At 70.9% G+C, this 57232-nt stretch carries 49 protein-coding genes and 1 tRNA gene (2 of these 50 cut by a window edge); 32 read left to right on the forward strand and 18 right to left on the reverse strand.

What is annotated here, in order from left to right:
- On the reverse strand, positions 1 to 908 hold the 5' portion of the coding sequence (locus O7599_RS18015) for a helix-turn-helix transcriptional regulator (protein ID WP_348652614.1). 181 nt of this gene lie to the left of the window's left edge; the window shows 908 of its 1089 coding nt (coding positions 1-908); the start codon lies at positions 906 to 908; the stop codon falls past the left edge of the window.
- Here O7599_RS18015 and O7599_RS18020 point away from each other — a divergent pair.
- The 6 genes from O7599_RS18020 (at position 895) to O7599_RS18045 (ending at position 5801) form a co-directional block, all read left to right on the forward strand.
- A complete protein-coding gene (locus O7599_RS18020; protein ID WP_281623178.1) occupies positions 895 to 1311 on the forward strand; it encodes an ATP-binding protein in 417 nt (138 codons plus the stop codon). The genes O7599_RS18015 and O7599_RS18020 overlap by 14 nt on opposite strands.
- 327 nt (positions 1312 to 1638) lie before the next feature.
- Positions 1639 to 2280, forward strand: a complete 642-nt coding sequence (locus O7599_RS18025; RefSeq protein WP_348652615.1) for a hypothetical protein — start codon at positions 1639 to 1641, stop codon at positions 2278 to 2280.
- Between the two features lie 473 nt (positions 2281 to 2753).
- The gene (locus tag O7599_RS18030; protein WP_281623180.1) at positions 2754 to 3314 is read left to right on the forward strand and encodes a hypothetical protein; all 561 of its coding nucleotides are present in this window, start codon (positions 2754 to 2756) and stop codon (positions 3312 to 3314) included.
- 73 nt (positions 3315 to 3387) lie between these two features.
- Positions 3388 to 3702, forward strand: a complete 315-nt coding sequence (locus O7599_RS18035; protein WP_281623181.1) for a hypothetical protein — start codon at positions 3388 to 3390, stop codon at positions 3700 to 3702.
- The gene (locus O7599_RS18040) at positions 3699 to 5093 is read left to right on the forward strand and encodes a cell envelope integrity protein TolA (RefSeq protein ID WP_281623182.1); all 1395 of its coding nucleotides are present in this window, start codon (positions 3699 to 3701) and stop codon (positions 5091 to 5093) included. The genes O7599_RS18035 and O7599_RS18040 overlap by 4 nt, the downstream gene beginning before the upstream one ends.
- 3 nt (positions 5094 to 5096) lie before the next feature.
- A complete protein-coding gene (locus O7599_RS18045; protein WP_281623183.1) occupies positions 5097 to 5801 on the forward strand; it encodes a hypothetical protein in 705 nt (234 codons plus the stop codon).
- A gap of 965 nt (positions 5802 to 6766) precedes the next feature.
- Here O7599_RS18045 and O7599_RS18050 read toward each other — a convergent pair.
- Positions 6767 to 7330, reverse strand: coding sequence for a helix-turn-helix domain-containing protein (locus tag O7599_RS18050; protein ID WP_281623184.1), 564 nt, complete (start codon positions 7328 to 7330; stop codon positions 6767 to 6769).
- Between the two features lie 93 nt (positions 7331 to 7423).
- Between O7599_RS18050 and O7599_RS18055 the strand changes: the two genes are divergently transcribed.
- The 3 genes from O7599_RS18055 to O7599_RS18065 all read left to right on the forward strand — a co-directional run bounded on the left by O7599_RS18055 (position 7424) and on the right by O7599_RS18065 (position 10931).
- Positions 7424 to 8347, forward strand: coding sequence for an ABC transporter ATP-binding protein (locus tag O7599_RS18055; protein ID WP_281623185.1), 924 nt, complete (start codon positions 7424 to 7426; stop codon positions 8345 to 8347).
- Positions 8347 to 10029 (forward strand): ABC transporter permease, encoded by a 1683-nt coding sequence (locus tag O7599_RS18060; protein WP_281623186.1) that lies wholly within the window; start codon positions 8347 to 8349, stop codon positions 10027 to 10029. Before O7599_RS18055 ends, O7599_RS18060 begins: the two co-directional genes overlap by 1 nt.
- Positions 10030 to 10199: 170 nt before the next feature.
- Positions 10200 to 10931: a class I SAM-dependent methyltransferase gene (locus O7599_RS18065; protein ID WP_281623187.1), complete on the forward strand. Its 732-nt coding sequence runs from the start codon at positions 10200 to 10202 to the stop codon at positions 10929 to 10931.
- A gap of 33 nt (positions 10932 to 10964) precedes the next feature.
- On the opposite strand, the gene O7599_RS18070 is transcribed toward O7599_RS18065, so the two are convergent.
- Both O7599_RS18070 and O7599_RS18075 read right to left on the reverse strand, forming a co-directional pair.
- Positions 10965 to 11495, reverse strand: coding sequence for a hypothetical protein (locus O7599_RS18070; RefSeq protein ID WP_281623188.1), 531 nt, complete (start codon positions 11493 to 11495; stop codon positions 10965 to 10967).
- Positions 11496 to 11588: 93 nt separating this feature from the next.
- Positions 11589 to 12782 (reverse strand): pyridoxal phosphate-dependent aminotransferase, encoded by a 1194-nt coding sequence (locus O7599_RS18075; protein WP_281623189.1) that lies wholly within the window; start codon positions 12780 to 12782, stop codon positions 11589 to 11591.
- Positions 12783 to 13341: 559 nt separating this feature from the next.
- On the opposite strand from O7599_RS18075, the gene O7599_RS18080 reads away from it, so the two are divergent.
- The 6 genes from O7599_RS18080 to fbaA all read left to right on the forward strand — a co-directional run bounded on the left by O7599_RS18080 (position 13342) and on the right by fbaA (position 19681).
- Positions 13342 to 13860: a DUF2617 family protein gene (locus tag O7599_RS18080; RefSeq protein ID WP_281623190.1), complete on the forward strand. Its 519-nt coding sequence runs from the start codon at positions 13342 to 13344 to the stop codon at positions 13858 to 13860.
- Positions 13861 to 13991: 131 nt separating this feature from the next.
- Positions 13992 to 15560, forward strand: coding sequence for a polyamine aminopropyltransferase (locus tag O7599_RS18085; RefSeq protein WP_281623191.1), 1569 nt, complete (start codon positions 13992 to 13994; stop codon positions 15558 to 15560).
- A gap of 155 nt (positions 15561 to 15715) precedes the next feature.
- Positions 15716 to 16666: an SRPBCC family protein gene (locus tag O7599_RS18090; RefSeq protein ID WP_281623192.1), complete on the forward strand. Its 951-nt coding sequence runs from the start codon at positions 15716 to 15718 to the stop codon at positions 16664 to 16666.
- 480 nt (positions 16667 to 17146) lie between these two features.
- Positions 17147 to 17920 (forward strand): aldose 1-epimerase, encoded by a 774-nt coding sequence (locus O7599_RS18095; protein WP_281623424.1) that lies wholly within the window; start codon positions 17147 to 17149, stop codon positions 17918 to 17920.
- A 10-nt stretch (positions 17921 to 17930) separates the two neighbouring features.
- Complete coding sequence (gene pyrE, locus O7599_RS18100) at positions 17931 to 18488, forward strand: orotate phosphoribosyltransferase (protein WP_281623193.1); 558 nt, start codon at positions 17931 to 17933, stop codon at positions 18486 to 18488.
- 170 nt (positions 18489 to 18658) lie between these two features.
- On the forward strand, positions 18659 to 19681 hold the full coding sequence (gene fbaA / locus O7599_RS18105) for a class II fructose-bisphosphate aldolase (protein WP_281623194.1): 1023 nt from the start codon (positions 18659 to 18661) through the stop codon (positions 19679 to 19681).
- A 252-nt stretch (positions 19682 to 19933) separates the two neighbouring features.
- On the opposite strand, the gene O7599_RS18110 is transcribed toward fbaA, so the two are convergent.
- Positions 19934 to 20344, reverse strand: coding sequence for a hypothetical protein (locus tag O7599_RS18110; protein ID WP_281623195.1), 411 nt, complete (start codon positions 20342 to 20344; stop codon positions 19934 to 19936).
- A 195-nt stretch (positions 20345 to 20539) separates the two neighbouring features.
- Between O7599_RS18110 and O7599_RS18115 the strand changes: the two genes are divergently transcribed.
- The 4 genes from O7599_RS18115 (at position 20540) to O7599_RS18130 (ending at position 24234) form a co-directional block, all read left to right on the forward strand.
- Positions 20540 to 20953 (forward strand): DUF3151 domain-containing protein, encoded by a 414-nt coding sequence (locus O7599_RS18115; RefSeq protein WP_281623196.1) that lies wholly within the window; start codon positions 20540 to 20542, stop codon positions 20951 to 20953.
- 222 nt (positions 20954 to 21175) lie between these two features.
- On the forward strand, positions 21176 to 22036 hold the full coding sequence (locus O7599_RS18120) for a tryptophan 2,3-dioxygenase family protein (protein ID WP_281623197.1): 861 nt from the start codon (positions 21176 to 21178) through the stop codon (positions 22034 to 22036).
- Positions 22029 to 23408, forward strand: a complete 1380-nt coding sequence (gene kynU, locus O7599_RS18125; protein WP_281623198.1) for a kynureninase — start codon at positions 22029 to 22031, stop codon at positions 23406 to 23408. The genes O7599_RS18120 and kynU overlap by 8 nt, the downstream gene beginning before the upstream one ends.
- Entirely contained in the window at positions 23395 to 24234 is an 840-nt protein-coding gene (locus O7599_RS18130; RefSeq protein WP_281623199.1) for an alpha/beta hydrolase-fold protein, read from the forward strand. The genes kynU and O7599_RS18130 overlap by 14 nt, the downstream gene beginning before the upstream one ends.
- Positions 24235 to 24287: 53 nt before the next feature.
- Here O7599_RS18130 and O7599_RS18135 read toward each other — a convergent pair whose 3' ends face one another.
- From O7599_RS18135 to O7599_RS18145, 3 genes are all read right to left on the reverse strand, one after another.
- Positions 24288 to 24887 carry a YbjN domain-containing protein gene (locus O7599_RS18135; protein WP_281623200.1) on the reverse strand — a complete coding sequence of 200 codons (600 nt, stop codon included), beginning with the start codon at positions 24885 to 24887 and terminating at the stop codon, positions 24288 to 24290.
- Between the two features lie 113 nt (positions 24888 to 25000).
- Positions 25001 to 27607, reverse strand: coding sequence for an ATP-dependent chaperone ClpB (gene clpB, locus O7599_RS18140; protein ID WP_281623425.1), 2607 nt, complete (start codon positions 27605 to 27607; stop codon positions 25001 to 25003).
- Positions 27608 to 28212: 605 nt separating this feature from the next.
- A complete protein-coding gene (locus tag O7599_RS18145) occupies positions 28213 to 28362 on the reverse strand; it encodes a hypothetical protein (protein ID WP_281623201.1) in 150 nt (49 codons plus the stop codon).
- A gap of 126 nt (positions 28363 to 28488) precedes the next feature.
- On the opposite strand from O7599_RS18145, the gene O7599_RS18150 reads away from it, so the two are divergent.
- The 4 genes from O7599_RS18150 to O7599_RS18165 are packed head-to-tail and all read left to right on the forward strand — an operon-like array spanning position 28489 to position 32405.
- Positions 28489 to 29484, forward strand: coding sequence for a hypothetical protein (locus O7599_RS18150; RefSeq protein ID WP_281623202.1), 996 nt, complete (start codon positions 28489 to 28491; stop codon positions 29482 to 29484).
- A gap of 18 nt (positions 29485 to 29502) precedes the next feature.
- Positions 29503 to 30477, forward strand: a complete 975-nt coding sequence (locus O7599_RS18155; protein ID WP_281623203.1) for a helix-turn-helix transcriptional regulator — start codon at positions 29503 to 29505, stop codon at positions 30475 to 30477.
- A gap of 8 nt (positions 30478 to 30485) precedes the next feature.
- Positions 30486 to 31451, forward strand: coding sequence for a helix-turn-helix transcriptional regulator (locus tag O7599_RS18160; RefSeq protein WP_281623204.1), 966 nt, complete (start codon positions 30486 to 30488; stop codon positions 31449 to 31451).
- A gap of 3 nt (positions 31452 to 31454) precedes the next feature.
- Entirely contained in the window at positions 31455 to 32405 is a 951-nt protein-coding gene (locus O7599_RS18165; RefSeq protein WP_281623205.1) for a helix-turn-helix transcriptional regulator, read from the forward strand.
- A gap of 166 nt (positions 32406 to 32571) precedes the next feature.
- On the opposite strand, the gene O7599_RS18170 is transcribed toward O7599_RS18165, so the two are convergent.
- Positions 32572 to 32889, reverse strand: a complete 318-nt coding sequence (locus tag O7599_RS18170; protein WP_281623206.1) for a helix-turn-helix transcriptional regulator — start codon at positions 32887 to 32889, stop codon at positions 32572 to 32574.
- Between the two features lie 234 nt (positions 32890 to 33123).
- Between O7599_RS18170 and O7599_RS18175 the strand changes: the two genes are divergently transcribed.
- Complete coding sequence (locus O7599_RS18175; RefSeq protein WP_281623207.1) at positions 33124 to 36396, forward strand: NACHT domain-containing protein; 3273 nt, start codon at positions 33124 to 33126, stop codon at positions 36394 to 36396.
- A 20-nt stretch (positions 36397 to 36416) separates the two neighbouring features.
- Here O7599_RS18175 and O7599_RS18180 read toward each other — a convergent pair whose 3' ends face one another.
- From O7599_RS18180 to dnaK, 4 genes are read right to left on the reverse strand one after another with little or no spacing between them, the layout of a single operon-like run.
- On the reverse strand, positions 36417 to 36884 hold the full coding sequence (locus tag O7599_RS18180; RefSeq protein WP_281623208.1) for a helix-turn-helix domain-containing protein: 468 nt from the start codon (positions 36882 to 36884) through the stop codon (positions 36417 to 36419).
- 5 nt (positions 36885 to 36889) lie between these two features.
- A complete protein-coding gene (gene dnaJ / locus O7599_RS18185; RefSeq protein ID WP_281623209.1) occupies positions 36890 to 38086 on the reverse strand; it encodes a molecular chaperone DnaJ in 1197 nt (398 codons plus the stop codon).
- 42 nt (positions 38087 to 38128) lie between these two features.
- The gene (gene grpE / locus O7599_RS18190; RefSeq protein ID WP_281623210.1) at positions 38129 to 38926 is read right to left on the reverse strand and encodes a nucleotide exchange factor GrpE; all 798 of its coding nucleotides are present in this window, start codon (positions 38924 to 38926) and stop codon (positions 38129 to 38131) included.
- The gene (gene dnaK, locus O7599_RS18195; RefSeq protein WP_281623211.1) at positions 38923 to 40791 is read right to left on the reverse strand and encodes a molecular chaperone DnaK; all 1869 of its coding nucleotides are present in this window, start codon (positions 40789 to 40791) and stop codon (positions 38923 to 38925) included. Before dnaK ends, grpE begins: the two co-directional genes overlap by 4 nt.
- 368 nt (positions 40792 to 41159) lie before the next feature.
- On the opposite strand from dnaK, the gene O7599_RS18200 reads away from it, so the two are divergent.
- From O7599_RS18200 to O7599_RS18220, 5 genes are all read left to right on the forward strand, one after another.
- Positions 41160 to 43466: a (Fe-S)-binding protein gene (locus O7599_RS18200; RefSeq protein ID WP_281623212.1), complete on the forward strand. Its 2307-nt coding sequence runs from the start codon at positions 41160 to 41162 to the stop codon at positions 43464 to 43466.
- A gap of 245 nt (positions 43467 to 43711) precedes the next feature.
- On the forward strand, positions 43712 to 45256 hold the full coding sequence (locus O7599_RS18205; RefSeq protein ID WP_281623213.1) for an FG-GAP repeat protein: 1545 nt from the start codon (positions 43712 to 43714) through the stop codon (positions 45254 to 45256).
- 159 nt (positions 45257 to 45415) lie between these two features.
- Entirely contained in the window at positions 45416 to 46891 is a 1476-nt protein-coding gene (locus O7599_RS18210) for an FG-GAP-like repeat-containing protein (protein ID WP_281623214.1), read from the forward strand.
- A 196-nt stretch (positions 46892 to 47087) separates the two neighbouring features.
- Positions 47088 to 48566 carry an FG-GAP and VCBS repeat-containing protein gene (locus O7599_RS18215; RefSeq protein WP_281623215.1) on the forward strand — a complete coding sequence of 493 codons (1479 nt, stop codon included), beginning with the start codon at positions 47088 to 47090 and terminating at the stop codon, positions 48564 to 48566.
- Positions 48567 to 48848: 282 nt separating this feature from the next.
- On the forward strand, positions 48849 to 49730 hold the full coding sequence (locus tag O7599_RS18220) for a Yip1 family protein (protein WP_281623426.1): 882 nt from the start codon (positions 48849 to 48851) through the stop codon (positions 49728 to 49730).
- Positions 49731 to 49759: 29 nt separating this feature from the next.
- Here O7599_RS18220 and dcd read toward each other — a convergent pair whose 3' ends face one another.
- Together dcd and O7599_RS18230 are read right to left on the reverse strand one after the other, a co-directional pair.
- Positions 49760 to 50335 (reverse strand): dCTP deaminase, encoded by a 576-nt coding sequence (dcd, locus tag O7599_RS18225; RefSeq protein WP_281623216.1) that lies wholly within the window; start codon positions 50333 to 50335, stop codon positions 49760 to 49762.
- Positions 50336 to 50356: 21 nt separating this feature from the next.
- Positions 50357 to 50527 carry a hypothetical protein gene (locus tag O7599_RS18230; RefSeq protein ID WP_281623217.1) on the reverse strand — a complete coding sequence of 57 codons (171 nt, stop codon included), beginning with the start codon at positions 50525 to 50527 and terminating at the stop codon, positions 50357 to 50359.
- 201 nt (positions 50528 to 50728) lie between these two features.
- Here O7599_RS18230 and O7599_RS18235 point away from each other — a divergent pair.
- Positions 50729 to 50802 (forward strand) — tRNA-Gly (locus O7599_RS18235).
- A 442-nt stretch (positions 50803 to 51244) separates the two neighbouring features.
- Complete coding sequence (locus O7599_RS18240) at positions 51245 to 51994, forward strand: SGNH/GDSL hydrolase family protein (RefSeq protein ID WP_281623218.1); 750 nt, start codon at positions 51245 to 51247, stop codon at positions 51992 to 51994.
- A 314-nt stretch (positions 51995 to 52308) separates the two neighbouring features.
- Here the strand turns inward: O7599_RS18240 and O7599_RS18245 are convergent, their stop codons facing one another.
- Positions 52309 to 53892 carry a restriction endonuclease gene (locus O7599_RS18245; RefSeq protein WP_281623219.1) on the reverse strand — a complete coding sequence of 528 codons (1584 nt, stop codon included), beginning with the start codon at positions 53890 to 53892 and terminating at the stop codon, positions 52309 to 52311.
- A 275-nt stretch (positions 53893 to 54167) separates the two neighbouring features.
- Entirely contained in the window at positions 54168 to 55343 is a 1176-nt protein-coding gene (locus O7599_RS18250; RefSeq protein ID WP_281623220.1) for a hypothetical protein, read from the reverse strand.
- 522 nt (positions 55344 to 55865) lie between these two features.
- Here O7599_RS18250 and O7599_RS18255 point away from each other — a divergent pair.
- Entirely contained in the window at positions 55866 to 56507 is a 642-nt protein-coding gene (locus O7599_RS18255; protein ID WP_281623221.1) for a DUF3558 family protein, read from the forward strand.
- A 454-nt stretch (positions 56508 to 56961) separates the two neighbouring features.
- Here the strand turns inward: O7599_RS18255 and O7599_RS18260 are convergent, their stop codons facing one another.
- Positions 56962 to 57232, reverse strand: partial view of a hypothetical protein gene (locus O7599_RS18260; RefSeq protein WP_281623222.1) — the 3' portion only. The gene runs 176 nt beyond the window's last position; 271 of the gene's 447 nt are visible here — the last part of the coding sequence; the start codon falls outside the window, past its right edge — the gene reads right to left on this strand; it ends in the stop codon at positions 56962 to 56964.

The following is a 57232-nucleotide window of genomic DNA, read 5'->3' on the forward strand; positions in this document are numbered from 1 at the left end:
AGGAGCAGAATGCTGAAGTCGTGCACGAACAAATGGCCCTGCATGGTCTGAGGCAGCACCTGCACGGTTACGTTGTCGAGTGCCCCCAGTTTGGCGATCTCGTCGTACTGCTCTCGCATCACGTCGCTGTCGCCGACGATGTGGCGAAGTGCAGGTTCGTACATGATCGCCCACAGCCTCAGCGGATCCTCATCCCGAACCAGAGCCTCCTTCCGCCTCATTCGCACGCGCACGCTCTCATCGACGAACTCACTCGTGGTCTCATCCGTCACCTTGGCGCTCTCATGCCGCGTGCGCGCGTACGCCTCTGTCTGCAACAGCCCCAGGACAATGGTCGGGTGGTAGCCGCGGATCTCGTGGGCCGCTGCCTCGATCCCCAGAAACCGCGGCATACCCGCGCTCATGTTCGCGGCGCTCGGTGTCCACCACTCCCGGCTGGCGGCGTCCCGCTGAGTCGCGACCAGTCGATCGACTTCCTCCTCGTCGGTGACGCCGTATCGGTCGAGGAGTTTGCGCAGGTCGCCCGCGCTTCGTAGGTCTTGCAGTCCGGTCTCGACCCGTTGCAGCTTGGTGTCGCTGAACGACATCCCCTGCACGGCCTCTTCGATGCTGAGCCGAGCCGCCTTCCGCAGCTCGCGCAGTTCATGACCGAGCGCGATCCGGCGGGCTGTTGGTCTGTGGGGGGCTGCCATGTGCTTGCCTTTCTGGCGCAACTGTTCGCGCTTTACGGCGATTTGGGCAGCATGACACACCAACCACCCTCCGCACCAGCAGATGCGTCTGACATGGCATGTGCCACTTCCTACGCAACGAGTGACCCGGTGCAGATTCTCTTGCGTGTTCGATAAACCCACCGGCACGGTGATGCCAAGCCTGAGACCGGAGGCATTGGCGATGACCGCGAGCACCACAAGTCCCACCCGGCACCCGAGATTCACCCGGACGCTGCCCCGAGCCGCCGAGAGTGCGAAGGCGGCCCGGGGGCTGATCTGTGCGGCACTGGCGGCGTGGGCCATAGACGATCTCGCCGAGGACGCCGCGCTGGTCGTCTCGGAGCTGGTCGGCAACGCCGTGGAGCACACCGCCTGCCACCTGATCAAGGTCACGGTCACGCGTACCAGCCCGGAAACCGTGAGGGTGGCCGTGGTGGACAAGTCCCGTACGACGCCGGCCCGCCGGACACCGGGCGACGACGAGGTGGGCGGGCGCGGCCTCCTCGTCGTGGACGCGCTGACCACGCGCTGGGGAACCGATCCGCTGAACTTCGGCAAACGAGTCTGGGGCGACCTCACCCGGCAGCCCGCCGGGTAACCGCACGCGCATCGGCCCCGGCCTCGGGCCGACTCCGCAGCCGGGCTGGAGCCGTCAGCTGTTTCGGCCGCCCGGCTGGTCCTGCCGAGAATCCGACTGGCTTGCGACCAGCCATCAAATGAAATTCCACTTGCCTCAAGAGGCGATAGCGGGCTGGAAATCGACGGTGGTGCCCCAGCGCCCACACTCGATAGCGTCAGATCACAAGCATCTTCCCTTCACCACCCGGAGTTGACTGTGACTGGCCGCCCTCTCTCCCCCGCCACGGCGACCGTTGCCGGTACCGAGCCCACCCCCGGTTGCGGGAGACGAGCGCGATCCGGGGCAGTGCCCCGACGCAGGGCATCCACCGGTGCACTCGCCATCGCGGCGCTGCTGCTGCTCACGGCATGCGGCGGAAGCGACAACGAGGACGGCGACGACAAGATCACCGGATCGAAGCCGTCGTCCACACCCTCCGAGCCACCGACAGAGGCGGAGGCTTCAGGCCGGCCGGAGATCAAGCTGCCGGACGACGCGAAAAACGTCTTCGAGGACACCGAGACCGGGGACCCGAAGAAGGACGCGGTCCTCGCGGACAACGCGGAGCGGATCAACTCGATCGACGATGCCATCTTCCAGGGGAAGGAGGAGACCGAGGGACTCAGGTTCTACAGCAGCGGGGTAGCCCTGGCGTCCGCTGCGGAGTTCATCAGGGGATGGGTTGAGGTGGGCGACACGTGGGTGGGAGTGACCCGGTACTTCGATCGTGAAGTTACATTCCGGGATGACGGTGCCGCTGCTGTGCTCTATTGCGCAGACGAAAGCGAGGCGTTCGTAAAGGACGGTAAGACCGGCGAGGTTGACCGCTCGCCTGCTACCAAGGATGCCTACGTGTTCTATAACACAAGACTCGAGAAAAATGACAAAGGCGTCTGGCAGACTGTAAACGTGCTCTCGGAGCGGGGGGCACAGCAATGCCAGCCTTAAGGCGGCAACTCGGCGCGTTAGCCGTTGTTTCAGCAATCGCCACATTAGCACTCTTACCAAACGTGGCCCACGCCGAGAAGGGCAAACACAGCACTGAATCGTCGGTCACGGAGGAGGCCAAATCCGGAAATGGTCAGATCTCCGCAACGGCCGGTGCCGAGGTTACCTACGCGCACTCTGTTGGTAGCGGTGGAGAGGGCTCAGGTTCGCTAGCTCCGACGGGAGATTGGGCGCCTCCCGCATGCTGGTACGCGCCAAAATGGACGGCGGAGGAAGCTGCGCAGACTCGACTCGACGGCATGGTCGATATGAGTCCGCAGCACGATGCAACAAACGCGGAGTCGATGAAGGATAAGTACGTAAACGGAAAGCACGGAGCTTTCAACGTCGAGAAGAGCGACGAAGGTTACTGGTGGGGTGCGTACAAGAACCCTGCCCGAGCGAGCGATCCAGCCGCCGCAGATTGCGGCGAGATGCCGTTCTGGGTTGACACCGGTGACGATCCCCCGGCCGAGATCGAGAACACCATCACGCCCGAGATCCTGGCCCAACTCGCCTACGACGAAATCCAGATCCCCGAGGGCACCGCAACCCTCCAGCCCGCCGACGACAAGCAAGTCGTGAACCTGCCCACCTGGGTCTCGCTGGACGAAGCGACGTTCCACCCGGTGTCGGCGACCGCCTCCGTCGACGTGCTGGGCATCTCCGCCACCACCACCGCCCGGCCCACCGGCGTACACATCGATCCTGGCACTGACGACGCGATCACCTACCCGGAGTCAGGCGAGTGTCCCCTCGGCGACGACGGCGGCATCGGCCAGAAGCGTCCCGCCGGGGCCGAGGGTCCGCCCCCGTGCGGTGTGGAGTACCTGCGCTCCTCCGAGGCCACCGGTCCGTACCCCTTCCGGGCCACCGTCACCTGGGGGGTCAGTTGGACCGGGACCAACCACCCCGACCCCACCGAACTCCCCTCAGGGACGTTCGGCACGCCGCAGGACGTCACCGTCAACGAGATCCAGTCCGTCGTCCGCTGACCGCGGCACGGGCACCGGTCCTGACCAGCCCGCACAAACCACAGCGGCTGGACCAGGCCGCGGGAGGAAAACCATGGGTGACTTATACGTCGACGGCGAGATGCTCGATCGCACCCGGCACGACCTCATGCACATCGTGAAGGTGCTGAAGAAGCCCGGCGAGGAGATGGAGCAGCTCGACGGCTCGGACATGGGGGTGGAGAAGCTCGCCTCGCGGATGGACGACTTCGGTGACGAGTGGTCCTACGGCATCAAGCAGCTCACCAAGTTCTCCGACCGAGCGGCCGACGCACTGCTGGAGATCAAAAAGTCCTTCGCCGGCCTGGACGAAGACCTCGCCCAGGCGCTGCGCGAAGGCGGCAAGTCCGGGGGGTCGAAGTCCGCATGACGTCGTGGCACCAGCTCGGCCCCGGACACACGGAAGAGGCCAGGGCCCGCTTTCCCGCGATCGGGTTCGACCCGTGCCCCGGCGACCAGCGTGCCGCCGAACACGTCGCGGGCGTCGTCCGTCGCGCGGCCCGCTCGCTGGACGAGATATCGCAGGTGCTCAACGGCCGCGGCGACGGCGAGTGGCGGGGCAAGGCCGCGGAGGAGTTCCGCCGCCAGTTCAACGACGACTTCAGACCGAAGATCGACAAAGCCCGCGACTCGTTCGCCCGGTCGGCCGCCGCGCTGGAGGAATGGGCCGCGTACATGCCGCCCCAGCAGTTGCAGGCCCGCGCACTCGAAGACGAGGCGGGCGCGGCGAAGTCCCGGGCTGAGAACGCGAAGACCCACCTGGCGGGACTGCCTCCCGAACCCGAGTGGCACGACGTCCCCACGAACGACCGCGAGGAGCGCGAGGCCAAGCAGGACGCGAAGGATCGCTCCCGGGCGGAGACTGCCGTCAGCAACGCGGAGAGCGCCCTCGAACAGATCCGGGAACGCGCCGCAAGGCTGGCCGACCGCTACCGGTCACAGGGCGAGGACATCGCCGAACGCCTGAAACGAGCCATGGACATCGCCCCGAACGAACCGGGCCTCTTCGACAAGATCGGGGAAGCAATAGGCGCGGCGGTCGGCTCGCTGACCGAGCTGGTGGACGGCGTCCTTGAAGATATCACCGCGATGCTGGAAGAACTCGCGCCATTGCTCTCGTTCATCTCCACACTCGCCGGAATCACAGGCACGCTTCTCGGTTTGCTCTCGCTGATCCCTGGGCTGCAGTTCCTCGCCGCACCTGCTCTCATACTCGGAGGTGTTGCGCTGCTGACTTCATACCTGGCCGCGGTAGGGACTACGGGCAGCTTCCTCCAGGCCCTCAAAGATCCCACCGTGATCATCAACGCTGTCACACTTGCGCTGGGCCTCGGGGCATTCGGTGCCGGCCTGAAATTGATGAGAGTTGCCGGCGTTTCCAAGTCATATTCACAACTCATCGCGAACGCATCGAGAATCAAGCCTGGATTGCCTTCCTACCCGAGCTATTTCAGGCTTGTGCTTGCAGGAGGTAGAACCAGGTCCCTCACCGAGTTTGGCTGGCAGATGACACGCTTCACCACCACATGGCAAAGCAACGCCATGGGGCTCTTCCCAGGGGGGACATTCGAGGCGTTCACGGACACCAGGGATTGGCTTCTCTATGGCGGAGACCGTCCGACTCAATTTTTCCCCGACAAGGATGTGAGGCGGTCTGCAGATGCACTGCAAGAAGGCGTGGGGACGGCCATGGAAGAGGCGACGGAGGTGAGTAACCCACTAGTGCAGCCTCTGCGGAGACCGCCTATTGGAATGGAGTGAACGATGCGGGATTATGCCCACTACGGCGAACAAGTTGACGGGTCAGGTCGAGTCGCTCTTTATGTACCGCAGGATTGGTTCGACCTCCTCGCAGATGGGGGAGATCCTGAGACCGTTGAGCGTCGCTTCCGAGAACTGATCGACAGCAGCTACCCGCACGAGAACAGCCAGGTGCGAAGAGATTTCATCGAAGCGCTGCTGTACTGGCGCACATCGATGCTTCACCGAGGAATGATCTCGCAGGGCATCATAACTGTTCCTGAAGATGTTGAGAATGGACCCGCCACGTGGCAGATCAGCACTGGTGTTGTTGAAGTGCCCCCAACTTCTGCGGACATAAACCTCACCGCGCTGATGGAACGGCAATTGGGCAGTCGGCTGCACGATCGGGAGGTCTTTCTGGAATCTTTCCCAACTGAGATGGGGCTGGGATTCGGTGTCATCTCACAGCCCGAGTTCTCGCGCAACGGGCGATTTGATGCATTCCCACCGCTGCGAGATCCCTCCACCCTCGCAACCCATAAGTCCGAGCAAGTGCGTATCGGCCTAGCAGTCGTTTTGGCGACGCCGCCGGAGGGTGGCCTCGGTCTCCTCGTGATGGGATACTTTCTCGACCCAGAGCAGGTACTTCCGCTGGCAGCGGTCGTCGCGACCATCGGGGGAAATTCGTACTTCGTGGAGGGACTCGATCCCGACGAGAAGATGTGAGGCAGACCGTGTCTTCAGATGCCTACACTCCAGAGCGTAGTTGGCCCTACCGGATCGATCAGTTCGAGCAGACGGCTTCCAAGGGCCGTGTATTGTTGACTGCCGTCGCACTCGGCCTGCTCATATGCGGCCTGTTCGCGCTACTCGTCTTCGGTGGAATCACTACGGAAGACTGGCTTGCATACGCGGTCGGCGGCCCTCTGCTTGCGCTTCTGTGTTTCGGCGTGTGGCGTCTCAATCATTTTGTTCGTAACGGCCTCCTTGTCTTACTTCTGGTCCTCCCTGCCCTGGCCCTTCTATTGCTCTTCACCGGGGCGAGCGAGGCCCTCGTGCTGCACCAAAGGGGGTACAGGACACACGCCATCGTGACCGAGGTGGAGAAGCACGCCCGGAATTTTCCCACCTGCAGGCTTGAGGAACCCGACGGAGATCCCGTCCTCGGCTCCATTCGCTGCGGTGATCTCAGGGTGGGTGACCAGGTAACCGTAACCGCCGACCCTCTTGGGCGGATCACCCCTAAGCAAGGCTTCCTGCGGTGGGCGGTGGTCACCGTGGGCTTCGCCGTCTGCGCTTGCCTCATCATGCTCTCCACCGTGCTCGGTGCCGCGATGGGCATCCGCAAGCGCGGGACCGTTCGCCGGTGGTGGCCTCCTGCCGCGCCTCCGCGCAACTATGGGCAGCCCTCGTCCCCGTTTCCGCCGCCTCCGCCTCCTCCACCGCCCGTCTGGCCGCCGCGAGGGCCGGAAGGGTAGTGCGTGCCGGGCTCGGTCCGGTCGCCGTTGTGAGTGGGTTCAATCCGCCCGGCCGTCGTGCAGTTTCGGCCCGTCGAGGTGGCTACCGGGGTATTGCCGGCCGCGACGCTGTTCGGGCGGCGCTGCCTTCGAGGGCCGGCGTGCGGGAGGACGCCGGGGCCGCTCCCGGCTCGCCTGTCGACCGGTGTCCCCGCGGGTGACCGGCCGGACCCGTCACTCCCCCGCCGCTCTTGCCTCGTCGCGGCGTTTGACGTAGTCCCACCAGCGCTGTTCCAGGCGGCCGTTCTCCTCCCGGAGGAACGCGAAGAACTCCGTCGTCTCCTCGATCCGCCGGCCCGCCGGGGTTTCCGGGCCCAGGATGCCGACGCCCGTGTCCAGGGTCTGTTCGAAGCGCCTGATCATGTGCTCCCGCTGGGCGAAGATCTGGTACCAGCGGTCGCTCTCCATCCGGTACCGCTCGCGCCGCGAGCCCGGTTCGCGTTCGCGGGTGATGAGGCCGACCGCCGCGAGGTAGCGCACCGCGCCCGAGACCGCCGCCGGGCTCACGTGCAGGCGCTCGCCCACCTCCGCGGCGGTGAGGGCGCCCGAGTCGTCCGCCAGGAGGCACGCGAAGACCCGCGAGGCCATGCGCTGCATGCCCATCTCGGTGAGCTCGCCGGCCACTCGTTCCACGTATCTCAGCACGGCCGACTCGTCGCGGGACGCGCGATCCGTGCGCTCCGCACCGTCGCCGCGCTCTGCGCGCCCACCGCGCTCGTCACGCTGCTGATCTGCCACGTTTCTACGTTCTCCCGGTCCGGCACCGTCATGGTCGACCCTAACGGTTTCTTAACTTCACAAATTTGTGAATGTTCGTGTAGCTTACACGGTATGACCAAGGCAATCACCGTCTCCGGCCTGACCAAGACATTCGGCCGGACCCGTGCGCTCGACGGCCTCGACCTCGACGTGACGACGGGCGAGGTGCACGGCTTCCTCGGCCCCAACGGCGCCGGCAAGTCCACCACCATCCGCGTGCTGCTCGGCCTGCTGCGCGCCGACACGGGCACCGCCCAGGTGCTCGGCGGCGACCCCTGGGCCGACGCCGTCACGCTGCACCGCAGACTCGCGTACGTACCGGGGGACGTCGAGCTGTGGCCCAACCTCACCGGCGGTGAGGCCATCGACCTGCTCGCACGGCTCCGCGGCGGCATCGACAAGAAGCGCCGCGACGACCTCATCGAGCGCTTCGACCTCGACCCGACCAAGAAGGGCCGGAGCTACTCCAAGGGCAACCGGCAGAAGGTGGCCATCGTCGCCGCCCTCGCCTCCGACGCCGAGCTTCTCCTGCTCGACGAGCCCACCGCGGGCCTCGACCCGCTCATGGAGGTCATCTTCCAGGACGTCATCATCCAGGCGAAGGCCGAGGGCAAGACCGTCCTGCTGTCCAGCCACATCCTCGCGCAGGTGGAGAAGCTCGCGGACCGGGTGAGCATCATCCGGCTGGGGAAGATCGTGCAGTCCGGCACGCTCAGCGAGATGCGCCATCTGACGCGTACGACCATCGAGGCCGAGACCGAGCGGCCCGCCACCGGCATCGAGGAGCTGCCGGGCATCCACCAGCTCCGTACCGACGACAGCCGGGTCCACTTCGCCGTCGACGGGGAGCACCTGGACGCCGCCGTGCGGCGACTCGGCGAGTTCGGCATCCGCAGCCTGGTCAGCCACCCGCCCACCCTGGAGGAGCTGATGCTCCGCCACTACGGCGACGAGCTGGAGCACAACGGCCACCACTCGGAGGCGGGAGCGGCCTGATGTCTGCCACCCCCTCCGCCGCGAGCGCCACCAGCGCCGCGCAGACCCGATCCCCCGCACCCCCGCGCGCCGCCGAGGGCACCGGGGCGCTGGCCGGCGCCGGGACGCTGTTCCGGTTCGCGCTGCGCCGGGACCGCGTCCGGCTGCCCGTCTGGGTGCTCGCGCTGTTCCTCGGGACCGTCTCCAGCGTCAGCAGCTTCGACACGTCGTACGACACGGCCGAGAAGCGCGCCGACATCGCCAAGACCATGGACAGCCCGGCCGGCCTGGCCATGACCGGCCCCGAGCGCTACCTCGACGACTACAACATCGGCTCCATGACCGGCCACCAGATGCTCGGCTTCACGGCCGTGCTCGTCGGCATCATGAGCGTGCTCATCATCTCCCGGCACACCAGGACCGAGGAGGAGACCAACCGCGCCGAGCTCGTACGCTCCGCCGTCGTCGGCCGGCACGCCTACCTCGCCGCCGCGCTCGGCGTCGCCGTCGTCGCCAACGTGGCGCTCGGGCTGCTGCTGGCCGGCGGCATGGCCGGCATGGGCATCGACGGCGTCGACGGCACGGGCTCCCTGCTCTACGGCCTCGCGCACACGGCGATCGGCCTCCTCTTCGCCGCCGTCGCAGCGATCACCGTGCAGGTCACGGCGTACGCGCGCGGGGCGTCCGGCATGGCCATGGCCGTCATCGGCGCGGCGTACGCGCTGCGCGCCGCCGGCGACGTGGGCAGCGACTGGGTGTCGTGGCTCTCGCCGATCGGCTGGGTCCAGCGCACGTACGTCTACGTCGACAACCGCTGGTGGCCGCTGCTGCTCGTGCTCGTCGCGGCCGGGGTCTGCGCGGCGGCCGGCTTCGTGCTCAGCACCCGCCGCGACGTCGGCGCGGGCCTGAAGGCCACCCGCCTCGGCAGCCCGGTCGGCTCCGAAACCCTCACCAGCCCGCTGGGCTTCGCGCTGCGGCTGCACCGCGGGCTGCTGTTCGGCTTCGGCGCAGGCGCGCTGCTGCTCGGCGTGATGTACGGGTCGATCCTCGGCGACGCCGAGGAGATGATCGACGGCATCGACGAACTGGAGGAGCAGCTCGCCGAGATCGGCGGCGCCAACGTGGCCGAGTCGTTCGCCTCGGTGGTCATGATCGTCATCGCCGTCGTCTGCTCGATCTACGTCGTGATGGCCGCCCTGCGCCCGCGCGCGGAGGAGTCCGCGGGCCGCGCGGAGCCGCTGCTCGCCACCGCGCTGTCGCGCGACCGGTGGGTGCTCAGCCACGCGCTCGTCGGCGCGGCCGGCGGCACTCTGCTGATGCTGCTCGCGGGCATCGGCTTCGGCGCCTCGGGGGCCGCCTCCACGGGCGACGGCGGGCTGTTCCTGGGGCTCGTCGGCGCCGCCCTGGCGTACGCGCCCGCGCTGTGGGTCGCCATCGGCCTGGCGGTCGCGCTCTTCGGCTGGGCGCCGCGCGCGGTGGCGGCGGCCTGGGTGGTGCCGGTGTACGGGTTCGTCGTCGGCTACCTCGGCGAGATCCTCAAGTTCCCGGACGTGCTGAACGACCTGTCCCCCTTCGGGCACGTACCGCAGCTCCCGGCGAAAGACATGTCGTGGCCGCCGCTGCTGGTGCTCACGGCGATAGCCGTGGGGCTGGTGTGGGTGGGCCTGCTGGGCTTCCGCCGGCGGGATCTGGAGACGAAGTAGCCGTCCACGCTCCGGGGGCGGGCGTCCTGCCGGCAGGCGGGGCGCCCGCCCCCGGCGCGTGCGGTGCCGGGCCCACGCGCCCGGGCCCGTACGGCCCGTGCCCGTACGGACCGCGCCCCCGCCGAAATTCGCTCGCGCCGCCCCGTCCCGCGCTGCTTGACTCCCCCACCGTGACCGTATTCAACGACCCCGCGTTCTTCGACCGTTACGCCCACGAGTACGACCACGCCGACCTCTACGAGCCCACCCCCACCGTCGACTTCCTCGCCGGCCTGGTCCCGGCCGGCGCGCGCACCCTCGAACTCGCCGTCGGCACCGGCCGCGTGGCGCTGCCGCTGGCCGCCCGCGGTGTCGCCGTCGAAGGCATCGACGGCTCCCCGGCCATGGTCGAGCACCTGCGTGCGAAGCCCGGCGGCGCCGACATCCCCGTGACCCTCGGCGACATGGCCGACGTGCCGGTGGACGGCCCGTTCCACATGGCCTACCTGGTCTTCAACACCCTGTTCAACCTCCCCGACCAGGACCGGCAGGTCGACTGCTTCCGCAACGTCGCCGCGGTCCTGGAGCCCGGCGGCCTCTTCGTCATCGAGTGCTTCGTCCAGGACCTCACGGAGTTCGACCGCAACCAGCGGGTCGCCACCCGCGCGCTGACCGTGGACGCGGTGAACATGGAGTTCCTGCTCCACGACCCCGTCGCGCAGGCGGTCACGTACCAGCGCGTAACGTTCGACGCGAACGGGACCTCGCTGCGTCCGCTGCGGCTGCGCTACTGCTGGCCGAGCGAGCTGGACCTGATGGCACGGCTCGCGGGGATGCGGCTACGGGAACGCTTCGCCGGATGGGACCGCCGCCCCTTCGACGCGACCAGCCGCTCACACGTCTCGGTCTACGAGAAGGTGTGATCACCCCCTCCGCGCAGGCCGGCGGGCGGGGGGTCATTCTTCGAAGTCCTGATAGCCGTATGCGGCGGTCTCCTCGAAATGGCCGGGCAGCGGGTGCAGCGCGACCACGTCTCCGTCACGGACGACCTCCCCGCCCAGAGCCGGCACCTCGATCCGGTCCCAGTGGACGGCGACCTTGCACGCGTCTCCGAGGTCCCCTGCGAACATGCGGTGGGACAGGGTCGTCGTCTCGTCCTCTGCCTCCTCATCCGCCTCGAAGTCGTACCCGACCGGCTCCCCGGGACCGGTGAACGTGATGTCCGGGTAACCCGCGATCGAGATCGTGAGAAACGGATGCAAGTCGATCGAGTCGGTCTTCTTCCCCTCCTGGTAGACATCCAGAGTCAGGCGGGCGCCATACCAGCAGAGCAGGTACAGGTTGATGTCCTCGGCGAGCTCCGCGGCGAGATCGCGCCGCACCTCCTCAAGGCTGCCCCGCACGTAGTGGGCGTCCTTCCTGGCTCCCCCGGGATCCACACCGAAGGCCAGGTCGTAGAAGCTACGCACCAGTCGATCATCAGTCATGTGCGGACCCTAACCGCCGGCACTGACAGCCCGGTTGCCCGCCGATCCACGCATCGGACAGTCGAGCGCGCCCGGAGCTGACGAACACCTGCCTTACGCCGGCCGGCCCTCCTTCAGCCGCCGCACCGCCTCCGCCAGCACCTCGTCCTTCTTGCAGAAGGCGAACCGCACGATGCTGCGCCCGGCCTCCGGGTCGTCGTAGAACACCTGCGTCGGCACCGCGACGACACCGCACCGCTCGGGCAGGGACAGGCAGTACGCGACGCCGTCCTTCTCGCCGAGGGGGGTGATGTCGGCGGTGATGAAGTACGTGCCGGAGGGGCGGAAGACGCGCAGGCCCGCCTCCGTCAGCCCGGCGGCGAGCAGGTCGCGCTTGCGCAGCAGGTCGGCGCGGAGGCCCGCGAGGTAGGAGTCCGGCAGCGCCAGGGCCTCGGCGACGGCGTACTGGAAGGGGCCGGAGCTGACGTACGTCAGGTACTGCTTGGCGGTGCGCACGGCGGCGACCAGCGGCGCGGGGGCGGTCACCCAGCCGACCTTCCAGCCGGTGAAGGAGTAGCTCTTGCCGGCGGACGAGATCGACACCGTGCGCTCGCGCATGCCGGGGAGGGAGGCGAGCGGGATGTGCGCGCCGTCGAAGACGAGGTGTTCGTAGACCTCGTCGGTGACGACGAGGAGGTCGCGCTCGCGGGCGAGGGCGGCGACGGCTTCCAGCTCGGTGCGGTCCAGGACGGTACCGGTGGGGTTGTGGGGGGAGTTGAGGAGGATGAGGCGGGTGGCGGGGGTGACGGCCGCGCGCAGCTCGTCGAGGTCGAGACGGTACGCGGCGGGCTCGGCGGGCGCGGCGCCCGTGTCGGGGCGCAGGGTGACCGGGACGCGGCGGGCGCCGGCCATGGCGATGCACGCGGCGTACGAGTCGTAGTACGGCTCCAGGGCGATCACCTCGTCGCCCGGCTCCAGCAGCGCGAGCAGCGCCGCCGCGACGGCCTCGGTGGCCCCGGCGGTGACGAGCACCTCCGACTCGGGGTCCCACTCCAGCCCGTACCACCGCCGCTGATGCGCGGCGACGGCCCGGCGCAGCTCGGGGATCCCGGGCCCGGGCGGGTACTGGTTGCCGCGGCCCTCCCGCACGGCCCGTACGGCGGCCTCGGCGACCTCCGCGGGGCCGTCGGTGTCGGGGAAGCCCTGGCCCAGGTTGATCGCCCCGGTGCGCACGGCGAGGGCGGACATCTCGGCGAAGATCGTGGTCACGAAGGGGGTCAGGCGGCTGCTGAGCGGTGGGCGTCCCATGGGGACATGCTTGCACGGCGGAGGGTTGAGGTGGCCGTGCGCCGGGCACATCCGGGGGTACAGCGGACCTCCGCGGGGGCGGGGGAGATTAGGAGGGTCCGATGGATTTCCTCATCTTTGGCGTGGTCGCGATCGGTTTGGTCACCTTTCTGTCCGCCGCCGTCTCAGGAGGCAGCACCCACCGCGGCGCGTCCGGCGCGCGGCGCAGGGGCCGCGCGGGCGGTTCCACCGGCGGGACGGACGCGGGCGGTTGGGGCGGAGACACGGGCGGCAGCGGTGGCGGGGACAGCGGCGGGGGTGGCGGCGGTGACGGAGGCGGCGGCGGGTGCTAGTTGTCAGAAAGTGAACAACTGACCAGTCGCGCGCCCGCGCGATGGAAACCCGGTGAAGAAGGGTAAAAACGCTGTCGGCGGGCCGCACTTCGTGATTCCGTATTTCCCGGGCGCATTTCCTTCTGCCGGAGCGTGCCCGCACGCTTCTCGGCCTGCGCCCGTACCCGTGGTCCCGCCATCAGGGCGGGCGGCCCGACGTCTTTCCACCCTGCCTGCGGAGCCGACCCATGCTCACCACTCTCAAGACCTCGTACACGGATACTCGGGCCCAAGACCTGGCATGGCGGCTCGGGATGGACCCCATGCCGGCCCTCGCGGTGCTCGACCTGCGCCTCGGCTCCGCCGACGTGCAGCTCAGACTGCTCGGGGCCTCGCATCAAGTGCTGCTCAGAGACGGCGACTCGGCCTGTTCCGAGACCGTCGCCTGCCTGGCCGGCAGCAGCACCCCGCTCCCCCTCGGCGTGGCCAAGCAGGTCGCGGGGTGGGAGTACGAGTTCGCCGCCCGGGTCGAGACGCTGGCCCGGGGGGCGTTCGAGTCCCGGGCGCAGGAGCTGCTGGCGCTGGTCGCCGACCATCCGCGCGGCCTCGCCGGCACGTTCCCGGGCAGCCCGCACGCGTTCACCGCGCTGCTGGTGCACCGCCAGGGCGACATCGTCTGCTGGCGCACGTGGCACGCGTATCCGCAGGAAGGACGCCTGGTGGCGACGCGGACGACGATGGCCACGCGGGTCGCGGAGCCGGCCTAGGACGGTCGTCGGACGCCGCCGGTGTTGCCGTGCAGTGTTGCCGTGGACACGGTCAATTCACCCGTGTCCGGGACATATTGCACACGTGTGGGTGACAAGGGGCGGCACCGGCGCAAACGTATCGTTCCTCCGTGATCGAACCGTACGAGCAGACGACGCGCGCCCCCGGCCGCGCCCCCGCGCCGCCGGGCACGCCGCCGCCCGCCCTCCCGGTGCCGCCGGCCACCGGGCGGTTTCTCGTGCTCGCCGCGGTCTTCGTCTGCGCCGCCTGCGGGTTGGTGTACGAGCTGGAGCTGGTCGCCCTCGGGTCGTACCTGATCGGCGACTCGGTCACCCAGGCCTCGGTCGTGCTCTCCGTCATGGTCTTCGCGATGGGCGTCGGATCGCTGCTGGCCAAGCGGCTGCGGATCCGTGCCGCCGTCGCCTTCGGCGCGGTCGAGGCGGTGCTCGCGCTGCTCGGCGGGCTCTCGGCGATCGCGCTGCACGCGTGCTTCGCGTGGTTCGGGCAGCCGCGGTTCGTGCTCGTGGCGTACGCGCTGGCGATCGGCGTGCTGATCGGCGCGGAGGTGCCGCTGCTGATGACGCTGATCCAGCGCGTCCGGCGGCAGGACCCGGGCGGCGCGGTGGCCGACCTCTTCGCCGCGGACTACGTGGGGGCGCTGGCCGGCGGGCTGGCGTTCCCGTTCGTGCTGCTGCCGTGGCTCGGGCAGCTCTCCAGCGCGCTCATCACGGGGGCGGTCAACGCCACGGCGGGGAGTGCGCTCGTGCTGTACCTCTTCCGGCACGACCTGAGCCGGCGCGCGCGCTGGGCGCTGTTCGCGGCGAACGCGACCGTCCTCGCACTGCTCGCGCTCACCGCGCTCCTGTCCGCCCCCTTCGAACGCGCGGCCAGAAACGCGGTCTACGGCTCGGACGTGCGCGTCGCGGAGCGGACCGACGTCCAGGAGATCGTGCTCACGGCGGACGAGAACGGCTCCGTGGCGCTCTACCTCGACGGGCAGTTGCGCGTCGACTCCGCGGACGAGCGCCGCTACCACGAGGCGCTGACGCAGCCGGCGCTGGCCGCGCCGGACTCGCGGCGGCGGGTCCTCGTCCTCGGCGGCGGCGACGGGCTGGCGGCCCGCGAGGCGCTGCGGCACGCCGACGTCGCGGAGGTGACGGTCGTCGAGCTGGACGAGGAGCTGAGCCGGCTGGCGGCCGAGGACCCGCGCCTGACCCGGCTCAACGAGCACGCGTACGGGGACCCGCGGCTGCGGGTGGTGCAGGCGGAGGCGTTCGACTGGCTGCGGCGGTCGGCGCCGCGGGGGCGGTACGACGTGATCGTGTCGGACCTGCCGGGGCCGGAGAACACGGGGAGCACGAAGCTCTACTCGCAGGAGTTCTACGGGCTGGCGGGGCGGGCGCTGGCGGACGGGGGACGGCTGGTGGTGCACGCGGCCACGTGGGCGGGGTCGGGCACGGCCGGGGGGTCCGGGGACGCGGCGCACAGCCTGTGGACGGTGGCGTCGACCGTACGGGCCGCGGGGCTGGCCCCGTCGGCGTACGAGGCGGGGGACGGCGACGACCGCTGGGGCTTCGTGCTCGCCGCCCGCCGGCCCCTCGCCCCGACGCTGCCCCCGGGCGCCGGCGTGCTGGCGGCGCCGCCGGAGGCGGCGGACCTGGCGCCGTCGACGCTGCTGCACCCGAGGTATACGGGGTGAGCGCGGGCCGGGTGCGGTGCGGGAGGCGGTCCCTCGCGCGTACTTTCTGCTGGTCGGGGCCGGTGCGAAGGGTTTCGGGGGCGGTGGAGTGACCTCTTCCGCCACCCGCCGCAGAACCCTGTGCCGCGCAGTTCCCCGTGGGTAGGCTCCGCTCCATGGAGCGAGAGGTGTACGTACCGCAGCCCGCAGAAACCGTTCGCCGCGCCCTGTCCGACCCCGAGCGGGTCGCCCGCAGCGTCCCCGGGCTGACGCTCGACGAGGACCAGGCGGAGGAGCGGGGCACGCTGCGCGGCCGGCTGCGGCTGCGCGTCGCCGGCTCCAGCATCACGTACCGCGGCACGCTGCGGCTGACGCCGCTGGGCGACTCCGTCGCCGTGGAGGCGGAGGGCGGGGAGTCGCGCGGCAGCGGGGCGGTGACGGCGTCGCTCACCCTCACGCCGCGGGACGCGGACGAGGCGGGCACGACCTCGCTGGTGTGCGCGGGGACCGTGTCGAGTACGGGGCGGCTGGCGGCCGTCGAGGCGGCGCAGGCGGAGGCGGCGGGCGGACGGCTGCTGGAACGCTTCGCGGAGAGCCTGGCGGCGGACCTGGAGGCGGAGCCGCTCGCGGAGGCGCCCGGGGAGCCGGCGGGGACGGCGGAGGCAGCGGAGGCGCCGGAGCACCCGGACGACGCCGTGCAGCCGTCGGACGCCGCCGACGTCGGGCTCGGCGACGACAACGAGCGCGCCATCCCCGGCATCCCGGCCCCCGAGCAGTCCGGCGAGACCCCGCCCGGCGAGGGCAGGGCCTTCGACGCCGAGGTGCCGCCGCCGTCACTCGACCCGCTGGCCGACGACATGCTGGACGCCCTGGCCGACGAGGAGGAGGACGCGGACGAGCCGGCCGACGACCTGCTGGAGGAGCCGGAGGCCGCGCACGCCCGGCGCACGATGATCGGCCGCAGCGCGGAGGAGGTCGACCACGCCCCGCCGCGCGGCCGGTACGCCCCGGAGCCGGCCGCCGACGCGCCCGTACCCACGTCGAGTCTGCGCTGGCTGGCACCGGCCGCGGCACTGGCGGTGGCCACGGCGGTCATCGTCGGCCGCGCCCTGCGCCGGCGCCACTGACCGGCTCCGCCGAGGGCCGCGGACGAAGGGACCGGCGCCGCCGGGCCCGGCGATACGGACACACCCGCCAGCCCGCGATCAGTAAGGACCGGGGCCCCGAGGGCCTTTGCGCGCTCCTGGGCACGGAGCCACAGGTCCTGCCCGCTGTGCCGCCGGCCGGGTCCGCCGGGCGGGCACCCCGAAGGGCCGCGCTCCGCACCGGGCCCGGGCCCCGGGCCCCGGGCCCGGAGAACCGAGCGCGTTCGGGCGGCACGCGCGCGTCTGTGCCGGCGGCGCCCCACCCCCGCGCGCCCGCGACGACCCGACGCCGCCACCGCCGCCCGCACCACCCCCTCGCGACCCCGCTCGCGCCCACCCCGCAGCCGCTGCCCGGCCTGCACCGGCGCCGCCCGCAGGGCGTCCCGCGTCCGGTCGCCCCGGCCCCTCGTCTAGGCTCGACCCGTGCCCACACGTCTCACCGCCGGTGACGCCGAGTTGACGATGGATCCCCGCAACGGCTGCCGGGTCGCGAGCCTCCGCGTGGCCGGTGCCGAGCTGCTGCGGGCCGGGGAGCGCTACGGCTGCTTCCCCATGGTGCCCTTCTGCAGCCGCCTGGAGCGGGGCGAGTTCCGCAACGGCGCCGTCAGACACCGCCTCCCCGCCGACGCCCCGCCGCACGCCATCCACGGCACCGGCCGCGACACCGCCTGGCGCACCCTGCGCGCCGCCGGCGCCGACGACAAGGCAGTCGCGGCGTTCTCGTACGACCTCGCCGACCCCTGGCCGTACCCGGGACGCGTGACCCAACTGGTCGAGCTGGAGCCGGACAAGGTGACCCTCACGCTCGCCGTGGAGACCGCCGGCGACTCCTTCCCCGCGCAGGCCGGCTGGCACCCCTGGTTCGTACGCGACCTCGACGGGCGAAGGCCCCCCGGGGACGCCGGCGTGCGCATCGACTTCTCCGCCGCCTGGCAGGAGGAGCGCGGCGCGGACCACCTCCCCACCGGCAAGCGCATCGAGCCGCGGCCCGGCCCGTGGGACGACTGCTTCGGCATGCCCGACGGCGTCGAGGTGACGCTGACCTGGCCCGGCCGGCTGGAGCTGACCGTCACCAGCCGCGCGGAGTGGGTCGTCGTGTACGACGAGCAGCCCGAGGCCGTCTGCGTGGAGCCGCAGTCCGGCCCGCCGAACGGGCTCAACACCCATCCCCGCCTCGTCACCCCCATCGATCCGCTGGAGGTCTCGACCACCTGGGCGTGGCGGACGCTCGGTTAGGCTCACCGCCATGAGCGACGCACATGCCGACCTGCTGGGTCAGATCAAGGACAAGGCCGTCGTGCACGGCAAGGTGACCCTCTCCTCCGGCATCGAGGCCGACTACTACCTCGACCTGCGCCGGATCACCCTCGACGGCACCGCCGCGCCGCTCGTCGGCCGCGTCATGCTCGACCTGGCGAAGGACTTCGCGTACGACGCCGTCGGCGGCCTCACCCTCGGCGCCGACCCCATCGCCGACGCCATGCTGCACGCCTCCGCCACCGCGGGCGACCGCGCGCGCCCGCTGGACGCCTTCGTCGTGCGCAAGGCGAGCAAGACGCACGGCATGCAGCGCCGCATCGAGGGCCCGGACATCGCGGGCCGCCGCGTGCTGGTGGTCGAGGACACCTCGACGACCGGCGGATCCGCGCTGACCGCCGTGGAGGCGGTGCGCGAGGCCGGTGCGGAGGTGGTCGCCGTCGCCACGATCGTGGACCGCGACACGGGCGCCGCCGAGCGGGTGCGCGACACGGCGGGCGTGCCGTATCTGTACGCCTACGGGCTCGCCGACCTGGGCCTCGGCTGAGCCGTACGGGCCGGACGCACGGGCCGACGCGGGGTTGTCCACAGGGCCGGGAAGCGCGGGCGCACATCTGGGAGGATGGGGGCACTCCAGGGGCGCCACGGCAACGGAGCCGGCCGCACTCGTACTCGTACACGCACGCAGACACCCGCACGTCTCCAAGGAGCGGACAGATGCCCATCGCAACCCCCGAGGTCTACAACGAGATGCTGGACCGGGCGAAGGCAGGCAAGTTCGCCTACCCGGCCATCAACGTCACCTCGTCGCAGACCCTGCACGCCGCGCTGCGCGGCTTCGCCGAGGCCGAGAGCGACGGGATCGTCCAGATCTCCACCGGCGGCGCCGAGTTCCTGGGCGGGCAGTACAGCAAGGACATGGTCACGGGCGCGGTCGCCCTCGCCGAGTACGCGGCGATCGTCGCCAAGAAGTACCCGGTCAATGTCGCGCTGCACACCGACCACTGCCCCAAGGACAAGCTCGACGGGTACGTGCGGCCGCTGCTCGCCGCCTCCGAGGAGCGCGTCGCCCGCGGGGAGAACCCGCTGTTCCAGTCGCACATGTGGGACGGCTCCGCCGAGACCCTCGCGGACAACCTGTCGCTCGCGCAGGAGCTGCTGCCCCGCGCCGCCGCCGCGAAGATCATCCTGGAGGTGGAGATCACCCCGACGGGCGGCGAGGAGGACGGCGTCACCCACGAGATCAACGACGAGCTGTACACGACGGTGGACGACGCGCTGCGCACGGCCGAGGCGCTGGGCCTCGGCGAGCAGGGCCGGTACCTGCTGGCGGCCTCCTTCGGCAACGTGCACGGGGTCTACAAGCCGGGGAACGTCGTGCTCCGTCCCGAGCTGCTGAAGGACCTCCAGGAGGGTGTCGGCGCGAAGTACGGCAAGCAGAGCCCCTTCGACTTCGTCTTCCACGGCGGCTCCGGCTCCACCGAGGAGGAGATCGCCACCGCCCTGGACAACGGCGTGGTCAAGATGAACATCGACACCGACACGCAGTACGCGTTCACCCGCCCCGTCGCGGCGCACATGTTCCAGAACTACGACGGCGTGCTCAAGGTCGACGGCGAGGTCGGCAACAAGAAGGCGTACGACCCGCGCGCCTGGGGCAAGCTCGCCGAGGCGTCGATGGCTGAGCGCGTGCGGACCGCGTGCGAGCACCTGCGCTCGACGGGCACGAAGCTGAAGTAACGCGGCGCGGACACCGCCCCGGGCGGACACCGCCCGGGCGGACCGCGGCCCCGGTCGACGGTTCCTGGTGCGGAGCCTCGGCCGGGGCGGTGCCGACCCCGCCCCCGACCGGCAGCGACCGGTCGAAACGGCGTGTCAGTGGGCCGTGCACATGGACGAACTCGGCGTCGGAGCCTGCCCTGTTGGGCACGCCGACGCCGAGTTCTGTTCCATCAGACCTCTTCCCGAGTAAAGGTCTACGGCTGCAAACCCTCAGAGAAGGTCCAGCAGGTCGCCCTCGTTCTCGGTCTCGGCCTCGCTGTCGCTCTCGTTCTCGTCGTTGCCGATGCCGCACACGTTCTGGCTGGCCGAGGAGTCGGCGTTGCCCGAGCCGAAGATCGGCACGGTGACGTCGCCCACGTTGACCAGGCCGTACTGGCGACGGTCGACGCTGTTGTCGATCTCCTGGTCGCAGTCGATGACGGTGGTGATCTTGTCGCCACCCTTGTCGTGCTTGCCCTTGGACGTGGGCGCAGCCTGGGGTGCCGCCGTCTCCTCCGTGGACGTGACACCGTGCTTGGCCGGGGCCTCCGCGGTGTCGTCGGCCGCGGCAACACCGGCGCCGAGCATGGTGATGCTGCCGAGCATCGCGCCCACAACCACGGCCTGACGAAGCTTGCGCATGCCATCCCTACTTTCTGTGTTTGGGTGTGAATGCGATTCATCACACCACTTGGTGCCCTTTCTACCCTTTTTTTCGCTACTGCGTCCTGAAGACACGCCGCGTCGCCGAGTGCGTCGTCGACTGCGTCGTCGAGAACTGCCTCCATTCCGACCGCGGCGGTCACCCCCTGCCGCGGTCGTGGCAGGCTGGAACCCATGGCGATTCACGAGAACCTCCTCGGCGGACCACCCCCCACCCACCTGCCCGAGGACCCGGGGCCGCGCGACCTGCTGGCGAGCGGCGCAGCCCCGTCCGAGGTGGCGGCGAAGTTCCCGGCGTCCTCGCTGGCCTGGGCGCAGCTCGCGGACGAGGCCTTCGAGGCCGGCCGCGCCGTCGAGTCGTACGCGTACGCGCGCACCGGCTACCACCGGGGCCTGGACGCCCTGCGCCGCAACGGCTGGAAGGGCCAGGGCCCGGTGCCGTGGGAGCACGAGCCGAACCGCGGCTTCCTGCGCGCCCTCGCCGCGCTCGCCCGCGCCGCGCAGGCCATCGGCGAGACGGAGGAGTACGAGCGCTGCAGCACGTTCCTGCGCGACAGTTCGCCGACCGCCGCGAAAACACTCTCCTGACGGGCGGCCGAAGGGCTGACCCGCGGCCGCACCCGGGCTGACGGCGGGCTGACGCCGGGCTGACGCCGCCGGAGGGGCTGCTCTTGCCTACCGCCGCGGCTCCGCGGATGATGCGAAGTGGGTACGGCGCACCGATGCCGCCGTACCCGAGGGGACCGGGGCCCTGTTGCCGGCAGGAAGGGGCGGACCGCTACCCGGTGGCTCTTGTGTGGGAGACAGCTCATGGACAGCCGTGCTCACAACCCCCTGCCCGACGGCGGTCAGCCGGACGGGCACCAGCCCCCGAACCTGGATTTCCGGGGCACCACTCCGTACGAGGACTACGTCCAGGCGGACGTCCTCACCCATCTGCAGCGCCCGCTCTCTGACGACCCCGGCGAGCTGGTCTTCCTGGTGACCACGCAGGTCATGGAGTTGTGGTTCACCGTCATCGTGCACGAGTGGGAGACCGCGGCCGGGGCGCTGCGCCGCGACGACCTCCCGGTCGCGCTGGCGGCACTGGGGCGCAGCACGCACGAGCTGCGTGCGCTGAACGCCTCCTGGGAGCCGCTGGCGCGGCTCACGCCGCAGCAGTTCAACTCCTACCGCGCCGCGCTCGGCGAGGGCTCCGGCTTCCAGTCGGCGATGTACCGGCGGATGGAGTTCCTGCTCGGCGAGAAGTCCGCGTCGATGCTCGTGCCGCACCGCGGCGCCCCGCGGGTGCACGACGAGCTGGAGAAGCAGCTCGGCGAGCCCAGCCTCTACGACGAGGTGCTGCGCTACCTCGACGCCCAGGGCCACCCGCTGTCCGCCGCCGTCCTGGACCGCGACCCGGCGCTGCGGTACGAGCCGCACCCCGAGGTGGAGGCCGCCTGGGCGGCGGTGTACGCGGGGCCGCAGGACTCCGGCCTGGTCAGGCTCGGCGAGGTGCTGACGGACATCGCGGAGCTGGTGTGGCGCTGGCGCAACGACCACCTGGTGGCCACCCGCCGCGCGATGGGTGGGAAGGTCGGCACGGGCGGCTCCGCGGGGGTGGCGTGGCTGGAGAAGCGCGCGGCGAAGCAGGTGTTCCCCGAGCTGTGGACGGCGCGGAGCCATGTCTGAGGCGTACGGGCCCGGGGCGGCCCCGGCCGGCGCCGGGGCGGTGGCAGGTACCGGTGCGGCGGCGGGTGCCGGGGCGCAGGCCGGCCTCGGCACGACGGCGGAGTTCGCGGCGCTGGCGAAGCGGGCGGCGGCGCTGGACCTGGCGGACCCGCTGCGCGGGAAGCGGGCGGAGTTCGTCCTCGACGACGCGGAGCCCGGCGCCGCGGAGTCCCACGCCGGGGAGTCCCGCGCCGGGGAGTCCGGCCCGCCGGTCGTCTACCTCGACGGCAACTCCCTCGGCGCCCTGCCCGCCGCCGTCCCCGCCCGGGTCGCGGACGTCGTGGCGCGGGAGTGGGGGCGGCTGCGGATCCGGTCATGGACGGAGTCCGGCTGGTGGACCGCGCCCGAGCGGGTCGGCGACCGGATCGCGCCGCTGCTGGGCGCCGCGCCGGGTCAGGTCGTCGTCGGCGACTCCACCAGCGTCAACGTCCTCAAGGCCGTCGTCGCCGCGGTGCGCGTCGCGCAGTCCGGCGCGGGGGCGGCCCGGGACGAGGTGCTGGTCGACGCGACGACGTTCCCCACCGACGGCTACGTCGCCGAGTCCGCCGCCCGGCTGACCGGCTGCGCGCTGCGGGCCGTGGAGCCGCACGAGATCGCCGCCACCGCCGGCCCGCGGACCGCCGTCGCGCTGGTCAACCACGTCGACTACCGCACCGGCCGGCTCCACGACCTGCCCGGCACCACCGCCGCGCTGCACGCCGCGGGCGCGCTCGCCGTGTGGGACCTGTGCCACAGCGCCGGCGCGCTGCCGGTCGGGCTCGACGTGCACGGAGTGGACCTGGCGGTGGGGTGTACGTACAAGTTCCTCAACGGCGGCCCGGGCGCGCCCGCGTACCTCTACGTACGGCGCGACCTCCAGTCCCTCTTCGACTCCCCGCTGCCCGGCTGGAACTCGCACGCCGACCCCTTCGCCATGTCCGCCGGCTACCGCCCCGCGGACGGCGCCGTGCGCGGGCGCGTCGGGACGCCGGACATCCTGTCGATGCTGGCCCTTGAGGCGGCGCTGGAGGTGTGGGACGGCGTGGCCGTCGAGGCGGTACGGGAGAAGAGCCTGGCGCTGTCGGACTTCTTCCTGGAGTGTGTCGCGGCCCTCCCCGGCGGGCCGTCGCTCACGCCGCTGACCCCGCTGCCGCACGCCGAGCGCGGCAGCCAGGTCGCGCTGCGCTGCCCGGACGCGGAGGCGGTGATGGGGGAGCTGATCGCGCGCGGCGTGGTCGGCGACTTCCGGCCGCCCGATGTGCTCCGTTTCGGCGTGACGCCGCTGTATACCTCGTTCTCGGACGTGTACCGCGCTGCCGGAGTGCTGGGAGAGGTGCTGGATGACCGCCGTTGACGAAAGAGACGACGAGGCCCGCACGCTGTTCGCCCTGAAGCGCGTCGCGCCCACGCGCACGCTGGCGTACGGGGACCACCCGTCGCAGGTCGTCGACTTGTACGGGGACGAGTCCGCGCGGCCGGTCGTGGCGCTGCTGCACGGCGGCTTCTGGCGGGAACGCTACGACCGCGGCTACCTGACCCCGCTGGCGGCGGCGCTCGCGGCGGACCTGGGCCGGTGCGTGGCACTCGTCGAGTACCGCCGCGTGGGCCGCCGGGGACCCGGCGGCGCCGGGCCGGGCGCACCCGGGGAACCGGCCGGCGACGTCACCGACAGCGCCTCCGGCGACGCGGCCGCGGGCGCCGACGGCGGCGGTGGCTTCCCCGCGACCTTCGACGACCTGCCGCCGGCGCTGGCCGCGCTGCCCGGTGCCGGGCCCGTGATGCTCGTCGGGCACTCCGCGGGCGGCCACCTCGCGCTCTGGACCGCCTCGCGGTGCCCCACGGCCGTCTCCCGCGTCGTCGGCGTCTCCCCGGTCGCGGACCTGGCCCGCGCGCACGAACTGGGCCTCAGTGACGGCGCCGTCGCCGAACTCCTCGGCGGCGCCGAACGGGTGGCGGAGCGGCTCGACGAGACGGACCCGATGCGGATGCCGGCCCCGGCGGCGCCGGTCGTGCTGCTCCACGGCGAGGCCGACGCCGACGTGCCGGTGGAGCTGTCCCGCCGCTACGCCCACGCCGTGGGGGTGCACCTGCGGGAGCTGCCCGGCACCGGCCACTACGCGCCGGTCACGCCCGGCACCCGGGCGTACGAGGCGCTGCTCGCCGCGCTGACGGAGAGCTGACGGCCCGGGGGACCCCGCCGACCACCGACCACCGACAGCCGGCAGCCGCGCTCTCAGCTCTCCTTCGGCCCCTCGTCCCCGGAGCCCCCGGCGCCGTCAGGCCCGCCCTCGCCCGCACCGCCGTCCGCACCGTCGTCCGGCTTGTCCGTGTCCAGCTCCTGCTGCAGCCCCAGCGTCTCCACGAGCCACTTGTCGAACTCGATCGACGCCCGCACCCAGCTCACGGTGCTCGACACGAAGTGCTCCAGCGCCACGCCCGTGCCGATCAGCATCTGCGCCTCGCCGATCAGCCGGACGGAGCCGTCGTCGTGCGTGTGCGTGTAGAGCTTCGGCCACAGCGTGCGCCGGTTCCAGTCGTCGATGGCCTCCAGCAGCTCCGGCTTGTCGTCCAGCGAGTGCTGCCGGTCGTAGAACGTCCGCACCGAGTAGAGCTGCTGGTCTCCCTCGCCGCGGAACATGAAGTACGTACGGAACTGCTCCCATGGCGCCGCGAGGTCTCCCTCGTCGTCGACGACGTACTTCAGCTCCATCTGGTCCAGGAGCTGCTTGACCAGATCCTGGTCGGGCACGATGGGCCCCTGCGGGCCACCGCTGCCGCTGGATTCGGGCTGCTGGCCCCCGAAGTTCGGAATCGAGGACGGGTCGATGCTCACGTGGGGTTCCCTTCGAACGGTTCCCGCCCATCCTCCCCCACCGGGGGCCCGTGCCCGCAACCCGGCGACGACACCCTGTGGACAACCCCCATCGGGCCGCAGCCGGGCGGTTCCTACTGCGCCGCACCGACCAGCAACTGGTCGCCGAACACGTCCACCCGCACGGTGTCGCCGTCCCGCACCTCGCCCGCCAGGATCTCCTTCGCGAGCTGGTCGCCGATCGCCGTCTGCACCAGCCGCCGCAGCGGCCGCGCCCCGTAGCTGAGATCCGGCTCCGGCTCGTCCTCCGGAACGCCGAGCCGCGCGAGCCAGGCCAGCGCCGCGTCGCTGACCTCCAGCGTGAGCCGGCGCTCGGCGAGCCGTTCCTGCAGACGGGTGAGCTGGATGGCGGCGATGCGCTTGAGCTGGTCCCCGCCGAGGGCGTTGAAGACGACGAGGTCGTCGAGCCGGTTGAGGAACTCGGGCCGGAAGACCTTCCGCACCGTCTCCAGCACCCCCTCCCGCTTCTGCTCGTCCTTGATCATCGGGTCGACGAGGAAGGTGGAGCCGAGGTTGGAGGTGAGGATGAGGATGGTGTTGCGGAAGTCGACCGTACGGCCCTGACCGTCCGTCAACCGCCCGTCGTCCAGCACCTGCAGCAGGATGTCGAAGACCTCGTTGTGCGCCTTCTCCATCTCGTCCAGCAGGATGACCGAGTACGGGCGCCGCCGCACGGCCTCCGTGAGCTGGCCGCCCTCCTCGTACCCGACGTATCCCGGGGGCGCGCCGACCAGGCGGGAGACGGAGTGCTTCTCTCCGTACTCACTCATGTCGATGCGGACCATGGCCCGCTCGTCGTCGAAGAGGAAGTCGGCGAGCGCCTTCGCCAGCTCGGTCTTGCCCACGCCGGTGGGGCCGAGGAAGAGGAACGAGCCCGTCGGCCGGTTGGGGTCGGCGATGCCGGCGCGGCTGCGGCGCACGGCGTCGGAGACGGCCCGTACCGCCTCGTCCTGGCCGATGAGGCGCCTGCCCAGCTCCTCCTCCATGCGCAGCAGCTTCTGCGTCTCGCCCTCCAGCAGCCGGCCCGCGGGGATGCCGGTCCAGGAGGAGATGACGTCGGCGATGTCGTCGGAGCCGACCTCCTCCTTGACCATCGTGTCCCGCTTGACCTCCTCCTCGGCGGCGGACGCCTCCTCCAGCTCGCGTTCGAGGGCGGGCAGTTCGCCGTAGAGGAGCTTGGAGGCGGTGTCGAAGTCGCCGTCGCGCTGCGCGCGCTCGGCGGTGCCGCGCAGCTCGTCCAGGCGCTCCTTCAGCTCGCCGACGCGGTTGAGGCCCTGCTTCTCCTTCTCCCAGCGCGCGGTGAGGCCGCGCAGCTCCTCCTCCTTGTCGGCGAGGTCGCGCTGCAGCCGCTCCAGGCGCTCGCGGGAGGCGACGTCGGACTCGTTCTTCAGTGCCAGCTCCTCCATGCGGAGCCGGTCGACGGCGCGCTGGAGTTCGTCGATCTCGGTGGGCGAGGAGTCGATCTCCATGCGGAGCCGGGAGGCGGCCTCGTCGACGAGGTCGATGGCCTTGTCGGGCAGGAAGCGGGAGGTGATGTACCGGTCGGAGAGGGTGGCGGCGCCGACGAGCGCGGAGTCGGCGATGACGACCTTGTGGTGTGCCTCGTAGCGCCCCTTGAGGCCACGGAGGATGGCGATGGTGTCCTCGACGGTGGGCTCGGCGACAAGTACCTGCTGGAACCGGCGCTCCAGGGCGGCGTCCTTCTCGATCCGCTCGCGGTACTCGTCGAGGGTCGTCGCGCCGACCATGCGCAGCTCGCCGCGGGCGAGCATGGGCTTGAGCATGTTCCCGGCGTCCATGGCGGACTCGCCGCCCGCGCCGGCGCCGACGACGGTGTGCAGCTCGTCGATGAACGTGATGACCTGGCCCTCGCTCTCCCGGATCTCGGCGAGCACGGTCTTCAGCCGCTCCTCGAACTCGCCCCGGTACTTCGCCCCGGCGACCATGGCACCGAGGTCGAGCGCGACGAGCCGCTTGTTCTTCAGGCTCTCCGGTACGTCACCCTTCACGATCCGCTGCGCGAGCCCCTCGACGACGGCGGTCTTGCCGACGCCGGGCTCGCCGATGAGGACGGGGTTGTTCTTCGTCCGCCGGGAGAGCACCTGCACGACGCGGCGGATCTCCTGGTCGCGCCCGATGACGGGGTCGAGCTTGCCGTCGCGGGCGGCGGCGGTGAGGTCGGTGCCGAACTTGCCGAGGGCCTGGTACGTGCTCTCGGGGTTCTTCGTGGTCACCCGCCGGTCGCCGCGAATCTTCTCGAACGCCTGCACGAGCGCCTTGGCGTTCGCGCCCTGCTTCTTCAGCAGCTCCTTGGCCGCCCCGCCCTCGGCGGCGACCGCGATGAGCAGGTGCTCGGTCGACACGTACTGGTCCCCGAGCTTCTTCGCCCGCGCGGCGGCGTCGGCGACGACGGCCAGCAGCTCCCGGTCCGCCTGCGGCGGCGACACGGTGGCCCCCTGCACGCTGGGCAACCCGCCGAGCAGCGCCTCGGCCCCGGACCGTACGGCGGCCTGGTCGGCGTCGACGGCGGCGAGCAGGTCCTGGAGGTTCTCGTTGTCCGCCACGTCGAGCAGCGAGAGCAGCAGGTGCACAGGGGTGATGTCCGGGTGCCCGCCGGACACCGCGCGGCTGTTGGCGCCGGCGATCGCTTCCTGGCTCTTGTTGGTCAGCTCCGCGTCCACTGCTGTGTGCTCCTCCTTGCCGGGGTGCCGGTCGTGGGTACGGCCTCGGGCCACCCTCGGCGTGCCTGAGACCACGTAAGCTAAGTTGAGTCTACTCCACTCAACCTCAACCCAGCACCGGCAACCGGCGACACGACCGCCCCCTAAGCATGCGCGTCCGCGCACGCAAAAGCGGTGCCATCGCGGGGTTGCGTCCGCGATGGCACCGCTGGTGTGCCTTCGGGCGATCTGGACACGGGGGATACCGCCCGGTCAGGCACAGTGGGGGGTGATGCTCTCGCTATCAGGTACGCCGTCGGCTGCTACGAGCACGTGATCCTCTTCGCCAAGATTGACGAAGATCACGCCGCAGCGAACCACGCAGCGTACATAGCGCCTTGACCTCCGGCGGAAGGCCCGGACGCTCCCACCCCGGTCACGGAGGATGGTGATCGGCTCGCCCAGCAGGGCTACCGCCATCCTGTCCCCGGGTTGGGGAACCGCCGTAGCGAGATCGACGGAGTACCAGTGGTTCTCCATCTTTCGGCGGTCGTCTGAAGTCATCGCCATACCTATGTCTGCATTGGCCGCTTTAACTTAGGTTTGCCCAGCATGCGCGCCCTTACTCAGTCCCACGCCGGATCCTGCTGAACCAGTACTACAGTTGACGCCTCGGGCATGTCGGCGGCATGCACCTCGGCCTCTTGGAAGTCAACACCCAGGCTCACCACCACGGTGGCGCCCAGGGCGACGACCCAACCGACGAGCTTCTTCATTGGGATTCCCGGCTTCCCTTTTCGCTTCCCTGTGAAGAAGGTGCCGCACAAGACCGCCACACACCACCTCCGCATTGCATCATGTTCCTGAAACACAGCTTCCTGTGGGAAGGATAAATGGGCGTAATGCATGACGAATCAGACCATTCGCATGGGTATACGGACCTGTGCGAGGCGGGCTCGGAGCTCTACGCCAAGGCGCTGCGAGCAGGCCGGATCCTCCGGTCCGAGGTAGAAAGCACGCCGTGTCTGATCGACCTGCTGCTGCTCCACCCCGACCCCGACGACCCACGCTGGCTGCACCCGCTCCCGCCCGCCACCGTGCTTGCGCGGCTGGGCAGCCCGCTGGAGCGAGAGATCCTGGATCGGCGGAAACAGACCCTCGCCCTGGCCGATGCCTTCGAGCCGTTTCTCGCCATCAGTCGCGAAGAACAGCCCACAGTCGGCCGTGTGATCGCCGAACTGAGCGGTGTGACGAATATCGACGAGACCATCGGCCAGGCCACAACGGAGTGCGAAAAGGAACTGCTGACGGTGCAGCCCGGGGGAAGCCGGCCCCCGGAATCTCTGAACAGGTCCGTGGGACGGGTGCGTCCGCTGGTCGATCGCGGTGTACGGATACGCAGCCTGTACCAGCACACGGCCCGTCACAGCTACGGTCTGCTCGCCTATCAGGAGCAGGTCGGCTCCAGCCGCATGGAACTGCGCACGCTCGAAGAACTCGTGGACCGCCTGATCATCATCGACCGGCGCAAAGCCTTCATCCCGGCTCAGCGCGACCTGCCGGTGAAGACCAACCGGAAGGCCGCGCTGGAGATTCGGCACCCCGGTCTCATCGAGTACCTGGTCGGCGTCTTCGAGCACCTGTGGCAGCATGCCGTCCCGCTCGACGAGGAGGTGCACTACGACTCGCAGGAGCCGGACGGCATCTCGGGCGTCCAGCGCAGCATCGCCAAGCTTCTCGTGGAGGGCCACGTGGACGAGGTCATCGCCGACCGGCTGGGGATGAACGTCCGCACCTGCCGCGCCCACATCGCCAAGCTCGCCACCACCCTCGGCAGCAATGGGCGGGGCCAACTCGGCTATCTCATCGCCCGCTCCGGCATCCTCGACCGGACCTGAGCGTCGGAGAGTACTGAGATGCCCACCAGGCACGACCACACCCACGCACTCGACGAGCCGTGCCCGGCGGCCCAGGCGCTCTACGCCGACGCGCTGCACGACGGCCGCGTCACCCGCTCCTCCGTCGCGTCCGTCCCCTGCCTCACCGATCTGGCGCTCTTGGAGCCGGACCCCGAGAACCGCGAGTGGCTGCTGCCGGTCTCCGCGTTCGACGCGATGACCCGGCTACTCCACTCCCACGAGAAGCACATCACCAAACGCCAGCGGTCCTCGGCCAAGCTCACCGAAATGTTCACGGCCTTCATGGACATCAGCGCCGCGGCCGGTTCCGACGACTCACCGATCACCGTCCTGGAGGGCCTCGGTACGATCAACACCGCGCTGGACCTGGCGGTCAGCGAGTGCTCGCACGAACTGCTCACCATCCAGCCGGAGGCCACCAGCCGCGGCGCCCGCGCTCTCGGCGAGGCCCTGCAGCGTGTACGCCCCTTGGTCGAGCGCGGTGTGCGGATGCGTACCCTCTACCAGCACGCCGCACGGGAAGCCCCGATGACTCTGGCGTATCTACGCTTCGTCGGCCCGCAACGGGTCGAGGTCAGAACGCTGGAAGAGATCATCGAACGGCTGATCATCGTCGACCGTGAGGTGGCGTTCATCCCGGCCCAGGCGGACCGCCAGGTTGCCCTGGAGTTGCGTCATCCCGGTCTCGTGGCCTATCTCGTCGGCGCCTTCGAGCAGTTCTGGCAACTCGCCACCCCCATGGAAGAGGCGGCCTACCGGGAGGCGGACCACGAAGGAATCACGGGCGTGCAGCGCAGTATCGCCCGGCTGCTGGTCGAGGGCCACCTCGACCAGAACATCGCCCGCCGCCTCGGCATGAGCGTACGAACCTGCCGGGCCCACATCGCCAAGCTCGCCACCCTCCTTGGCAGCAGCAGCCGCACCCAACTCGGCTATCTCATCGCCTGTTCCGGCATCCTCGAGGAGACTTGAGACCGCATATGGCCCACCCCCACCACACCAACGGCCTCTGCGCCTCGGGCAGGAAGCTCTACGCCTCCGCCCTGCGCTCCGGCCGCATCTCGCACGAGGCGACGGCGACCGCGCCCTGCCTCTTCGACCTGGAACTCTTACGCCCCGAGCCCGGCGACACCCAATGGCTGGTGCCGACGCCTCCGACGCAGGCGCTCGCCGGGCTCGTCAAGCCCCTGGAACGGGAGCTGAGCGAGTACCGCCTCTTCGTGGCGGCAATCGCCGACACCGTCGAGCAGGTGACGGCCCTCGACCTGGACGACCCGGCCGCGGCAGCGTTCACCGTCTGGACCGGTAAGGAGCGGATCGACGACGCGCTCGTGCGGGCCCTGGAGGACTGCACTCAGCAGTTCCTCGCGATCCAGCCGGCCAGCGGACGGACCAACTGGAACGCCGCGACGATGCGCACCACCACCCACCGCGTACGGCGGATGAGTGAACGCGGTGTCTCCCAGCGAACCTTGTACCACCACACCTACCGGCACCACCCCGCGCAGCTCGCCTACCTGGACGAGTTGAGCGACACCGGACTGGAGGTACGCACCCTTGAGGAGATGCCGGAGCGGGTCCTTATCGTCGACCAGCAGGTCGCCTTCATCCCCGCGCAGCCCGACCGCGAGGTGGCAATGGAGATCCGCCACCCAGGCTTGGTCTGGTTCCTGCTCGCCATCTTCGAGCACTTCTGGCACCTCGGCGTCCCCTGGGAACACCGGCTTCCCGAGCAGGACACCCCTGAAGGCATCACCCCGGTCCAGCGCAGCATCGCCCGGCTGCTGGTCGAGGGCCACCTCGACGAGGCCATCGCCCGCCGCCTCGGCATGAACGTCCGCACCTGCCGCTCCCACATCGCCAAGCTCTCCACCGCGGTCGGCAGCAACAGCCGCGCCCAACTCGGCTACCTCATCGCACGCTCCGGCATGCTCGAGGAGGTCTGAGTCATGGGACACACCCCCCACCCCGCCTCGCGCGTCTGCACGACGGGCCGGAAGCTCTACGCCAAGGCGCTGCAGGGCGGTCGCATCGAGACGACGACGAGCACCGCCGCGCCCTGCCTGGTCGAGTCCGGTCTTCTGCGCCGCGACGGCGACTGGCTCGTGCCGGCGCCGCCGACGGAGGCCATGGCGCAGCTCTTCGAACTCGTGGCGAGCGAGATCGGCGGCTACCGGGACCTCGCTCTCACCCTCGCCGGCTCCGTCGGCCGGGCCGCACCGCCCGATGCGGATCCGGCCGCGGAACCCGCGATCACGGTGTGGGAGGGCAAGGAGCGGATAGACGCCGAGCTGGTGCGCGCCCTCCAGATGTGCACATCGGAGTTGCTCACCGCCCAGCCCATGGGCAACAGGTCGGCGTGGGTGTACGAAGCCGCCATCCAGCGCGTGCTGCCCCTGGCGGAACGGGGAGTCCGCATTCGCAGCCTGTACAGCCACACCGCGCGGCACACCCCGCAGGCGCTGGACTACCTGGCGCGCGTGCAGCACACGGGCCTGGAAGTCCGCACCCTCGAAGAGAACATCGAGCGGGCCATCATCATCGACCGCGAGACCGCCTTCATCCCCGCACAGGAGGACAACGCGGTCGCCATCGAGGTCCGCCATCGCGGCGTGGTCTGGTACATCGCCGCCACGTTCGACCGTTTCTGGCAACTCGCCACACCCTGGGGCGAGGACGTCGAGAACCGGGACACCCCGGAGGGGATCACCGGTGTCCAGCTCAAGATCGCCCGGCTTCTCGTGGAGGGCCACCTCGACGAGGCCATCGCCCGCCGGCTCGGCATGAACGTCCGTACCTGCCGCTCCCACATCGCCAGGCTCAGCACCGCACTCGGCAGCGACAGCCGCGTCCAGCTCGGCTACCTGCTCGCCCGCTCCGGAGTCGTCGACGACCCCTGACGGGCGCCGGCGGCGCGCAGCGGGGCGAGGCGGGGGGAACGGAGACGCTGGTGCGTATGAGGCCGGGAAGCGAACGCACCAGCGCTCCGTCCGAGGGGTGCCGCGGGCGCCGCGGACGGCGATGGCCGGTCGCGTCCGGGTCGGTCCGGAGGGCACACGCCCCACATCATTCCCTACCGTGCTGGCACCGGCTATTGCCTCTTCCGGCAGCCCGGTCCCCGTCCGATCCGGGCGGCAGCAGGGCCCGTCGGTTGCGGTCGGCGACCAGGGCGGCCTGGACGCGTGACTCCACCTTCAGCTTGCGGCAGATGTTCGTCAGATGGGCGCGGACCGTACGCTCCGCGACCCCCAGTTGCGACGCGAGCCGGCGGTTGGTCGGACCGTCGGCGAGCAGGAGAAGCACCTCGCGTTCCCGGTCGGAGAGCAGCGCGAGACCGACCGGGGGAGCCTGTCGCGCCGTGTTGCCCGAACTGTGAGACCTCACCGTAAGAACTCCCAGACCAACTCGGCCGGACGCGGGCCCACCTCCACGGACCGCGTCCGGCGACCTGTCCCCCGGTCTTCACCTGAAGACTGGCCTACCGTTCGTATCAACTCCACCCGAAACCAGCATCATCTTCCTGAAATTCATGATGATGAGGGTGTACATACCCGAACGAACCGGACCATCGGCGAACACCTCCGGTGACGCCTCACCACCCGCTATATCGTCAGCCGCATGGAACCCGCAGCCGTCGGCATCAGGCTCGCGTCCGCCGTCGTCGCGCCCCTCGTCCGGCGGCTGTTCCGCAGCGAGGGGCCCGGGGCCGGGCTGGTGGAGCGGCCGGTGCGAATGGCGGCGCTGGTGTCGTTCCGCGGCGAGCGGCGGGAGCTGGACGAGGGCGATCTGCGTACGCTCGCGGACACCCTCGTACGGCGCGCCCTCCGCGGCACCGACGGGGAGGGCCACCGCGAGACCCCCGTCCCCGCCGACGAGGCCGCCCCCGTCGCCGACGCACTCGCCCGCAGCCTCGCCGCCCTCGGCGACCTCGACCTCGACGACGTCCAGGCCGTCCAGCTCGGCCCCGAAGCCCTCGCCCGCCGGCTCCGCCGGGCCGCCGCCCGGGACGCCGCCGCCCGGGGCGGCGGCGATCCCGTACGCGACCTGTCCGCCGACGCCGCCGCCTTCCACGACGCCCTCCTCGACACCGCCTGCCTGCACATCCTGCACTTCTTCAGCCAGCGCTCCACCTTCGTCGCCCGCACCCTCGTCGAGCAGTCCCGCCGCCAGGCCGACCAGATCGCCCGCCTCGACGCGCTCCTCGCCCGCACCCCCCTCCCGGCCGCGCGGGACGCGGCCTTCGAGCGGGAGTACTTCGCGTACGTCGCCAAGAAGCACGGCAAACTCACCATCTACGGCGTCGACCTCGCCGACTCCCCCGCGAAGTGGCCCCTGGACGTGGCGTACCTCCGGCTGGAGGCGTCCGCCGAGCACCACGCCGGCAACTCGCCCGAGGCGCTGTTCCCCACTGACGAGTACGCCGAGAGCGACCCCCTCCCCGCCCCCGCCCTCCCCGCCGACCAGGCCCTCGCCACCCACGACCGCGTCCTCCTCCGCGGCGCCGCGGGCTCCGGCAAGACCACCCTCGTGCAGTGGCTCGCCCTCTCCGCCACCCGCGCGGACACCCGCGCCGAAAGCCGGGAGGCGAGCACCATGGACTACCTCGCCGGCCGCGTCCCCTTCGTCCTCCCCCTCCGCACCCTCACCCGCCACGGCCAGCGCCTCCCCGCCCCCCGCGACTTCCTCTCCGCCACCGGCAGCCCCCTCGCCGGCGCCCAGCCCGACGGCTGGGAGCACCGCGTGCTCACCGCCCGCCGCGGGCTGCTCCTCGTCGACGGCATCGACGAGGTCCCCCGCGCCGAGCGCGACCGCGCCCGCCGCTGGCTCTCCGACCTCATCGACGCCTATCCCGGCAACCGCTGGCTCGTCACCTCCCGCCCCTCCGCCGTCGGCGAGGACTGGCTCGCCGCCGAGGGCTTCACCGAGCTGACCCTCGCCCCCATGCGCCCCGCAGACCTCGCCCGCTTCATCGCCCGCTGGCACGCCGCCGTCCGCACCGGCGCCCCCGCGGCGGACGACGCGCAGCTCACGGCGTACGAACAGCAGCTCACCGCCGCCGTACGGCACACCTCCGACCTCGGCCGGCTGGCCACCAACCCGCTGATGTGCGGCCTGATGTGCGCGCTCAACCGCGCCCGCCGCGGCCACCTCCCGCGCGGGCGCAAGGAGTTGTACGAGGCCGCCCTGTCGATGCTGCTCACCCGCCGCGACCGCGAGCGCGACATGGCCGTCCCGGACCTCCGCGAGGAACCCCAACTCCAGGTACTGCAGCGCCTCGCGTACTGGCTGATCCGCAACGGCCGCACCGAGCTGGACCGCGCCCGCGCCGAATCCCTCGTCGCCGCCGCCCTCCCCGCCGTCCCGGAGGTCGCCGCCCTCGGCGACGCCGGCGCCGTGCTGGAGCACTTCCGCGACCGCAGCGGACTCCTGCGCGAACCGGGCCCGGGGGCCGTCGACTTCGTCCACCGCACGTTCCAGGACTACCTGGGCGCCCGCGCCGCGGTGGAGGAGGGCGACATCGGCGTGCTGGCCGCGCACGCGGCGGACGACCAGTGGGAGGACGTCATCCGCATGGCCGTCGCGCAGTCCCGCCCGCGGGAGCGCGAGGAGATCCTGCGGGAGCTGCTGGCGGCGGCGAAGGCGCGCGAGGGGGTCGAGGGCGTACGCATCCGGCTGCTCGCCACCGCCTGCCTGGAGCACGCGACGGAGCTGGCGCCGGCGGTACGGGAGGCCGTGGAGCGGGAGACGAAGGCGCTGGTCCCGCCGCGGACGGTGGTGGAGGCACGGGCGCTCGGCGCGGCCGGGCCGCTGGTGCTGGACCTGCTGCCGGGCCCGGAGGAGACGGACGACGCGACGACCACCCTGGTCGCCATAGCCGCGACCTACGTGGAGTCGGACCGCGCCATCCCGTTCCTCGCCCGGTACGCCACCCATCCCTCCCTGGACGTGCGCCGGCAACTCGTCTGGGCCTGGCAGCGCTTCGACACCGAGGAGTACGCCGACGACGTCATCGCCCGCCTCGACGTGGACGAGTTGTACTTCACCGTCACCTCCGACGCGGAGCTACGCGCCCTGCGCAGACTCGGCGGCAGGCCGGGGATAGACGTGCGCGGCGGCCCGCTCGACCCCTCCGCGCTGCACGACGGCCTCGCCGCGACCCGCCTCACCAAGCTGATCATCCGCGGCCAGCACGGGCTGCGGGACCTGGACTTCCTGGGCGGCCAGCGCGAGCTGCGCGAGCTGCGGCTCACCGAGTGTCTCGGCCTCCGCGACGCCTCCGCCCTGTCCGGGCTGCCGCTGCGCTCCCTCATCCTCGACAAGGTGCCGGAGCTGGCCGCAGGCGTCCCCGAACTGCTCGCCTCACTGCCGCAGGTGGAGCATCTGTCCCTCTCTCCGGACCGGCGGCGCCCGCTGGACCTCGACGCACTGCCGGAGCTGCCGGCTCTGAAGACGCTGAACCTGCTGACCGGCCACACCGCCAACCTGCGACCGCTGGCCAGGCACCCCGAGCTGGCCAACGTCTATCTCGGCTGGCGCCACGCAGCCGCTGCGGACGACTGGCCGGCGCTGGCCGCGCTCCCCCGACTCGACGGGCTGCGGTCCCGGCCGGACCTGCTGGCCGTCGCCTCCGACGACGCCGCGCTGCCGGGCGTCCTGTTCCTCGGCCTGGTCAACGACCGGCCCGTTGACGCACGCGACCTGGCCCGGCTCCCGGAACTCTTCCCGCGGCTCAGCCGCCTCGTACTCGACATGCCCCGCGGCGACCGGCCGTTGGACCTCTCCCCCCTTGCCGGCCACGGCTCCCTGCGCCACGTCACCTTGCGGGAGCACACGAGAGACCTCCACGCCGGGCTCCCGCCCCACGTGGAGGTCTCCTACCTCGCCGACTGACTCACCGACCGAGCCGGAGGCTAACCGCGCTTCTTCTTCGGCTTCCACACCACCAGCGCGCTCGTCTGCTGCACCTGCTGGTACGGCACCAGATCCCGCCGGTACGACGCGTGCACCTGCGCCTCCCGCTGCGCCATCGCAGACGCCGCGCCGTCCACCGCGTCCGTCAGCTCCGCCACCTTCGCCTGCAGCGCCGCGACCTGGTTCTCCAGCTCGATGATCCGCTTGATCCCGGCCAGGTTGATGCCCTCGTCCTGGCTCAGCGCCTGCACCTGCCGCAGCAGCGCGATGTCCCGCGCCGAGTACCGCCGGCCGCGCCCGGCCGTGCGGTCCGGGGAGACCAGGCCGAGGCGGTCGTACTGGCGGAGGGTCTGCGGGTGCAGGCCCGAGAGTTCGGCGGCTACGGAGATGACGTAGACCGGCGTCTCCTCGGTCAGCTCGTACGGGTTGCGGCCGCGGGCGCCGCGTCCGCCGTTTCTGCCGTTCATCGTCGTCAAGCTCCCTTCGCGGCCTTGAACAGCTCCGCGCGCGGGTCCTCGCCCGCGGTCGCCTCCCGGTACGACTCCAGCGACTCGCGCGCCGTACCGTCCGTATCCTTCGGCACCGCCACCTCGACGGTGACGAGCAGGTCCCCGCGCGTGCCGTCCTTGCGGACGGCGCCCTTGCCGCGGGCGCGCATCGTGCGTCCGTTGGGGGTGCCCGGCGGCAGCTTCAGGGTGACCGGCGGGCCGCCGAGCGTGGGCACCTTGATGTCCGCGCCGAGTGCCGCCTCCGGGAAGGAGACGGGGACCGTCACCATCAGATTGTCGCCCTTGCGGCCGAAGACGGGGTGGCCGTCGACGTGCACGACGACGTACAGGTCGCCGCCGGGGCCGCCGCGTTCGCCCGGACCGCCCTTGCCGCGCAGCCGTATCCGCTGCCCGTCCTGAACCCCCGCGGGGATGCGGACCTGCATCGTGCGGGACGACTTGGCCCGGCCGCTGCCCTTGCAGACGTCGCAGGGGTCCTGGGCGATGAGCCCGCGGCCCTTGCAGTCCACGCACGGGTCGGTCAGCGAGAAGCCGCCACCGCCGCCGCGGGAGACCTGGCCGGTGCCCACGCAGGTCGGGCAGACCCGCGGGGAGCCGTTCTTGTCGCCCGTGCCGGCGCACGTCTTGCAGGGGGCCGACGACGACATCCGCAGCGGGACCGTGGCGCCCTCGATGGCCTCCGTGAAGCTGAGCGTGACCTCCGACTCGATGTCCTGGCCGCGGCGCGGCTGCGTACGCCCGCCGCCGCGGTTGAACAGCCCGCCGAAGACGTCGCCGAGGCCGCCGCCGAAGCCGCCGGTGCCGGTGCCGGTCTGGCCGCCGGGGCCGCCGCCGCCCGGACCCGAGCCGCCGAAGAGGTCGCCGAGGTCGAAGTTGAACGAGCCGCCGCCGCCCGCGCCGGGGCCCGGGCGGAAGCCGCCGTTGCCGAAGAGGGTGCGCGCCTCGTCGTACTCCTTGCGCCGCCGGGGGTCGCCGAGCACGTCGTTGGCCTCGGAGACCTCCTTGAAGCGCTCCTCGGCCGCGGCGTCGCCCTTGTTGGCGTCCGGGTGGTACTGGCGGGCGAGCTTGCGGTACGCCTTCTTGATCTCGGCCTCGGTGGCGTCCTTCGGGACGCCGAGAACCTTGTAGTAGTCCTTCTCGATGAAGTCCTTGGTGCTCATTCCCGGCGTCCCTCCTCTCGTCCCTCGGCGGCTGCTACGGCGTCACCCCTCGTCCGGGCCACCGCTGTCCGTCTCTCCCCGGCCGGACTCGCCCTGCACGGATCCGGAGGCGTCCGGGCCGCCGGCGTCCGCGGAGCCGGCGGACTCCGGTCCGCCGTCGTCCGCGTCGGCCTGCGTCTCGTCGGGCTTCTCGCCCTCCTTGCCCAGCGCCCCGGACGACGCACCCGGCTGTGGCTCGGCCACGGCGACCCGCGCGGGGCGGATCGTACGCTCGCCGATCCGATACCCAGGCTGGAGAATCTGCACGCACGTCGTCTCGGAGACGTCCGGAGAGTAGCTGTGCATCAGTGCCTCGTGGATCAGCGGGTCGAAGGGCTCGCCCTCCTTGCCGAACTGCATGAGGCCCATCTTGGCCACGACGGTCTCCAGCGACTCGGCGACCGACTTGAACCCGCCGACCAGCTCCTCGTGGTCCCGGGCCCGGCCGATGTCGTCGAGCACGGGCAGCAGCTCGGCGAGCAGGTTCGCGTTCGCGACCTCCTTGACCGCGACCCGGTCCCGCTCCACCCGCCGGCGGTAGTTCTGGTACTCCGCCTGCAGCCGCTGCAGGTCCTTCGTCCGCTCGTCGAGCGCCTTGCGGGTCTCGTCCAGACGACCCGACAGGGGGCTGTTCGCGTCCCCGTTCCCGGCGGTGGCACCCGGCCCGGCTCCTTCGGCGCGCCGTGCGCCGGGGGGCGGCGTGGCCGCCGCCCCGTCCGGGCCGCCCTGCTGTGCCTCCGCTGTCTGTGCGTCGGTGGGGACGTCGGGCTTCTCCTCGAAGCCCGGGGTCTCCTCCGTCACGCGGCACCGTCCTTAGGCTTGTCGTCGTCCACGATCTCGGCGTCGACGACGTCGTCGTCGGCACCGGCCGGCGCGTCCTTCTGCGCCTGCTGGGCACCCTCGCCGCCGCCGGTGGCGGCACCGCCGGACGCCTGGGCGTCGGCGTAGAGCGCCTGGCCGAGCTTCTGGCTGGTGGCCGCGGCCTTCTCCGTCGCCTCGCGGATCACCGCGGTGTCCTCGCCCTTCAGCGCCTCCTTGAGGTCGCCGACCGCGGCCTCGACCTCGGACTTCACGTCGCCGGGCACCTTGTCCTCGTTGTCCTGGAGGAACTTCTCGGTGGTGTAGACGACCTGCTCCGCCTGGTTGCGGGTCTCGGCCGCCTCACGGCGCTTGTGGTCCTCCTCGGCGTACTGCTCGGCGTCGCGCATCATGCGCTCGATGTCGTCCTTCGGCAGCGCGGAGCCGCCGGTGACGGTCATCTTCTGCTCCTTGCCCGTGCCGAGGTCCTTCGCGGCGACGTGCATGATGCCGTTGGCGTCGATGTCGAACGTGACCTCGATCTGCGGCACGTTCCGCGGGGCCGGCGGCAGGCCGGTCAGCTCGAACATGCCGAGCTTCTTGTTGTACGCGGCGATCTCGCGCTCGCCCTGGAAGACCTGGATCTGCACCGACGGCTGGTTGTCCTCGGCCGTGGTGAAGGTCTCGGAGCGCTTCGTCGGGATCGTGGTGTTGCGCTCGATGAGGCGGGTCATGATGCCGCCCTTGGTCTCGATGCCGAGGGACAGCGGGGTGACGTCGAGCAGCAGGACGTCCTTGACCTCGCCCTTGAGCACGCCGGCCTGGAGGGCGGCGCCGACGGCGACGACCTCGTCCGGGTTGACGCCCTTGTTGGCCTCCTTGCCGCTGGTCAGCTCCTTGACCAGGTCGGCGACGGCCGGCATGCGGGTGGAGCCGCCGACGAGGACCACGTGGTCGATCTCGCCCAGGTCGATGCGGGCGTCCTTGATGACGTTGTGGAACGGCGTCTTGCAGCGCTCCAGGAGGTCCTGGGTGAGCTGCTGGAACTGCGCCCGGGTCAGCTTCTCGTCCAGGTGCAGCGGGCCCTCGGCGGACGCGGTGATGTACGGCAGGTTGATCGTCGTCTCGGAGGACGAGGACAGCTCGATCTTCGCCTTCTCGGCGGCCTCGCGGAGCCGCTGCAGCGCCATCTTGTCCTTGGCCAGGTCGACGCCGTGGCCGTTCTGGAACTGCTTGACCAGGTAGTCGACGACGCGCTGGTCCCAGTCGTCACCACCGAGGTGGTTGTCGCCGTTGGTGGCCCTGACCTCCACGACGCCCTCGCCGATCTCCAGCAGCGAGACGTCGAAGGTGCCGCCGCCGAGGTCGAAGACCAGGATGGTCTGGTCTTCCTTCTCCATGCCGTACGCGAGGGCGGCGGCGGTCGGCTCGTTGACGATGCGCAGGACGTTGAGGCCCGCGATCTCGCCGGCCTCCTTGGTCGCCTGGCGCTCGGCGTCGTTGAAGTACGCCGGGACGGTGATGACCGCGTCGGTCACCTTCTCGCCCAGGTACGCCTCCGCGTCCCGCTTCAGCTTCTGCAGGATGAACGCGGAGATCTGCTGCGGGGTGAACTCCTTCTCGTCGATCGGCTGCTTCCAGTCGGTGCCCATGTGGCGCTTGACCGACCGGATGGTCCGCTCGACGTTGGTGACCGCCTGGCGCTTCGCGACCTCGCCGACGAGCACCTCGCCGTTCTTGGCGAAGGCGACGACGGACGGCGTGGTCCTGGCGCCCTCGGCGTTGGTGATGACGCTGGGTTCACCGCCCTCGAGAACACTGACGACAGAGTTCGTCGTGCCCAGGTCGATGCCGACCGCACGTGCCATGTTGTCTATCCTCCGGATCAGATGCTCTGCCTTGAGCTGGTCAGGCTCAAGAGTGCCATGGCGACCACCACCGGCGCAATTCACCTGAGTCAGTCCCACTCAAGTTTTGTGCGTAAGAGCAGGTCGGAGCCGGTTTTCGGGCTACGGACCGGGCCCCGCAGAGCCCCCGGGGGCGCGACGCACATCACCGGCCGGGCGGCTGCGAGGGCCGGGGGCGCCCGGGTACCCTCAGGCGGAGAAGCGGTAAGTTACCGCTTAGTAGTAGGAGCTGGGTAAGCCGACTGCAGGGCAGGTAGCGGCACGTACGCAGCACCCGCACGCAGCAGTTCAGAGCAGACACGCACAGCAGACTGGCCGAGGAGCCCTCCATGCAGCTCGCCGCCATCGTCGTATCGCTGGTGATCACCGCGGTCGGCACCGCGCTCTTCGCACGCGCCATCGGGCAGATCATCGACCTCGTCAAGCTCGGCAAGCCCGTCCCGGCGGGCAGCCGCACGAACGACCCGGTCGCCCGCAGCATCACGCTGACCAGGGAGTTCCTCGGTCACACCCGGATGAACCGCTGGGGCGTCATCGGCTTCGCCCACTGGTTCGTCGCGATCGGCTTCCTGACCCTGGTGCTGACCCTCGTCAACGCCTTCGGGCAGTTGTTCGTCGCCGACTGGCTGCTGCCGGTGATCGGCGACTGGATCGTGTACGAGGTGTACGTCGAGTTCCTGGCGCTGATGACCACGGTCGGCATCCTCACGCTCATCGTGATCCGGCAACTGAGCCTGCCGTCGAAGGCGGGCCGCAAGTCGCGCTTCACGGGCTCGACGATGTGGCAGGCGTACTTCGTCGAGTACGTCATCCTCGCCATCGGCATCTGCATCCTGGTGCTGCGCGGGCTGGAGGGCGCGCTGCACCACGTCGACGGCTATGAGGCCGCCTACTTCGTGTCGTACCCCCTCACCGCCGCGGTCGACGGGCTGAGCACCGGCACCGTCCAGAACCTCGTCTACCTCGTCGCGATGATCAAGATCTCGGTCTCGTTCATCTGGGCGATCGTCCTCGGCCTGAACTTCACCATGGGCGTGGCCTGGCACCGTTTCCTCGCCTTCCCCAACATCTGGTTCAAGCGCAACGCCGACGGCGCCCCCGCGCTCGGCGCGCTCCAGCCGATGGTCTCCGGCGGCAAGCCCATCGACTTCGAGACCGTCTTCGACGACGAGGACGGGGACGGCGAGGAGGCCGTCTTCGGCGTCAGCCAGGTCGAGCACTTCTCGTGGAAGGGCATCCTCGACTTCTCCACCTGTACGGAGTGCGGGCGCTGCCAGTCGCAGTGCCCGGCCTGGAACACCGGCAAGCCGCTGTCGCCCAAGCTGCTCGTCATGTCGCTGCGCGAGCACGCCGCCGCCAAGGCGCCGTACCTGCTCGCCGGCGGCGGCAAGTCGGCCGAGGGCGAGGAGAAGGCCACCGCGGAACAGCTCGCCGGCGTACCGGCCGAGGCGCTCGCCGAGGCCGAGCGCGCGCTGGTCGGCACCGCGGCGGAACAGGGCGTCATCGACCCCGACGTGCTGTGGTCGTGCACCACGTGCGGCGCGTGCGTCGAGCAGTGCCCCGTCGACATCGAGCACGTCGACCACATCGTCGACATGCGCCGCTACCAGGTGATGATCGAGAGCTCGTTCCCGTCCGAGGCGGGCACGATGCTGAAGAACCTGGAGAAGAAGGGCAACCCCTGGGGGCTCGCCAAGAAGCAGCGGCTGGAGTGGACCAAGGAGCTGGCCGCCGACACGGGCATCGAGATCCCGGTCGTCGGCAGGGACGTCGAGGACCTCTCCGAGGTCGACTACCTGTACTGGGTCGGCTGCGCGGGCGCGCTGGAGGACCGGGCGAAGAAGACCACCAAGGCGTTCGCCGAACTGCTGCACATCGCCGGCGTGAAGTTCGCGATCATGGGCGGCGACGAGAAGTGCACCGGCGACTCGCCGCGGCGCCTGGGCAACGAGTTCCTCTTCCAGCAACTGGGCGAGGAGAACGTCGCGATGCTCAACATGGCCTTCGGGGAGGACGAAGAAGAAGGCGTGACGGTCGAGAAGGCGAAGAAGAAGATCGTCGCCACCTGCCCGCACTGCTTCAACACCATCGCCAACGAGTACCCGCAGCTCGGCGGCCACTACGAGGTCATCCACCACACGCAGTTGCTCCAGCACCTCGTGGACGAGGGCCGGCTGGTCCCGGTGACGCCGGTCGAGGGGATCATCACCTACCACGACCCCTGCTACCTGGGCCGGCACAACAAGGTCTACACGCCGCCGCGCGAGATCATCGCCAGGGTCCCGGGCGTACGGAACGAGGAGATGCACCGGCACAAGGAGCGCGGCTTCTGCTGCGGCGCGGGCGGCGCGCGCATGTGGATGGAGGAGCGCATCGGCAAGCGGATCAACGACGAGCGCGTGGACGAGGCGCTGTCGCTGAACCCGGACATTCTGTCCACTGCGTGCCCTTTCTGCCTCGTGATGCTTACGGACTCCGTAAACGGCAAGAAGAACGCGGGAACGGCAAAGGAGTCGCTGGCGGTCGTGGACGTGGCGCAGCTCCTGCTGGACTCGGTGAGGACGCCGGCGGAGGAACCGCCGGCCGAAGGCACCGCGGCGGCGGAGAGCGAGCCGGAGCCGCAGCCGGCGACGTAGTGACGCAGTACCGCACGCACGACGGCCGGGCGGGTCGTCGGGCGCGCGGCGGACGCGACGGAGAACGGACGCCCACAGGCCACCCCCCACGGCGGCCGGCCCCGTGAGCCATACGGGGCCGGTCGTGGGGCGTCAACCGCGCGTGCCGGCACGGCGGTTGGTACAACCATCGCCGGGTGGGGCGGGTCGTATGACGCGGGAGTGAACGCAACCCGCTCGTCGGACCGCCACCGGAAGGACCCCCCATGCGCATCCGCACCCTCGCCGCCCTGACCGCCTGCCTCGCCACCGCCGGCACGGCGGCCGTCACCGCCCCGGCGACGGGGGCGGAGGACCGGGGCACGGCGGCCCGTACGGCACCGGCGGCACCGCCGGGGGCGGGTGTGGGCGCGGGTGCGGCAGACTCCCGTGCCGCCGCCGACACCCGTACCGTACGGGCCGACTTCGACGGCGACGGCTACGACGACCTGGCCACCGGCGCCCCCGGCGGCACCGTCGCCGGCCACGCCGAGGCCGGCTACGTCCTCGTCAGCTACGGCTCCGCCGACGGCGTCGCCGCCCCGGCCTCCACCGTGCTCAGCCAGCGCACCGCCGGCGTCCCCGGCGCCCCCGCCGCCGACGACCGCTTCGGCGACCGGCTCGCCGCCCGCGACCTCGACGGCGACGGGCTCACCGACCTCGCGGTCACCGCCCGCGCGGAGGACGGCGACTGGGCCGGCTCCGTCACCGTCCTGTGGGGCCGCGAGTCCGGCCTGACCGGCGCCGGCGCCGCCCGCGCGCAGGTGCCCGGGGGCGGCGGCCTCGGCGTCGACCTGCACGGCGGCGACTTCGACGGCGACGGCACGGGCGACCTGCTGGTGCCCAACACCCGCGGTGAGGCCGGCCAGGCGTACAGCGTGCTCTACGGCCCGTTCACTCGCGCCGGCGCACCCGCGCGGGAGAGCGCGCTCGTCGAGATGAAGCCCGAGGACGACGTCGACGGCATGGCGGTCGGCGACGTCACCGGCGACGGCGCGGACGACCTCGTGGCGTTCTTCAGCTTCCAGGGCAACGCCGAGGGCGGCTGGTTCTGGCAGGGCGGCCCGGACGGGCTGACGCAGAGCGGCACGCTGCCCAGCGGCGGTTCGCCGGCGATCGGGGACTTCGACGGCGACGGCAGGGGTGACGTCGCGTACCGCTCGATCGGCGCGAGCGTCGAGGACTTCCCGTACGACGAGGGCACGGTCAAGGTCGTCTACGGCACGGCCGGCGGCCCGAGCCAGACCCGGCGCCAGACCTTCACCCAGGACACCGCGGGCGTGCCGGGCACGGGCGAGCGCGGCGACCAGTTCGGCGCCCGCCTCGCCGCGGGCGACGCGAACGGCGACGGCCGCGACGATCTCGCGGTGGGCGTGCCGTACGAGGCCATCGGCAGCAAGCGGTGGGCGGGTTCCGCGGTGCTGCTCCAGGGCGGTTCCGGCGGTCTCAAGGCCCGCGGCGCGCAGGCGTTCCACCAGGACACCGCCGGCGTGAAGGGCGTGGCGGAGGCCGGGGACCGGTTCGGCGCCGCGCTGGCGTTCCGGGACGTGACGGACGACGGCCGGGCGGAGCTGGCGGTGGGCGCGCCGGACGAGAACGGGACGGGCGCGATCTGGTCGCTGCGCGGCGCCGCGGGCGGGCTGTCGGCGACGGGGTCCGTGGCGTTCAGCCCGGACAACTTCGAGGTGCCGGGCGGTACGGGCGCGGGGTCGCGGTTCGGCACGGGCTTCGCGGGCGAGGACGCGGGTCACTACCTGAGGGGCGCGGAGTGACCCGCTGATTCCGGAACTACGCCTATTGAACAACAAGTTGCCTGAAACACGGATGTAAGGCGGTTGTTCGTACAACCCCGGGTGAACGTCAGGTGTCTCACAGGGTGAGAGGCCCACCGAGTCACCGCACTTCTCCGCACCGACGTTCAGGAGCCCGACATGCCACGCAACCGCCGTACGCCCACGGCCGCCACCGCCTTAGCGGCCTCTCTGGCCGTCGTCGCCGGCGCCGCCCTCGCGGGCGGCGCCGCGCCGGCCGCGGCAGCACCCGCGGAAGCCGCCGCCGCCGCGAAGCACCACGACGACTTCGACGGCGACGGCTATCGCGACCTCGTCGTCTCGGCCCCCTCCGGCACCGTCAACGGCGTCAAGCGCGCCGGGTACGTCGCCGTGCTCTACGGCTCCGCCGGCGGCCTCGACACCGCCCGGCGCACGGTCGTCAGCCAGTCCACCGCCGGCGTCGCCGGCACCTCCGAGACGGGCGACGCCTTCGGCGCCACGCTCGCCTCCGCGGACTTCGACCGCGACGGGTACGCCGACCTCGTCGTCGGCGCCACCGGCGAAGACCTCGGCGGCGTCGCGGACACCGGCCGCGCCGTCGTCCTGTACGGCTCGGCCGGCGGCCTGTCCGGCAGCGGGGCCGAGGACATGCGCCCCGCCTCGCTGATCGAGGGCAACGCGTACGCGACGGGGCTGGCGGCGGGCGACTGGTTCCACGACGGGTCACAAGCGCTGGCGATTCTCTCCAAGGACCACCTGGAGCTGTACGGGGGCTGGGGCGCGGCCCGTACCCCCGCGCGCGCCACGACCGGCCACCCCTTCGCCGACTTCCCGGCGGACTTCACGCCCACCGGCCTGGTCGGCGGCGACTTCGAGGGCGACGGCAACGACGACCTGGTGGTCACCGGCTCGAAGTGGTCCCTGGAGACCCTGGAGGGCCACTGCCTGTATCTGAAGGGCGGCGGCCCGGAGGGCTACACGCGCACCGAGTTCGCCGGCGGGCCCGTCGGCGTCGCCGGCGACATCGACAAGGACGGCGCCGACGACCTCGCGATCGGCGACCCGACGGTGCTGGAGCACGGCCAGTGGGACCTGTCCGGCGGTGCCGTCGAGGTCTGGTACGGGGCCGCGGGCGGCCCGGGCGCGGGGGAGCCCGAGGTGTGGCAGCAGGGCAGCGGGGGCGTCCCCGGTGCGTACGAGCTGGAGGACCGGTTCGGCAGCGACGTGTCGCTGGGCGACGTGAACGGCGACGGCCACCTCGACCTGGCGGCCGGCGCCGAGGGCGAGGCGATCGGCGAGGCCGATGACGCGGGCGCCGTCTGGCTGCTGCGCGGGTCGGCCGGCGGGCTGACGACGAGCGGGGTGCAGCACTTCAACCAGGACACCGCAGGCGTCCCGGGCGCCGCGGAGGCCGGCGACCTCTTCGGCTCCGACGTCCGGCTGCACGACGCCGACCGCGACGGCCGGTCGGGCCTGGTCGCGGGCGCGCCGGGCGAGAACGCGGGGCAGGGGTTCGCGTGGGTGCTGCCGACCCGCGGCGGCGTGCTGACGGCGGACGGGTCGTGGACGTTCGGCGGGGCTTCGGTGGGCGCCAACGGGGCGAACGCGAGGTTCCCGGAGACCCTCGCGGAGTAGCCGGCGAGGCGGGGCGGGGCGGGGGACCGCGGACGGGGAGCCCGCGGTCCCCCGCCCTTCCCCACCTCCGCCATGCGCACACGGAATGACACCTTCTGTCACTGTACGAACCAACTAGCCGTATTCGTACAACCTTTGACCGCGGCACGGGGTCTCCTGATCACCGTCTCCGCCCACAGGCCCCGGGAGTTGCCGCATGCGTCACCCACTCCGTACCGCACTGGCCGCGGCGACCGCCGCGGCCGTCACCGGCGGCCTGCTCGCGGTCGCCACCGCCCCCGGCGCCGCGGCCGCCGAACCGCCCGGCGCGGTCGTCAACTTCAACGGGGACGGGGTGCGCGACGCCGCCGTCTCCGCGCCCGGCGCGTACGTCGCCGGGGTAAGGGCCGCCGGCCAAGTCGTCGCCCATTACGGGACGAAGAACGACGGCACCGTCGCCGGCATCTCCGGCAGCCGCGCCAAGCGGCTCAGCCAGCACAGCGCCGGCGTCCCCGGCACCGCGGAGGACGGCGACGGCTGGGGCGGCTGGACCGCCGCCGCGGACTACGACGGCGACGGGTACACCGACCTCGCCGTCGCCGCCCCCGGCGAGGCGGTCGGCGGCGACGTCCTCGGCGGCACGGTCCAGCTCCTGTGGGGCGGGCCGAGCGGCCTCGCGGGCGGCACGACGCTGCCCGACCCGCGCCCGTACGACCACGACCTCTTCGGCCACGCCCTCGCGGCCGGCGACTTCGACGGCGACGGCGCCGCGGACCTGGCCGTGGCCTCCACGAGCGCGTCCGTGGACGTCTTCACCGGCGGCTTCGGCCGTACGAAGGGCGACTACGGGGTGTGGGACACCGTGGCGGTGCCGCTCGACAACGGGAAGATCTGGGGCCCGCACGACCTCGCCGCGGGCGACGTCGACGGCGACGGCGCGGACGACCTCGTGGTCGCGGGCAGCGTGGACGAGGCGTACCGCAGCACGTGGGTACCAGGCTCGGCGGACGGCCTGACCGGCGCCGGGCAGCGGCCGGTGCCGGGCGGCGAGACCACCGTCACCGGGGACGTGGACGGCGACGGGCGCGCCGACATCGTCACCGGGCTGGCCCGCGACGACGCGACCAACCCCGGCGCGGAGCCGGGCGGCAAGGTCTTCGTCACCCTCGGCTCCGCGGCCGGCCCCGCCGCCACCACGGAGCTGAGCCAGGCCACCCCCGGCGTCCCCGGCACCCCCGAGCAGGGCGACTCCTTCGGCGGCGAGCTGGCCCTCGGCGACGCCGACGGCGACGGCCACACGGACCTGGCCGTCGCCGCGGCGAACGAGACCCTGGGCGACGCCGGTCAGACCGGCACCGTCACGGTCCTGCGGGGCGCGGCGGACGGCTCGGGCTTCGGCGGCGCGGGCGCCACCCTGGTCCACCAGAACGCCCCGGGCGTCCCCGGCACCAACGAAACCCGCGACCGCTTCGGCACCGCGCTGCTCCTCGCCGACCTCAACGGCGACGGCGTCGACGACCTGACGGTCGGCACGGCCGGCGAGGACGCGGGCGACGGCGCGGTCTACGCCCTGCGCTCGGACGCGGCGGGAGCGGCCGACGGGGCGGCGGCGGACGGGGCGGTGGCGATCCGTCCGTCGTCCGTGGGGATGCCGACGGCGGGGAGGCCGGGGTACGGGGCGGAGTTCGCGGGCTGAGCACGTACAGCCGAAGCCGCAGAGACGGCCAGGGCCCGGACCTCCCCCGGCCGGGCCCTGGCTCATGCCCGGGGGCGGGGCAAGGGAACAGACAAGACAGGCAGAAAGTCCCAAAACCACCAAACCAGACTCCCGTACTCACCCGCCCCCTCCCGCCCCACCCCCTAAGGCGAAACCCTTACGGGACGTACCGTCTTGGCCATAAACATCCCCCGTATTCCCGGCCCCCGGTGACCCCGGCGGGCAAGACCGGGTACGTTCGATCGCGTGGCAGGATTCAGAATGGGCCGGGGACGCCAGTCCCACGGCAGTCGGCAGCCGGGGCGGCCGCAGGGCCCGCCGCAGGGCGGACCCCCGCCCTACGGCGGACCGCAGTACGGCGGTCCCCCGCCGCCCCACGGGCACGGACAGGGGCCGGGGCAGCCGTACGGCGGCCAGTGGCAGCAGCCCCGCGGCGGCCACGGCCCGGGGCCCGAGTACTACGGCGGCGGCCACGACCCGTACGCCGCCGACCGCCCCGGCAACACCCAGCCGTACGGCGTCGGCGTCGGACCCGGCGACTACGGCCCGTACGACGACGGCCAGGTCTACCGCGCCGGCGAGTCGGCGGCCCCGCCCGTAGGCCCGCGGCTGCACTGGAAGGACCTGCTCCGCGGGATCGTCTTCCACCCGAACCGCACGTTCTGGCAGATGCGGGACCACAGCATGTGGGGCCCCGCGCTGACGGTCAGCTTCCTCTACGGCCTGCTGGCCGTCTTCGGCCTGGAGCAGGCGCGCGACGAGGTGCTCGACTCCACGATCTCCGCGAGCATCCCGTGGATCATCGTGACGGGCATCGCGGTCACGATCAGCGGCCTGGTGATGGGCACGGTCACGCACACCCTCGCCCGCCAGTTGGGCGGCGCGGGCGCGCTGGCGCCGACGGTGGGTCTGGCGATGCTGGTCGTGGCGGTCACGGACGCCCCGCGGCTGCTGGTCGCGATGTTCATCGGCGGCGAGGACACGTTCGCGCAGGGCGTGGGCTGGCTGACGTGGCTTGCCGCGGGGGTGCTGCTCACGTCGATGGTGAGCAAGTCGCACGACCTGCCGTGGCCGCGTGCGCTGGGGGCGTGCTCGATCCAGTTGGTCGCGCTGGTGGCGCTTTTCAAACTGGGCACGCTCTGAGGCGGATCCCGCGATCCCGCGATCCCGCGTCAGACGGCGGTGCGGTGGAAGTTCAGGTACGACCGCGAGGGCGTGGGCCCGCGCTGCCCCTGGTACCGGGAGCCGTACTTGGCGGAGCCGTAGGGGTGCTCGGCGGGTGAGCTGAGCCGGAACATGCAGAGCTGCCCGATCTTCATGCCCGGCCAGAGCTTGATGGGCAGCGTGGCGACGTTGGAGAGCTCCAGCGTCACGTGCCCGCTGAACCCGGGGTCGATGAATCCGGCGGTGGAGTGCGTGAGCAGCCCGAGCCGGCCGAGGCTGGACTTTCCTTCGAGCCGGGAGGCGATGTCGTCGGGCAGGGACACGACCTCGTACGTCGAGGCCAGCACGAACTCCCCGGGGTGCAGGATGAAGCACTCGTCGCCCTCGGGCTCCACGAGCCGCGTGAGATCGCTCTGTTCGACGGCGGGGTCGATGTGGGGGTAGCGGTGGTTCTCGAAGACCCGGAAGTAGCGGTCGAGGCGTACGTCCACACTGGACGGCTGGATCATCACGTCGTCGAAGGGCTCGATCCGCACCCGCCCGGCGTGGACCTCGGTCCTGATGTCCTTGTCAGAGAGCAGCACGCCCCGACCCTACCTGCCGCCCTACCGGGCCTCGCCCTTCCCCACCGGCACGACGTTCCGCAGCCGCGCACACCGCGGACACCGCACGAGCCCGCCGGACCCGATCCGGCGGGCGGCGCCGACGTTCTGCATCGGGAGCGAGGTGGTGCGGAAGACGTGCCCCTCGGCACATCGGACGACGGTGGTTTCCATCAGGCTCCTTCCCCGTAACGCAACAAAAGCCACACTACGGGACCAACCACCCCACCCCAACGCCACCCCCACCCACCGTAACCCCAACTCCCGCCCCCACCCCCCGTATCCACCCCGCAACACCAAGCAGCCCCCCGACGACCTCGCCGGGGGGCGCACATACGGTAGAGTGACAGCGAAGCGCCCTTCGGGACGCTCTACGCGGGCGTAGTTTAATGGTAGAACATGAGCTTCCCAAGCTCAGAGCGCGGGTTCGATTCCCGTCGCCCGCTCCATAACGAATCCCCAGGTCGGCGATCTGGGGATTATTGGTTTTCTGGACCAATTGAAGCCGCGTGCCATCCGCGTGCCATAAACCCCGAGGCCGACACAAGTCGCCCCTGGCCACAGGTCAGGCTTACTTCCTTCGATCTTCGTCCTGACGATCATCCCACCGTCAGGACCCAGTACGTCGACGGCCAGGATCCAGCTCCACGATGGGCTCACTGCCGGAAGCATTTACGCAAGCACCGCTTCGCGCTATACAGATGGGAGCGCTCCCAAAAAGTGGCCGCTCTCTCTGACTCCCCGCCAGCGAGGCATCGGCCATGCATAGGTCGTCCGGCAGCAGCGGTGGAACGGACTGGCCCTGCTCGAGGCCGCGAGATCACCTTGACCGTCCCCGACGACAGCGTCTGGGCAGCGACCATCCGACCTCCCGAGAGGAAGCGACCACACGTGTTACGACGCAGGCACGCTCTCGCCGGCTTGATCACCCTGCTGGCGCTCATTGCAGCCCTGGTGCCCACCTCCGGCGCCGCCCATGCCCAGCCCGGTGCCGGAGTGCGGGTCATGCCGCTCGGCGACTCGATCACCGACGGCTTCACGGTCCCCGGCGGCTACCGCATCGACCTGTGGGAGAAGCTCGTGGCAGGCGGTCAGGACGTCGACTTCGTCGGCTCCCAGTCCAACGGCCCCGACAGCCTCGGCGACAAGGATCACGAAGGCCACTCCGGATGGACGATCTCTCAGATCGACCAGAACATCTCGGCCTGGCTGGCCACTTACACCCCTGACACCATCCTGCTCCACATCGGCACCAACGACATGTACGGCGGCGACCCCGCTGGAGCGCCGCAACGGCTCGCCGGTCTGGTCGACCACATCACCGCGCAGGCGCCAGACGCGGACCTCTACGTGGCGACGATCATCCCGCTGGGCTTCAACGACTCCGTCGTGCGGGCGTTCAACGCGACGATTCCGGGAATCGTGGAGAACGCGGCCAACGCCGGCAAAAACGTGCACCAGGTCGACATGTACAGCGCGCTGACCACAGCCGACCTGGCCGACGGCGTCCACCCCAACGCCGGCGGCTACAGCAAGATGGCCACGGTCTGGCACGGCGCTCTCCTCCCGGCACCCGGCCACGTCGGCGACTCCGCGGCCCCGACCGCATGTGCCACACCTGCGCACGTGCTGTGCGCCTGACCGCGGGACTGCACGAGGTGGACCGCCGGTGATGTGATCACGAACGCGAGAACTGGTGCCAGTCTCCATCGACAGGCTTGCGGAGGGACGTTGAGCCGGCCGATCAGGCTGTCGTCCGGGTATGGAGCCGTGAGGGAAGTCTCAGCCCCGGGTCGCAGTCGGCCGCGCGGGGCCGTCTCCATGGCGGCGCGTCGCTCTCACAGCCCCGACGTCGAGGTGGTCGCAGTGGCGTCGCGCAGCTTCCACACAGGTCCGTTCCAGGTGCACGCCCGCGGGCGCCGGCGGGCCTCGGACGCCGCACAGGCATTATGGCCCTATCGCGGTTTGCGCTTGGGTGGCACGGGGCCGGGGATGACGTCGAGGTTCATGTGCTCCTTGAACAGGTGGACGAGATTCGCGCCGTCGAGGAGTTCCAGGCGGCCGTGGTCGTTGGCGAATGCCTCGCTGGCGCGGCCGAACCAGGAGGTGGTGACGAGGATGCCCTTGGCCGCGCGTTTGTGTTCCACGACGCCGGCCAGCGCCGAGACGGTCTCGAATGGCACGACGTTTTTGGTGCGCTTGGCCTGGATGATGCACAGACCCTTCATCACCGGGTCGGTGTTCATCGCGATGGCGTCCACGCCCTCGTCCTTGGACGGCTGGGTGTTCACGCTGTCGAGTCCGATGGCTTCGAAGAGCTGGCGGATGAGGTGCTCGAACTCGGTGGGGGTGAGGTCCATCAACACCGGCCGGCTGTCCAGACCGGCCACGACGTCGAGGCTGTCCATGAGCCGGAACTTGCTCAGGTCGAAGGTGACCAGCGGGCGCACCGGCTCCAGTTCGTAGGGATTGGGTGAGATCAGCGAACGCAGCCGCTTCAGACAGGCTCTGGGGTCCACGTGGGTCAAGACCAGTTGTTGGAACTCCTCCCGGCTGGTCTGGAGGGTGATCAGGCAGGGGTGGACCTCGCGGCCAGTGGCACGGTCGATGGTTGCCACGTGTCCGTTGAGGGCGATGGACTGCACGGTGCCCTCGACGTCGGCGGCGAACAGCTCGTGGACGGTGCGCAGGGCAGTCTGGGCAAGGACGGAGGCGTAGAGCTCCTTGCGGTCCTTGTCCGGGCGGGGCATCGGGGTGATCTCGTCGCGGGATTTGGTGTAGCGATATGCGCGGGCGGCCGGTACCACGTCCTCCAGCGGGAGGTCGATCTCCACCAGCAGGTCACCGGTGTCGGCCTGGAAGGAGACCCGGTGGGCCTTGGGGAAGCCGTGCGGATACTTCGAGGCCGCGAGGACCTGGTCGATGAACCACTCGACGGCATCGACGTCCCGCTCACGGTAAGCGGCACGCCGCGCCTCGATGCCGGCGTTCCACGCTGCAACCCGGGCAGCCTCCCGCCGGTTGCGCTCCTCGTGCCGCGTCCGCGCTGCATCGTCGCCCTGTGCGCGCTCCGTCTCCGCCCGCGCGTGATCCCGTAGCGCTTGGTCGAACCGTTGCCGGGCCGCCTCGACCTCCTCGTCGTAGCCGCGGCGCCCGAACCCGAGTGCGCCGAGCAGCCCGCTTGGGGGTTCCGGCTCAAAATCGGCCCAGCGCGGCTGCGGAACGGGCTTGCTCCGTCGCTTGGACGGGGCGAATGCCTTGGGCGAGAACTCCTGCTTCAGCCGGTCGAAGGTGAGAACGGCGTCTTCACGTACCGCGCTCACCAGCAGCGTGGATAACTGCTCAACGTCGTTCTCGACGACGTAGGTGCGATCGACCGCCTCTTGTGCCCGGGCCGCCTCGTAGGCGAGCTTGTCCTCGCGGGCCTTGCGTTTGGCCGCAGCCTCGGCGGCCCGGCGCTCCTTCTCCTGCTCGCGTGCCTGCCGCGCCAGTTCCCTGGCGTACGGATCACTCCCGCCCGCCCTGTATCCGCCTGCCACCGCACCCCCAGGTCGATGTAATCATCCAGCCGAACGTCAGCCGCAATGCGCCCGTACGACAGCGTCAGGTGTCACCCGAAAACGCGCAAGAGCCACATGGCACGCGCATGGGTAGATCGTCCGGCGCGACCGGCCACCCGCCGCAGACCTCGATGGAGAGGTCGTGAAGACCGTCCCCGAACCCAAGATCGTCGACTGCCCCGCCGGAAAGGCCCCGAAGCAGAGGGAACTGGATACGCGGCCGACTGACAGCACGGACAATCCCGCCGGCCGTATCAGTCCTGCTCGTTGACCACGTCTGCGTCGCCAGGCTCGTCAGGCGGTTCAGGCGACTCGTCGGCGGCGTACGGATGCACGTAGCGGCCGTCGTTGAAGGGCTTGAACCAGTCGCCGAGCTGCATCGTTGCGACGCCCAGCACATCTCCGACAGGGCTGTCATCGATGCCGTCCATGGCGTCGTCGTACAGCAACTCGTGGTCCATGTCCTCATAGACCAGGTCGGCAAAGCAGTCGAGAGCACTCGAGACACCGTCATCGAGCAGGTCGAAGGTCTCAAGGCTAGCCTTCGCCTGGGCGAGCAGGAGTCGCAGCGCCAGTTCTTCCGCCACACAGCTCAACTGCGTGAAGGTGCCCTGGGTGAACCGGGTGGTCATGGCGATCACGGTGACGAGGAAGCGCCGGGCGAACCGCGCGTCGTAGCGCAGCGCGTAACGGCCTGGCAGCTCCTCCAGGTGCCAGAGCACGCCTTCACATTCGGCAACGTCGGTGTCTGCCTCGGCCAGTGTCTGCACGTCCATGAAGAGCTGATCCACCATCACATCGGTAGCCCACACGAGAGACCCTGCAGCCAGCCGCGCGTCTTCCTCCGCGGTGCCTTCGTAGCCGCAGTCCTCCTCGACATCCTCGTCGTCCTCGGACACCACGCCGAACATCTCCGGGCCGAAAGCCCTGAGCTGTCCCGCCAAGTCCAGCATCTGCCTCCGGGCCCTCTCGGCGTCCGCCGCCAGTTTCTCCTCGCTCGGAGCTGACGACTCAGGCCGCCGGGCCAGGTGTGCTCGTCGTTCCTCCAGGTCAGCCGGCGGAACGTCCGGCCCCTCGGCAGCATCCAGACTCTCCTTGGCGAGATCCGGATGCAGTTGCACCTCGCACTGTTCGACGGTCCACTCGGCCAGGAGCTCCGTGCGCCCCAGCAACTCGCCCACCAGCGACCGCATCGCGTCCTCGGCGAACTCCAACGCCGGCGCGTCCACGAACACCTTCAGCAACGCGCCCCCGGGATACACGGCCACGACGGTGTCGAGGACCTCGACCTCCACCCCGTCGGGACCATCGATCCCTTCCACCGCTTCGAACCCCTGCTCCAGCAGCGCGATCGCTCCCACCCGCTGCAGCTCATCCATCTCCGGAGCACCCTGCGCAATCTGGGCATCCACCGTCACGACGTACGTCACACCGCCAGCCTGACAGGACCGGCACCGCGGGCGGGAGCAAACGCCCAGTCTCCCGACACACTGCAGCAACACCTCCATCGAGCCACGGCCACGCGCACACCCCGGCCGGAGGTGCTGCCCTCGTGCCATCCGCGTGCCACACGCCGTGGCAAAGACGGGTCGACAAGGGTCAGGAGAGTGCTTCACCGATGCCCGGAAGACACACGTCACCGCAGGTCAGGACCATATAGCCGCGTCGAAGCCGCGGGATTCCCAAGCTCAGAGCGCGGGTTCGATTCCCGTCGCCCGCTCCACGACAAACCCCCAGGCCAGAAGCCCGGGGGGTTGTTTGCTGGGTGGGGTCAGCGCGGGTCCGCCGGAACAGCACAACGCCGCCCCGCCGTCCATGACGTACCCCCCTCAATCCGCCGTCTGCGACGATCGCTTCCGTGGACTACCCGCACGACCAGCACCCGGCGTCCCCGACGAGGGACGCCGTTGCTCCGGGAGGGGTCCCAACACGGCGGGACTAGCTTCCTCCTCGTGACCCGAGCAGACGATGATGCATCCACCAGGAACCGCCCGGGCCGGGCAACGGCTTTGGCCGTGGCCCTGCTCCTGGCGTCGGGTGCGGCGGCCGCGTGCGACGCGGGTGGGGAAAACAAGGCAGGCGGGGGCAACCCCCGCCCGCGCGATGCCTCCGCTACGCCGAGCGGCGCGGGCACCTCGGCAGCGACCGGTTCCACAACACCGCCCAGCACCGTGTCTGGCGGTCCGCTCACCCTTGCCGAGCTGGCCCGGCGTCCCTGCCGCGCGATCGACGACGAAGACACCGGCTCCAGCAAGCTTGGGATCTTCACCGATGCGACGGAAACGAACTACGACGCCAAGTCCTGCCAGTGGGGCGCACGAGGCGGGCTGGTGTCCTTCACCCCCTATACGTCGACGGATCAGACGAAGGCCGAGAAGTTCAAGCACCTCACACAGAAGAACATCAGCGGTAACCGGGCGCTGCTGGGCGGCATCACGGATCACGGCAGGGAGACATACGTCCTGCTCGTCTCCGTAGGCGGAAATCAGTCCTTCAGGCTCATGGTCGTCCCCTTGGGCGAGGACGCCCCAGGCCCGGACGCCCCGACTCTGGCCACTAATTTCGCGAAAGCGATCCTCACCCACCTCAAATGAGAGGGTGAGGCACGTCAGCCCCGTGCCCGATGCGTGCCCGTCAGGGTGGTCATCGACGGGCAACAGCGGTCACCAGAGGCGTGCCGAGTGCAGGCGGAAAAGTCGCGTCCTTACTGGTCAACCTCTCGGATACCGTAAAGAGTCCGGTGCTTCCCAAGCTCAGAGCGCGGGTTCGATTCCCGTCGCCCGCTCCGTATCGAATCCCCAGGTCAGCAACTTGGGGATTCTTTGTTGTCTAGACCAATTTAGGCGTGATGGGCAAGCAAGCGACCCCGCCACGCCGCCAAGCCCCGCCCGGCCGCCGAGCCCACCATCCCCAGGAGCCGGGTGCTCCCGCCCCGGGCGATACGCGCCCGGGGCCCGGGTCACCCGACTTCCGCGATCCGTGGCGCGACGGACCTCGCGACGGGCCCGCCGACCCGCCGCGCGCGGCGTAGCCCGCGTTCGCGCCTGGTCACCTGGAGGAGGACCCTCGGGGCCGTCCTGACCGGGCAACACGTGACCAGTCGCGGTAAGCGACTTGCCCGCGGCCTCTGTTGCCGGTGTGGGTGATGTCGTCGTCGGACGAGGAGTCGTACTCGTGCTGCGCGGAGGTCAAGGGAGGGGCGTAGGCCGGATGTCCGGCGTCGACCGGGTTCTCTGCGCGGTAGTCGCCGCTGTAAGTCGCCTGCGGGTGGCTGCTGCTGCCGGCGTAGGCCGGGCCCTGGGCCGTGCTGTAGGCAGAC

The organism is Streptomyces sp. WMMC500 (assembly GCF_027497195.1).
Lineage (GTDB): Bacteria > Actinomycetota > Actinomycetes > Streptomycetales > Streptomycetaceae > Streptomyces.

What these genes read in the sequence shown, in the direction of transcription:
- O7599_RS18070 (WP_281623188.1), bottom strand. Translation starts at nt 11,495, where the DNA reads ATGACTGATGATCGACTGGTGCGTAGCTTCTACGACCTGGCCTTCGGT.
- dnaK (WP_281623211.1), bottom strand. Translation starts at nt 40,791, where the DNA reads ATGGCACGTGCGGTCGGCATCGACCTGGGCACGACGAACTCTGTCGTC.
- kynU (WP_281623198.1), top strand. Translation starts at nt 22,029, where the DNA reads ATGTCTGAGGCGTACGGGCCCGGGGCGGCCCCGGCCGGCGCCGGGGCG.
- O7599_RS18030 (WP_281623180.1), top strand. Translation starts at nt 2,754, where the DNA reads ATGCCGTTCTGGGTTGACACCGGTGACGATCCCCCGGCCGAGATCGAG.
- O7599_RS18220 (WP_281623426.1), top strand. Translation starts at nt 48,849, where the DNA reads ATGGGCCGGGGACGCCAGTCCCACGGCAGTCGGCAGCCGGGGCGGCCG.
- O7599_RS18035 (WP_281623181.1), top strand. Translation starts at nt 3,388, where the DNA reads ATGGGTGACTTATACGTCGACGGCGAGATGCTCGATCGCACCCGGCAC.
- O7599_RS18175 (WP_281623207.1), top strand. Translation starts at nt 33,124, where the DNA reads ATGGAACCCGCAGCCGTCGGCATCAGGCTCGCGTCCGCCGTCGTCGCG.
- O7599_RS18215 (WP_281623215.1), top strand. Translation starts at nt 47,088, where the DNA reads ATGCGTCACCCACTCCGTACCGCACTGGCCGCGGCGACCGCCGCGGCC.
- O7599_RS18060 (WP_281623186.1), top strand. Translation starts at nt 8,347, where the DNA reads ATGTCTGCCACCCCCTCCGCCGCGAGCGCCACCAGCGCCGCGCAGACC.
- O7599_RS18040 (WP_281623182.1), top strand. Translation starts at nt 3,699, where the DNA reads ATGACGTCGTGGCACCAGCTCGGCCCCGGACACACGGAAGAGGCCAGG.
- O7599_RS18180 (WP_281623208.1), bottom strand. Translation starts at nt 36,884, where the DNA reads ATGAACGGCAGAAACGGCGGACGCGGCGCCCGCGGCCGCAACCCGTAC.
- O7599_RS18020 (WP_281623178.1), top strand. Translation starts at nt 895, where the DNA reads ATGACCGCGAGCACCACAAGTCCCACCCGGCACCCGAGATTCACCCGG.
- O7599_RS18090 (WP_281623192.1), top strand. Translation starts at nt 15,716, where the DNA reads ATGGAGCGAGAGGTGTACGTACCGCAGCCCGCAGAAACCGTTCGCCGC.
- O7599_RS18200 (WP_281623212.1), top strand. Translation starts at nt 41,160, where the DNA reads ATGCAGCTCGCCGCCATCGTCGTATCGCTGGTGATCACCGCGGTCGGC.
- O7599_RS18055 (WP_281623185.1), top strand. Translation starts at nt 7,424, where the DNA reads ATGACCAAGGCAATCACCGTCTCCGGCCTGACCAAGACATTCGGCCGG.
- O7599_RS18155 (WP_281623203.1), top strand. Translation starts at nt 29,503, where the DNA reads ATGCCCACCAGGCACGACCACACCCACGCACTCGACGAGCCGTGCCCG.
- O7599_RS18230 (WP_281623217.1), bottom strand. Translation starts at nt 50,527, where the DNA reads ATGGAAACCACCGTCGTCCGATGTGCCGAGGGGCACGTCTTCCGCACC.
- dnaJ (WP_281623209.1), bottom strand. Translation starts at nt 38,086, where the DNA reads ATGAGCACCAAGGACTTCATCGAGAAGGACTACTACAAGGTTCTCGGC.
- O7599_RS18110 (WP_281623195.1), bottom strand. Translation starts at nt 20,344, where the DNA reads ATGCGCAAGCTTCGTCAGGCCGTGGTTGTGGGCGCGATGCTCGGCAGC.
- O7599_RS18115 (WP_281623196.1), top strand. Translation starts at nt 20,540, where the DNA reads ATGGCGATTCACGAGAACCTCCTCGGCGGACCACCCCCCACCCACCTG.
- O7599_RS18205 (WP_281623213.1), top strand. Translation starts at nt 43,712, where the DNA reads ATGCGCATCCGCACCCTCGCCGCCCTGACCGCCTGCCTCGCCACCGCC.
- O7599_RS18130 (WP_281623199.1), top strand. Translation starts at nt 23,395, where the DNA reads ATGACCGCCGTTGACGAAAGAGACGACGAGGCCCGCACGCTGTTCGCC.
- O7599_RS18145 (WP_281623201.1), bottom strand. Translation starts at nt 28,362, where the DNA reads ATGAAGAAGCTCGTCGGTTGGGTCGTCGCCCTGGGCGCCACCGTGGTG.
- fbaA (WP_281623194.1), top strand. Translation starts at nt 18,659, where the DNA reads ATGCCCATCGCAACCCCCGAGGTCTACAACGAGATGCTGGACCGGGCG.
- pyrE (WP_281623193.1), top strand. Translation starts at nt 17,931, where the DNA reads ATGAGCGACGCACATGCCGACCTGCTGGGTCAGATCAAGGACAAGGCC.
- O7599_RS18165 (WP_281623205.1), top strand. Translation starts at nt 31,455, where the DNA reads ATGGGACACACCCCCCACCCCGCCTCGCGCGTCTGCACGACGGGCCGG.
- O7599_RS18120 (WP_281623197.1), top strand. Translation starts at nt 21,176, where the DNA reads ATGGACAGCCGTGCTCACAACCCCCTGCCCGACGGCGGTCAGCCGGAC.
- O7599_RS18210 (WP_281623214.1), top strand. Translation starts at nt 45,416, where the DNA reads ATGCCACGCAACCGCCGTACGCCCACGGCCGCCACCGCCTTAGCGGCC.
- O7599_RS18045 (WP_281623183.1), top strand. Translation starts at nt 5,097, where the DNA reads ATGCGGGATTATGCCCACTACGGCGAACAAGTTGACGGGTCAGGTCGA.
- O7599_RS18080 (WP_281623190.1), top strand. Translation starts at nt 13,342, where the DNA reads ATGCTCACCACTCTCAAGACCTCGTACACGGATACTCGGGCCCAAGAC.
- O7599_RS18095 (WP_281623424.1), top strand. Translation starts at nt 17,147, where the DNA reads ATGGATCCCCGCAACGGCTGCCGGGTCGCGAGCCTCCGCGTGGCCGGT.
- O7599_RS18160 (WP_281623204.1), top strand. Translation starts at nt 30,486, where the DNA reads ATGGCCCACCCCCACCACACCAACGGCCTCTGCGCCTCGGGCAGGAAG.
- O7599_RS18150 (WP_281623202.1), top strand. Translation starts at nt 28,489, where the DNA reads ATGCATGACGAATCAGACCATTCGCATGGGTATACGGACCTGTGCGAG.
- O7599_RS18075 (WP_281623189.1), bottom strand. Translation starts at nt 12,782, where the DNA reads ATGGGACGCCCACCGCTCAGCAGCCGCCTGACCCCCTTCGTGACCACG.